This is a genomic window from Aminobacter anthyllidis, assembly GCF_018555685.1.
Lineage (GTDB): Bacteria > Pseudomonadota > Alphaproteobacteria > Rhizobiales > Rhizobiaceae > Aminobacter > Aminobacter anthyllidis.
In genome coordinates, this window is record NZ_JAFLWW010000011.1 from 173,015 (window position 1) to 216,950 (window position 43,936).

Annotated in this window: 50 protein-coding genes; 25 read left to right on the plus strand and 25 right to left on the minus strand. The window is 60.1% G+C overall.

Translation table 11 applies throughout. The features are described from left to right. Nucleotides 1-249: 249 nt before the first annotated feature. The 5 genes from J1C56_RS28000 (at nucleotide 250) to J1C56_RS28020 (ending at nucleotide 3,821) form a co-directional block, all read left to right on the plus strand. Nucleotides 250-1,071 (plus strand): ABC transporter ATP-binding protein, encoded by an 822-nt coding sequence (locus J1C56_RS28000; protein ID WP_214393263.1) that lies wholly within the window; start codon nucleotides 250-252, stop codon nucleotides 1,069-1,071. A 31-nt stretch (nucleotides 1,072-1,102) separates the two neighbouring features. After that, a complete protein-coding gene (locus J1C56_RS28005) occupies nucleotides 1,103-1,939 on the plus strand; it encodes an ABC transporter permease (protein ID WP_214393264.1) in 837 nt (278 codons plus the stop codon). Between the two features lie 147 nt (nucleotides 1,940-2,086). Then, nucleotides 2,087-2,791: a hypothetical protein gene (locus tag J1C56_RS28010; RefSeq protein ID WP_214393265.1), complete on the plus strand. Its 705-nt coding sequence runs from the start codon at nucleotides 2,087-2,089 to the stop codon at nucleotides 2,789-2,791. A gap of 404 nt (nucleotides 2,792-3,195) precedes the next feature. Next, nucleotides 3,196-3,462, plus strand: a complete 267-nt coding sequence (locus tag J1C56_RS28015; RefSeq protein WP_246592032.1) for a DUF4172 domain-containing protein — start codon at nucleotides 3,196-3,198, stop codon at nucleotides 3,460-3,462. Between the two features lie 32 nt (nucleotides 3,463-3,494). Continuing rightward, entirely contained in the window at nucleotides 3,495-3,821 is a 327-nt protein-coding gene (locus J1C56_RS28020; RefSeq protein ID WP_214393266.1) for a hypothetical protein, read from the plus strand. 67 nt (nucleotides 3,822-3,888) lie between these two features. On the opposite strand, the gene J1C56_RS28025 is transcribed toward J1C56_RS28020, so the two are convergent. Next, the gene (locus J1C56_RS28025) at nucleotides 3,889-5,958 is read right to left on the minus strand and encodes an ATP-dependent helicase (RefSeq protein WP_214393267.1); all 2,070 of its coding nucleotides are present in this window, start codon (nucleotides 5,956-5,958) and stop codon (nucleotides 3,889-3,891) included. Between the two features lie 405 nt (nucleotides 5,959-6,363). Here J1C56_RS28025 and J1C56_RS28030 point away from each other — a divergent pair, with 405 nt between their 5' ends. Next, nucleotides 6,364-6,642: an HU family DNA-binding protein gene (locus J1C56_RS28030; protein ID WP_214393268.1), complete on the plus strand. Its 279-nt coding sequence runs from the start codon at nucleotides 6,364-6,366 to the stop codon at nucleotides 6,640-6,642. A 150-nt stretch (nucleotides 6,643-6,792) separates the two neighbouring features. Here J1C56_RS28030 and J1C56_RS28035 read toward each other — a convergent pair whose 3' ends face one another. After that, nucleotides 6,793-7,554 (minus strand): GGDEF domain-containing protein, encoded by a 762-nt coding sequence (locus J1C56_RS28035; RefSeq protein ID WP_214393269.1) that lies wholly within the window; start codon nucleotides 7,552-7,554, stop codon nucleotides 6,793-6,795. 1,057 nt (nucleotides 7,555-8,611) lie between these two features. Here J1C56_RS28035 and J1C56_RS28040 point away from each other — a divergent pair. From J1C56_RS28040 to J1C56_RS28050, 4 genes are all read left to right on the plus strand, one after another. Then, nucleotides 8,612-8,890: a DUF6894 family protein gene (locus tag J1C56_RS28040; protein WP_214393270.1), complete on the plus strand. Its 279-nt coding sequence runs from the start codon at nucleotides 8,612-8,614 to the stop codon at nucleotides 8,888-8,890. A 453-nt stretch (nucleotides 8,891-9,343) separates the two neighbouring features. Next, nucleotides 9,344-9,547, plus strand: a complete 204-nt coding sequence (locus J1C56_RS33765; RefSeq protein ID WP_246592034.1) for a hypothetical protein — start codon at nucleotides 9,344-9,346, stop codon at nucleotides 9,545-9,547. Nucleotides 9,548-10,214: 667 nt separating this feature from the next. After that, entirely contained in the window at nucleotides 10,215-10,460 is a 246-nt protein-coding gene (locus J1C56_RS28045) for a hypothetical protein (RefSeq protein ID WP_214393271.1), read from the plus strand. Beyond that, nucleotides 10,450-11,046, plus strand: coding sequence for a DUF427 domain-containing protein (locus J1C56_RS28050; protein ID WP_214393272.1), 597 nt, complete (start codon nucleotides 10,450-10,452; stop codon nucleotides 11,044-11,046). The genes J1C56_RS28045 and J1C56_RS28050 overlap by 11 nt, the downstream gene beginning before the upstream one ends. A gap of 29 nt (nucleotides 11,047-11,075) precedes the next feature. On the opposite strand, the gene J1C56_RS28055 is transcribed toward J1C56_RS28050, so the two are convergent. Then, a complete protein-coding gene (locus J1C56_RS28055) occupies nucleotides 11,076-12,158 on the minus strand; it encodes a DNA topoisomerase IB (RefSeq protein WP_214393273.1) in 1,083 nt (360 codons plus the stop codon). Between the two features lie 118 nt (nucleotides 12,159-12,276). Between J1C56_RS28055 and J1C56_RS28060 the strand changes: the two genes are divergently transcribed. Then, nucleotides 12,277-12,582 carry a plasmid stabilization protein gene (locus J1C56_RS28060; RefSeq protein ID WP_214393274.1) on the plus strand — a complete coding sequence of 102 codons (306 nt, stop codon included), beginning with the start codon at nucleotides 12,277-12,279 and terminating at the stop codon, nucleotides 12,580-12,582. Nucleotides 12,583-12,600: 18 nt separating this feature from the next. Further along, nucleotides 12,601-13,557: an SDR family oxidoreductase gene (locus J1C56_RS28065; RefSeq protein WP_214393275.1), complete on the plus strand. Its 957-nt coding sequence runs from the start codon at nucleotides 12,601-12,603 to the stop codon at nucleotides 13,555-13,557. 45 nt (nucleotides 13,558-13,602) lie between these two features. On the opposite strand, the gene J1C56_RS28070 is transcribed toward J1C56_RS28065, so the two are convergent. Continuing rightward, nucleotides 13,603-14,019, minus strand: a complete 417-nt coding sequence (locus tag J1C56_RS28070) for a nuclear transport factor 2 family protein (RefSeq protein WP_214393276.1) — start codon at nucleotides 14,017-14,019, stop codon at nucleotides 13,603-13,605. Nucleotides 14,020-14,153: 134 nt separating this feature from the next. Further along, nucleotides 14,154-14,873: a Crp/Fnr family transcriptional regulator gene (locus J1C56_RS28075; protein WP_214393277.1), complete on the minus strand. Its 720-nt coding sequence runs from the start codon at nucleotides 14,871-14,873 to the stop codon at nucleotides 14,154-14,156. A 138-nt stretch (nucleotides 14,874-15,011) separates the two neighbouring features. Between J1C56_RS28075 and J1C56_RS28080 the strand changes: the two genes are divergently transcribed. Further along, nucleotides 15,012-15,269, plus strand: coding sequence for a hypothetical protein (locus tag J1C56_RS28080; RefSeq protein ID WP_214393278.1), 258 nt, complete (start codon nucleotides 15,012-15,014; stop codon nucleotides 15,267-15,269). Between the two features lie 1,202 nt (nucleotides 15,270-16,471). On the opposite strand, the gene J1C56_RS28085 is transcribed toward J1C56_RS28080, so the two are convergent. Continuing rightward, entirely contained in the window at nucleotides 16,472-16,816 is a 345-nt protein-coding gene (locus J1C56_RS28085) for a low affinity iron permease family protein (protein WP_214393317.1), read from the minus strand. Nucleotides 16,817-17,147: 331 nt separating this feature from the next. Between J1C56_RS28085 and J1C56_RS28090 the strand changes: the two genes are divergently transcribed. From J1C56_RS28090 to J1C56_RS28105, 4 genes are all read left to right on the plus strand, one after another. After that, complete coding sequence (locus J1C56_RS28090; RefSeq protein ID WP_214393279.1) at nucleotides 17,148-17,492, plus strand: DUF427 domain-containing protein; 345 nt, start codon at nucleotides 17,148-17,150, stop codon at nucleotides 17,490-17,492. Nucleotides 17,493-17,711: 219 nt separating this feature from the next. Next, complete coding sequence (locus J1C56_RS28095) at nucleotides 17,712-18,209, plus strand: YciE/YciF ferroxidase family protein (RefSeq protein WP_214393318.1); 498 nt, start codon at nucleotides 17,712-17,714, stop codon at nucleotides 18,207-18,209. Between the two features lie 162 nt (nucleotides 18,210-18,371). Further along, nucleotides 18,372-19,277, plus strand: coding sequence for a hypothetical protein (locus J1C56_RS28100; RefSeq protein WP_214393280.1), 906 nt, complete (start codon nucleotides 18,372-18,374; stop codon nucleotides 19,275-19,277). 203 nt (nucleotides 19,278-19,480) lie between these two features. After that, the gene (locus tag J1C56_RS28105) at nucleotides 19,481-20,557 is read left to right on the plus strand and encodes an extracellular catalytic domain type 1 short-chain-length polyhydroxyalkanoate depolymerase (protein WP_214393281.1); all 1,077 of its coding nucleotides are present in this window, start codon (nucleotides 19,481-19,483) and stop codon (nucleotides 20,555-20,557) included. Between the two features lie 78 nt (nucleotides 20,558-20,635). On the opposite strand, the gene katE is transcribed toward J1C56_RS28105, so the two are convergent. Further along, nucleotides 20,636-22,747 (minus strand): catalase, encoded by a 2,112-nt coding sequence (gene katE / locus J1C56_RS28110; RefSeq protein ID WP_214393282.1) that lies wholly within the window; start codon nucleotides 22,745-22,747, stop codon nucleotides 20,636-20,638. Nucleotides 22,748-22,997: 250 nt separating this feature from the next. Between katE and J1C56_RS28115 the strand changes: the two genes are divergently transcribed. Both J1C56_RS28115 and J1C56_RS28120 read left to right on the plus strand, forming a co-directional pair. Then, nucleotides 22,998-23,309: a PepSY domain-containing protein gene (locus J1C56_RS28115; protein ID WP_214393283.1), complete on the plus strand. Its 312-nt coding sequence runs from the start codon at nucleotides 22,998-23,000 to the stop codon at nucleotides 23,307-23,309. A 44-nt stretch (nucleotides 23,310-23,353) separates the two neighbouring features. Then, nucleotides 23,354-23,971: a general stress protein gene (locus J1C56_RS28120; protein WP_214393284.1), complete on the plus strand. Its 618-nt coding sequence runs from the start codon at nucleotides 23,354-23,356 to the stop codon at nucleotides 23,969-23,971. Between the two features lie 205 nt (nucleotides 23,972-24,176). Here the strand turns inward: J1C56_RS28120 and J1C56_RS28125 are convergent, their stop codons facing one another. Genes J1C56_RS28125 through J1C56_RS28175 form a run of 11 tightly spaced genes read right to left on the minus strand, consistent with a single transcriptional unit; the run spans nucleotide 24,177 to nucleotide 33,865 of the window. Continuing rightward, a complete protein-coding gene (locus tag J1C56_RS28125; protein WP_214393285.1) occupies nucleotides 24,177-24,953 on the minus strand; it encodes a ferredoxin--NADP reductase in 777 nt (258 codons plus the stop codon). Nucleotides 24,954-25,013: 60 nt separating this feature from the next. After that, a complete protein-coding gene (locus J1C56_RS28130; protein WP_214393286.1) occupies nucleotides 25,014-25,718 on the minus strand; it encodes an ABC transporter ATP-binding protein in 705 nt (234 codons plus the stop codon). Beyond that, entirely contained in the window at nucleotides 25,711-26,481 is a 771-nt protein-coding gene (locus J1C56_RS28135; protein WP_246592037.1) for an ABC transporter ATP-binding protein, read from the minus strand. Before J1C56_RS28135 ends, J1C56_RS28130 begins: the two co-directional genes overlap by 8 nt. Nucleotides 26,482-26,485: 4 nt before the next feature. Then, a complete protein-coding gene (locus J1C56_RS28140; protein WP_214393287.1) occupies nucleotides 26,486-27,490 on the minus strand; it encodes a branched-chain amino acid ABC transporter permease in 1,005 nt (334 codons plus the stop codon). Continuing rightward, nucleotides 27,487-28,350 carry a branched-chain amino acid ABC transporter permease gene (locus J1C56_RS28145; RefSeq protein ID WP_214393288.1) on the minus strand — a complete coding sequence of 288 codons (864 nt, stop codon included), beginning with the start codon at nucleotides 28,348-28,350 and terminating at the stop codon, nucleotides 27,487-27,489. Before J1C56_RS28145 ends, J1C56_RS28140 begins: the two co-directional genes overlap by 4 nt. 16 nt (nucleotides 28,351-28,366) lie before the next feature. Next, the gene (locus J1C56_RS28150; RefSeq protein ID WP_214393289.1) at nucleotides 28,367-29,611 is read right to left on the minus strand and encodes an ABC transporter substrate-binding protein; all 1,245 of its coding nucleotides are present in this window, start codon (nucleotides 29,609-29,611) and stop codon (nucleotides 28,367-28,369) included. A 53-nt stretch (nucleotides 29,612-29,664) separates the two neighbouring features. Then, a complete protein-coding gene (locus J1C56_RS28155; protein WP_214393290.1) occupies nucleotides 29,665-31,158 on the minus strand; it encodes a class I adenylate-forming enzyme family protein in 1,494 nt (497 codons plus the stop codon). A 4-nt stretch (nucleotides 31,159-31,162) separates the two neighbouring features. Next, a complete protein-coding gene (locus tag J1C56_RS28160; protein ID WP_214393291.1) occupies nucleotides 31,163-31,951 on the minus strand; it encodes a thiamine pyrophosphate-dependent enzyme in 789 nt (262 codons plus the stop codon). Next, a complete protein-coding gene (locus J1C56_RS28165) occupies nucleotides 31,948-33,024 on the minus strand; it encodes a thiamine pyrophosphate-binding protein (RefSeq protein WP_214393292.1) in 1,077 nt (358 codons plus the stop codon). Before J1C56_RS28165 ends, J1C56_RS28160 begins: the two co-directional genes overlap by 4 nt. Further along, entirely contained in the window at nucleotides 33,024-33,281 is a 258-nt protein-coding gene (locus tag J1C56_RS28170) for a 4Fe-4S dicluster domain-containing protein (protein WP_018427411.1), read from the minus strand. Before J1C56_RS28170 ends, J1C56_RS28165 begins: the two co-directional genes overlap by 1 nt. Beyond that, nucleotides 33,278-33,865: a 2-oxoacid:acceptor oxidoreductase family protein gene (locus J1C56_RS28175; protein WP_214393293.1), complete on the minus strand. Its 588-nt coding sequence runs from the start codon at nucleotides 33,863-33,865 to the stop codon at nucleotides 33,278-33,280. The genes J1C56_RS28170 and J1C56_RS28175 overlap by 4 nt, the downstream gene beginning before the upstream one ends. Before the next feature lie 146 nt (nucleotides 33,866-34,011). On the opposite strand from J1C56_RS28175, the gene fdxA reads away from it, so the two are divergent. Beyond that, nucleotides 34,012-34,347, plus strand: a complete 336-nt coding sequence (gene fdxA / locus J1C56_RS28180; RefSeq protein WP_115734032.1) for a ferredoxin FdxA — start codon at nucleotides 34,012-34,014, stop codon at nucleotides 34,345-34,347. Nucleotides 34,348-34,356: 9 nt separating this feature from the next. Here fdxA and J1C56_RS28185 read toward each other — a convergent pair whose 3' ends face one another. Beyond that, nucleotides 34,357-35,043: a TetR/AcrR family transcriptional regulator gene (locus J1C56_RS28185; protein WP_214393294.1), complete on the minus strand. Its 687-nt coding sequence runs from the start codon at nucleotides 35,041-35,043 to the stop codon at nucleotides 34,357-34,359. Between the two features lie 278 nt (nucleotides 35,044-35,321). Between J1C56_RS28185 and J1C56_RS28190 the strand changes: the two genes are divergently transcribed. Further along, on the plus strand, nucleotides 35,322-36,086 hold the full coding sequence (locus J1C56_RS28190; protein WP_214393295.1) for an SDR family NAD(P)-dependent oxidoreductase: 765 nt from the start codon (nucleotides 35,322-35,324) through the stop codon (nucleotides 36,084-36,086). A gap of 64 nt (nucleotides 36,087-36,150) precedes the next feature. Here the strand turns inward: J1C56_RS28190 and J1C56_RS28195 are convergent, their stop codons facing one another. Both J1C56_RS28195 and J1C56_RS28200 read right to left on the minus strand, forming a co-directional pair. Beyond that, nucleotides 36,151-36,555 (minus strand): type II toxin-antitoxin system VapC family toxin, encoded by a 405-nt coding sequence (locus J1C56_RS28195; protein ID WP_214393296.1) that lies wholly within the window; start codon nucleotides 36,553-36,555, stop codon nucleotides 36,151-36,153. Continuing rightward, entirely contained in the window at nucleotides 36,552-36,785 is a 234-nt protein-coding gene (locus J1C56_RS28200; RefSeq protein WP_214393297.1) for an AbrB/MazE/SpoVT family DNA-binding domain-containing protein, read from the minus strand. Before J1C56_RS28200 ends, J1C56_RS28195 begins: the two co-directional genes overlap by 4 nt. 143 nt (nucleotides 36,786-36,928) lie before the next feature. On the opposite strand from J1C56_RS28200, the gene J1C56_RS28205 reads away from it, so the two are divergent. The 3 genes from J1C56_RS28205 to J1C56_RS28215 all read left to right on the plus strand — a co-directional run bounded on the left by J1C56_RS28205 (nucleotide 36,929) and on the right by J1C56_RS28215 (nucleotide 38,731). Next, entirely contained in the window at nucleotides 36,929-37,399 is a 471-nt protein-coding gene (locus tag J1C56_RS28205) for a TOBE domain-containing protein (protein WP_214393298.1), read from the plus strand. Between the two features lie 559 nt (nucleotides 37,400-37,958). Next, complete coding sequence (locus tag J1C56_RS28210) at nucleotides 37,959-38,261, plus strand: type II toxin-antitoxin system Phd/YefM family antitoxin (protein WP_214393299.1); 303 nt, start codon at nucleotides 37,959-37,961, stop codon at nucleotides 38,259-38,261. Beyond that, complete coding sequence (locus J1C56_RS28215) at nucleotides 38,258-38,731, plus strand: type II toxin-antitoxin system VapC family toxin (protein ID WP_214393300.1); 474 nt, start codon at nucleotides 38,258-38,260, stop codon at nucleotides 38,729-38,731. Before J1C56_RS28210 ends, J1C56_RS28215 begins: the two co-directional genes overlap by 4 nt. A 235-nt stretch (nucleotides 38,732-38,966) precedes the next feature. Here the strand turns inward: J1C56_RS28215 and J1C56_RS28220 are convergent, their stop codons facing one another. Together J1C56_RS28220 and J1C56_RS28225 are read right to left on the minus strand one after the other, a co-directional pair. Continuing rightward, entirely contained in the window at nucleotides 38,967-40,226 is a 1,260-nt protein-coding gene (locus J1C56_RS28220; protein WP_214393301.1) for a type II toxin-antitoxin system HipA family toxin, read from the minus strand. Further along, nucleotides 40,223-40,450 carry a helix-turn-helix domain-containing protein gene (locus tag J1C56_RS28225; protein ID WP_214393302.1) on the minus strand — a complete coding sequence of 76 codons (228 nt, stop codon included), beginning with the start codon at nucleotides 40,448-40,450 and terminating at the stop codon, nucleotides 40,223-40,225. The genes J1C56_RS28220 and J1C56_RS28225 overlap by 4 nt, the downstream gene beginning before the upstream one ends. Before the next feature lie 323 nt (nucleotides 40,451-40,773). On the opposite strand from J1C56_RS28225, the gene J1C56_RS28230 reads away from it, so the two are divergent. Beyond that, nucleotides 40,774-41,829, plus strand: coding sequence for a Fic family protein (locus J1C56_RS28230; RefSeq protein ID WP_214393303.1), 1,056 nt, complete (start codon nucleotides 40,774-40,776; stop codon nucleotides 41,827-41,829). Between the two features lie 131 nt (nucleotides 41,830-41,960). On the opposite strand, the gene scpB is transcribed toward J1C56_RS28230, so the two are convergent. Both scpB and J1C56_RS28240 read right to left on the minus strand, forming a co-directional pair. Beyond that, nucleotides 41,961-42,686: an SMC-Scp complex subunit ScpB gene (scpB, locus tag J1C56_RS28235; RefSeq protein ID WP_214393304.1), complete on the minus strand. Its 726-nt coding sequence runs from the start codon at nucleotides 42,684-42,686 to the stop codon at nucleotides 41,961-41,963. Nucleotides 42,687-42,688: 2 nt separating this feature from the next. Beyond that, on the minus strand, nucleotides 42,689-43,648 hold the full coding sequence (locus J1C56_RS28240; protein WP_214393305.1) for a DUF1403 family protein: 960 nt from the start codon (nucleotides 43,646-43,648) through the stop codon (nucleotides 42,689-42,691). Nucleotides 43,649-43,936 lie beyond the last annotated feature (288 nt).

The following is a 43,936-nucleotide window of genomic DNA, read 5'->3' on the forward strand; positions in this document are numbered from 1 at the left end:
ATTGAAACAACCTTGCGGAGCACAAATTTTGCCGCAGCGCGTCCGCCGTCCAAAGCAGCAATGATTTCCACCACTTGAGACACGTCGATTAGGCGTCGAACGGAGCAGGCTGTCAAACGCAACCGGCAATTTTCCGGCTATCCGGAAAATCTGCGGAAGCGATTGTTTTGACGTTGCTAGGCGGCCTAGCCTTTCGAACACGATTGCCTGCGGGCGCACACCGAACTGCACTTCCTGACGGAGCGACAGATGAACTCATTGCGCATATCCGACGTTGCGGCGGCCCTGCCGCTGGTCGCTGAAGCAGCCGCCAAGATCGAGGTGCGGGGTGTGCGCAAGCGTTATGACGCCAACGGCAATGTCGAAGCGCTCGCCGGTGTCGACCTCAACGTACGGAGCGGCGAATTCGTCTGCCTCGTTGGGCCGTCAGGTTGCGGCAAATCGACGGTGCTCAGAATGATTGCCGGCCTGCACAGGCCGAGCGAAGGCGAGATCCTGGTCCACGCCAGCGGCACGCGTGCGGTCCCCACCGCCATGGTGTTCCAGAACTACAATGTGTTTCCGTGGAAGACGATCCAGGCCAATGTCCGCTTCGGCCTGGAAATGACCGGCATGGCCGGTGCAGAGGCCGACAGGCGCGCCACCGCGTGGCTCGGCAAGATGGGTCTTGCCGACTTCGCCAACGCCTATCCGCCGGCGCTGTCAGGCGGCATGCTGCAGCGCGTCGCCATCGCGCGCGCCATGGCTGTCGAGCCCGAAATCCTTTTGATGGACGAACCTTTCGCTGCGCTCGATGCCCAGCACCGGCGCATCCTGCAAGACGAGTTGCTGACGCTTTGGCAGGAGGACCGGCGCACTGTCGTCTTCGTCACCCACAGCCTGGAAGAAGCGCTGTTGCTCGGCGACAGGGTCGTTGTGATGTCGGCGCGGCCGGGACGCATCATCGCCGAATTCGAGGTGCCGTTCGCGCGGCCGCGCACGCCGGAAATCCGCGGTGAGCCGATGTTCGCCAAGCTGGAACAGGAAATCTGGAACCTGCTGCGCGAGCAGGTCGGCAAGCACGCCGCCTGAAATCAAGATCGACGCGGAGGAGGCGACGAGCATGGAAAAGACCATCACTATCAGACCTGGCGAAGCCGAGCGCGACCCGCGCGGCTATGCACGCCGGGCGCAACGGCAGGAAAAGGTGCTGGCGATGGCCACCCCTGTCGTGTTCTTTATCCTTTGGGAGATCTGTGCCCGCGCCGGTCTTCTCGATTCCCGCTTTTTCCCCGCACCAAGTGCGATCTTTCTGTCGGCGGTCGAGATGACGCGCACCGGCATGCTGCAGCAGGATGTGATGGCAAGCGCGCTTCGCGTGCTTGCAGGTTTCGCCATCGGCGTCGTCACCGGGTTGGGTGCCGCGCTGTTGCTCGGCCTGTCGCGCCTGACGCGTGCAGCGCTGGAGCCGTTCCTCACAGCGCTTTACACGGTGCCAAAGCTTGCTCTGCTGCCATTGCTGCTCCTGATCTTCGGTCTCGGCGAACTGCCAAGCGTGCTGCTCGTCGGCATGACGGTTTTCTTCCTGGTCTGGATCCAATGCATGGAGGCGGTGCTCGCCATCCCCGAGAACTATCACGAGGCGGCTCGTTCGTTCGGCGCCAAGGGCTGGAACATGTTCCGCCACGTCACCTGGCCGGCACTGCTGCCACAGCTGTTCATTTCCATGCGCATCGCCATCGGCACGGCGGTACTGGTCATCGTCGGTGTCGAGTTCGTGCAGGCAAGCCAGGGCATCGGCTACCGCATCTGGCATTCGTGGTCGCTGTTTCAGGCCAACCGCATGTATGTCGGCATCTGCACGGTGGCGTTGATGGGTTTCCTGTTCAGTTCGCTGGTGCGCTGGCTGGGACGGCTGATGCTGCCCTGGACAGCGTCCGTGACCAAGAGGTCCCGCTAGTTCAAGCGGAACGACCGAAGATCCTCCGTGATGCAGTGGCTCGCTGCTCCAAGCGCCGTTGGCGAGACAGGCATCTTTCCCCGTCTGCATTTTGTGGTGCCTCACAACGGGTTGCGGCACCTACGTCGACCCCGTGGGAGGACACGAATGAGTTCCAAGATCTACATCCACGAATACATCAACATCATCGGCGCCAACCGGGCTAACTATTTCAGGCACATGACGACCGATTGGGGTCGCCACAGTGCCGAACGCCATCAAAAGTGCTTCGGTGTCTGGGGCACGCTCGGCAGTACCGGGCAGTGGCCTCAGGTGGTCAACCTGTGGGAGTACGACGACTGGGATAGCCTTGCCGCAAGTTTCGCGCATGAGACAGGCACCGACACCATGCAGGACAAAGCCCTTGAGACATGGTGGCTCACCGCACAAAGCTACCGCAGCGGCGGCTTCGACCGCGTGTTGATTGCAGCCCCCTGCTCGCCCCCTATCGAACAGCTTTGTGCCGAAGGCACCGTCGTGGGGGCCAAGGTGTTCCTGCATGAGATCGTCAGCATCAAGCCAGGCTTTGCACAGGACTATCTTGAATTGGTATCGAAGCATTGGCGCGAGCCGGCTAGGGAACTTGGGCTCCAGCTCGTCGGTGCCTTTCGCACCGCCATGTGCAACGATTCAGAGGTGGTGCTGATCTGGGCGATGCAGGAATGGAGCGACTGGGCCCGTGCAAGCAAGGCGCAAGGCAGCCAGCCATTCCAGATATGGCGTGCCAAGACTGAAGATATCGTTCTCGACTGGACCGGGCATCTGATGTGTTCGGCACCCGCCTCTCCGCTCAAGACTGGGGTCCAACCTTAGGCCAGGCAGCGAGGCATGAACGATACACAAGACGCTCCGAAGCCTCGTGCTTCGGCACTTTTCTGAAAACTATCGGAGTTGAACATTATGGCTTTCATTCGATTGACGCGACTTCCCGATAATGTCGATGTGCATCTCCACTACAGACATGTGGTTGCTGTCAGCACAGTCAACGGCAATACGTTCATTCGCACAACAGCGACAAACTCAGATGGGACCGGTCACTCGGTATCAGTTCACGAGACCGTCGAGAACGTGATCGCTCTCATAGAAGAGGCAGAACGGCAGCGTTTGTAGTCGACGGGCCCAACCTTTGGGCCGCGCCCAAAGCCGCGAGGTATAGAGAAGATTGTTATAGCTCACAATTGTACATATCGTGAGTTATAGAAAGAGCCCTATAACTCATGGGCTGGAATTGGCAGCAGGCCGACTGGCCGAATTTTGCCTACGACAACAAGGTACTGGAGCCGCTAGAAAGCGAGTTCCTGTTGGGCGCGGGCGAGTTACTGGGTGTCTTTCGCCATGTCGGCCTTCACGAACGCGACCAGATCCGCGTCGATCTCATCAGCGAAGAAGCCTTGAGGACGTCCGCAATTGAGGGGGGAGTACCTCAACCGATTCATACCCGATTGAAACCAGCATCAAATCGCACCAAGATGGGGGGCGACTGAACAAGGCGCGCGCATAGCAATCACGAGGCGAGGTGCCGGCGATGGCGACGAGCAGCTTCATCACCGAACTGACCTGTGCCGCAAACGAGACTTCGAAATTGACGCCTCATGAAACCGCCCGGCTGTTGCAGCAGGCTGCTGCAACAATCCGCAATTATCGCGAACGGGTCGACTACCCCGAAACGCCAGCCAACGACCGCAGCCAGGGCGACATCGTGTTCGACCTGATGGCCATGGCAAGCGCCGTCGAGTTGTTTTCGCCAGAGAAGATTTCCGCGCTGCTTCAGGAAGCAGCCTCGACCATCAGAGTCTGCAAGGTTCTCGGGGAAACGAGCAAGACCACCGGAAACGCCCCATGAGACATGGTAGCCTGCCGTTCGACCTATGCGCATCCGTCCACGATCGCGCAGGCGGCAGGCGTTGCTCTCACTTCCACATCGATCGCATGCGTGCCACGACATCAACCCGCACCTGCTGCGAACTGCGCTCAATTCCGGTTGCCGTAACCTTCGGCCAGCTCGTTTGTTCAAAGAGCCGCAGCAGTGGCGCGGGGATGAAGCGAGTGCGCGAGGCATAGACATGGCGATCGCCCTGGACGTTCTGTCCATAGGTGAAGAAGCGCTGCGGGGTGATCAGGGCCAGGCTGTCTCGCGCTCTTGTCATACCGACATAAAGCAGGCGCCGCTCTTCCTCCAGTTCCGAGGTAGTCCCCGCCCCAAGGTCGGAAGGAATGCAGCCGTCGACGACATTCAACATGAACACCGAGCGCCATTCCTGTCCCTTGGCGGAATGGATTGTCGACAGGATTAGATAGTCCTCGTCGAGACGGGGCACCCCTGCCTGATCACTTGTTGCATCAGGGGGATCCAGCGTCAGTTCGGTGAGAAAACGCTCTCGGCTGGGATAGCCGGCCGCGATCTGCTCCAGCTGCACCAAGTCGGCCTTGCGAGTGTCCGGGTCCTCGTGAATCCGCTCAAGATGCGGCTCATACCAGGCGCGGGCGGCCGCGAGTTCATCCGGCCAGCCGGCAGCGGATCTTCTCAGGCGTGAGAGAAGTGCGACAAAACTGGTCCAATCATCGCCGGTCTTCGGCGGAGGTGGCACTTCTGCAAGTGACAGCAGCGGCTCCGGCTCCGCTGCCATCGTATCAAGGATCCGCCCTGCCGTCTGGGGGCCAATTCCCGGAAGCATTTGAAGCAGCCTGAAGCCCGCGACACGGTCGCGCGGGTTTTGGGCAAACCGCAAGACGGCGAGCAGGTCTTTCACGTGCGCGCTGTCGAGAAACTTTAGCCCACCGAACTTGACGAACGGAACATTACGCCGCGTGAGCTCGACTTCCAATGCGCCGCTATGATTGGAGGAGCGAAACAGAACGGCTTGCTGCTTGAGTGTGACGCCTATTTCACGGGCTGCCAGCACCTGCTCCACCACATATCTTGCCTGGTCGGCATCGTCCCGGACAGTCACGAGCAGGGGACGTTGCAACGACTGGCGATCCGTCCAGAGATCTTTGGTGAAGCGCTCGCGCGCGAGCCCTATGATGCCGTTTGCAGCCTCCAGGATTGGCTGCGTCGAACGGTAATTGCGATCGAGTGTAATGACGTCGGCCGCCTTCGGAGAAAACTCGTTGGGAAAATCCAGTATGTTGCGAACGGTGGCGGCGCGAAAAGAATAGATCGATTGAGCGTCGTCGCCCACAACCGTCAACCCGCAGCCGCCGGGTTTCAGGGCCATCAGTATCGAAGCCTGCAGCCGATTGGTGTCCTGGTATTCGTCGACGAGAACATGATCGAAGCGGCTGCCGATGTCGTCGGCAAGCTCGGGATCGGAAACGGCCTGCGCCCAATAGAGCAGCAGGTCGTCATAATCGAGAACGTTCTGCACTTGCTTAGCGTCGACATAGCCCGAAAAGAGCTGCTTGAGTTCATCCTCCCATCCCATTGCCCAGGGGTAGGCTGCCTTCAGTATTTCGCCGATAGACACTTCGGAGTTCACGACACGGGAATAGATCGCAAGACATGTGCCTTTGGTGGGAAAGCGGCTTTCTGTCTTCGAAAAGCCGAGATCGTGCCGAACGAGATTCATCAGGTCGGCGCTGTCTTCACGATCGTGGATCGTGAAATCGACATTCACCCCAATCTGCTCGGCATAAATCCTGAGCAGACGTGCACCGATCCCGTGGAACGTTCCCGACCATGCCAAGGCGTCCGTCATGCTAGTGGCATTTCCACCGAGTACCTGCCGGCAGATCCGCTCGACACGCCGCCCCATCTCGGAGGCTGCGCGGCGCGAAAATGTCATGAGCAGAATGCGCCGGGGATCAGCGCCGTGGACGATAAGGTGAGCAACCCGATGGGCGAGCGTGCTCGTTTTGCCGGAACCCGCCCCCGCGATGATCAGCAACGGTCCGCCAATTTCATCATCAGGCAGTCCAATCCCATGTTCGACCGCCTCGCGTTGGCGATCGTTCAGTTTCTCGAGATATGCCGTGCTCATCAGTCCCCGCGCTTGACAATGCCTGCCCGCCAGCTGGCCGGTCCCGGGCATCCCCTCTGACCGACCCTGGCAAATCAAGAACAAATATGGAACATAACAACTTGCCGGGGTATTGGATAGCCATCGCGAAAAGGGCACGTCGAGATTTCCGGCTACGCGAGGTTCACACTACATCGCTGCGGGAGCAAAACTGAAGACGCATCGCACTGTCAGGCAATCGATACTGGCAAACTTCGACGCACCTCAGATGTCAGCGCGAGTTGCTCTGGCAGCCAAAGGTCGGCCACGAGAGGCCGACGCAGAACATTTTTTGGTGGAGATGCAGGGCGGCACTCGCCGGCCCCTACCCGAGACGATATTTCGTTGCCATACAAATATGGTCTCTCAACAGAAGGTTTTGCAACAATGACGTCTACCAATGAAATCGCAGACAAGATCGCTTCCGACCAGAACCTCACGAAGGCACAAGCCAAGCTAGTCGTCGAAAGCGTCTTCAAACAGATCGCCGATGCGGCAAAGAGCGGGGCCGAGACTAGCATTCCTGGCTTCGGCAAATTCAAACTGAAAGAAACGCCGGCACGCGAGGGTCGCAATCCGTCAACGGGTGCAACTATCAAGATCGCCGCAGCCAAAAAGCTGACTTTTGCGCCTGCAAAGGCAATCAAGGACACTCTGAACGGCTGATGCGTGCATCGGGCTGTCCCCCACAGCCCTACAAGCGAAGGGCCCGCAGCTACCAGCGGACCCTTCGTTCCTCATTTCAGCCAAATGCGTGACTTCCTCCGCGCTGATCGGCAACTTCTTCCCTAAAAGTCCCCCAGGCAATGAAGAAGGCTAGGCCGATTTATAACTGAAGGAGACGCGGTTTCGGCCTTGCTGTTTTGCCTCGTATAAGCATCGAGAGGCTTGACGCAGGCTCTCTGCCACATCGGCCGAGCCTCGTATCTCCGCGCCGCCGACGCTGACCGTTGCCCTGATACTTCCGCGGCCGCTTTTCAGCCAGGGAATCGTCTCGACTTGCCGCCTAATCTTCTCTGCCCGCAACATCGCGCCATTCTGGTCGACATCGCTTAGAATGACCCCGAACTCTGTGCCGCCGGTTCGTCCCACAACGTCGTTGGGTCGAGTCGAATATAGCAAAGCCTTGGCTATGCGGACTAAGGCCTCGTCACCTTTGGCATGGCCGTGCTGGTCATTGATCTTTGTGAAATCATCAGCGTCGACCAGCAGCAAAGTGTCGCACTCCTCCTCACGACGCACACGAGCAAGGTGGCCAATGAAGGCCTCTCGGTTCAACAGTCCTGTCGCCGGGTCGTGGCTGGTCGAATAATTGAGCTTCTCGTGGATCTCACTTAATTCAGCAAGCGATTTGGCGAGTGCTTTGCTGGCTTCCTTGTACTTTTCAGACTGAAGGAAAATATACGAGGCGACTGGCATAGCGATGAAAATCGGAATCAAGGTGCATTCCACCCAGCTCAGCCAGTCGATCGGCATTCCAAGAGCTAGTCTGGCAGAAAATGAAAGTGCAAAGGTTGCAACAACCGCTATCGCGGTCACGACAACTGCTTTCGCGAGAATGATCTTGCGCCGGGTCATCTCAGTACATTAGCGTAGTCTAAGTAAATCGTCCCTTACTAATGTGTGCAGCCGTCCGCCGTGAAGCTGCCCCCTAATTGGGGCACGCTTCGCATCGTAATCGCGCCTGACCTGCCAAACGAGTGGGATCTTGCATGCGCACTATCGAGGGCGAACCGTCAAATGCCCACAGTTGTCGCGCGCCGAAGCACCCATCCCGACCACGACTGGGTTGAACTGGCAAGCTCACCGAGCGTTGTGCGACGGCGCTTCTGACGCGATCGTCAGAACCGGGGCTTTTCCAATGGTTCGACGATGAACAGGGCACTTCTGGCTTTGCCGCTCGCGGCACTTGCACTGTCAGCAACTCCTGGAAAGGAGACCGACTTTCTCCAATCGCTTTCAGGCTGGCAAGGGACTGGTGAAGTAGGACTGAGACCGGACACCAGTACGGTTTCCGTTCGCTGCTCCTTTGAATTCCCGCACCGTCGGAAATGTTCTTAATTTGGACGGGACCTGCCGGGCGAAAGTTATCCTGTCGCGCCACATCGGCATCGATTTACGCGCCAAAGGTTCGAACTATACGGGATCGTATGTCGGATCGACGCGGGGAGCAGCCAGCCTCTCCGGCCGAAGGAAGGGCGACACACTCAATCTTCAGATCAAGTGGCCAGACCGAGGATCGGGTCCACGCGTTGCTTCGATGCAGCTCGCCAGCTCACGACCTGGCGAAATGCGTGTTATCACCACCGAGCGACATCCACGCACTGGAGCACGAATTGTCACCGCGAGCATTGATTTCAGCCGTCAGTAGCAATTCTTTGGCGGAGCGCGGCTGAGGGCTACTCGAAGAAATCACAGCGTATCTAGTAGACGCAGACGCGGCTATGGCCTCCATCCAGGCCCGCAGAAGACCATCTTAACGGAATGCGGCATTGGGGTTGCTTGATAAGGAACGACGAACAGGCCACGACGACTGGTTGGCATCGCTGTCCACAGGCTGACGTCTAACTCTGGCTCATTGGGAACTTACTTGGCACTGATACGCTTATCCGACACGCAACCGTCGGAGGCACGCATGCCAAAATATCGATTCGAATTCATGAACGAGACCAATGCCGAGCCCGTTGTGCTTGACCTTGATGACGTGGAGGCCGCAAAGGCCCAGGCGACACAGGCCATGGCTGATAGTGTGTTGGATCACGTCGCGGAACGACACGATCCCAGTAAGCTGTCAACGCGAATATACGACGAAGCTGGTTACGTGGTAGCGACCGTCGATTTTCATTCGGTTTTCACAGAGAGCGAAGCGCAAAGTCTGCCAACTGAGGACCCATCGGTAAAACGATCGGGATAACGCACAACGCCGACTGAGCGAGGCATGTTACGATTGGATGCGGTTTGCTCTGCACAGGGTCACACCAATGCGAACAACCCGCGCCGTCCACTACACGCGCTATTCTAATGTGGTTCCGGTATTGCGCCTGCGAACGGCATCTGCGATGGCCGCGCAGCTTTGTCCCGGGTCCAACTTCTTATTACGTACGATCGCTCGTGCCCCGTTTGCAAGCTGTCTTATTGTTTGTCCCAACAGGAAAAAATAGCGCTGAAGCATCAGCTGGCACATTTAAAAAAGTTAGTCGCCAGGCAATTTCGAGGCATCTACTTCCTCCGAAATCAACGGGCTTAACCTATGTTTATGCAACCGATCACGTTTTTCGCTCGCATGGAACCTTATTGTTTTGCCCCGATTTGGGCCCTCGGTGGCTGACATGAGGTCGGCCATGTTTTTACCGAAGGGAGTATGAAAATGCCAAACCAAGGTGGAAGCCACGAACAACATGTTAAGGCTGGACAACAAAGCCACAAGAACGACGACAAGAAGCAAGCCAGCAGTTCCCGTACGGACGAGAGCCGGTCGGGAGGTTCGTCTGGGGACCGCAGCAAAAGCGGTTCGGGTTCGGACGGTGACAAGCGTGGCGGCGGGAGCCGCGACGACGACCGCAAGCGGTAGTGTGACAGCAATGACTATACAAGGCCGCGAAAACGCTGGAATGCCTGACGATCCGAGAGAACCCGGTCAACTCCTGGGGTCTGACCAGGACCCGCAAGAGCAAGACCGAGTTAATCCGAAAGATCTGCCGGCGGACGAAGACGACCTACCAGCCGACGGCCTGTCTGACGCTGAAGATGAGGAAAATACTGATCTGCCCTCGCCTGAATAGCACGTTAGCTGTCGATATGCTGACAACCGCCCCCGCCCACCCAGGTGGGGGCTTTTTTGTCGGTCTATTCAGGCAATATGGGGTCACGATTGGCGATACCCCCGCCCGATCCACGTCCTGCGGATGGCAAAGCCTCGAGCTCCACGCCCCGGCCAGTCTCACTCCTCCGGCCGCAACTATTTTGCCCGAAGTTGATCGGGGATCTGCCCAACCTCCTGTTCGGCAGCATGTCAGGCGCCTTTGAGCAGCACTCTGCCTGCTAGCTTGATTTCGTGAACATTGCGGTTGGAACCGCCGCCGCTTCTGGAGTGTTGTCGAGCCGTGAGACAAATGCAGTCGCGGGCTGAAAACCCGAAATGTCCAGGCCAGTCCTTTAGGCCGGCCAAATGCCAGATCGGTGCCAGCGAGGTCGGGTCTGTGCTTACGCAGCCAATGTCGCTTATTGGAGTCATCCACATGCTTATTCACGGCAAGCCGGTCGATCTGGATGGACCGGCTACATTATATGAAGACCGTTTCAATCACGGCACCTTCTTTACGCACCTTACACAGGCGATCCGCCATGCCGCTGCCACCCGAAAACTCCAGTCGGCCAGCATCGTTACCCAATCGGGTGAGCAGTTCGGCTGGGCGGAAATAAGCCTGCTCCTCGACCACCTACCTACCAACCCGACGCCTGATGGAGATGATCATGGAAACTGAACAACCCAATATCAGCACATTCAGCGGAACGGTGACGGTTACCTTTTCCGATGCGGTCGTGGCATCCACCACCGAGGCTCGGATAGTCTGCGTCGACGGGGAACCGGGCGTGTTCTACGTCCCGTTCAAAGACGTCTACTTCGAAATGCTTACGGCGATGGACAAGACGATCTACCGCCCCGACTGGGGTGTGGCCCATTTTTGGAGCATATCCGCCGCTGGCGAAGCAGCCGACAATTTCATGTGGGCCTATTTGTCGCCCGAACCGCCAGCAGCCGCACTCGCCAATCATGGCGCGTTCAACCCTGAAGTCTCCCTGATATCTGCCGTTCCCTCCGAACAAGGCATGCATTCGACCAAATTTCCCAGTGTGTCCTACAGCGACCAGAAAAGAGGTACCGTCATGAAGCCCCAAGAAATGAAATCTCGGGACAAACCTAGCCTGCCAACCGACGACGAATTGGTAAAACATCTGGTAGAGACTAGCGATCTTTCGCCTCTGCAAGCGCAGGACCTAATTCGTCTGCACGGCCGAGACAGGTTCAAGCTCGATAATCTCGCCAAGTCCTTCAAGGCAGAAAGCTGAACGTCCGGGCTGCGGAATTCGGGTTTGTCCTATTTGCCTTTCCTGCCGCGAGGCGCGCGCACCTGTCGCTCTAGCCATTGCGCTGCCATCTGTTCGTCCGCATCCAGCCAGTTATTCCGCGGGCGACGGATGGCGGTAAGCTCCTCTCGCAACCTTCCCTGGGACCATGAAGCGATTACTTCGGGATGGATGTAGCCCTTCCTGCAGACTGCTCGGGTGTTGCCGAGCCGGAGGGCCACCTTGTCGATCGTGTCATTGCAAATCACTGCCGTTTCCCTCTTGGTCTCCGGGAGACAGCGATCCGCAAACAGTGCCAGCGCACGTACTGTTCCGCCCCACGTCCTGAAATCCTTTGATGAAAACTCTCCCCCCGTCACCCGGCGTATGTAGTCGTTGACTTCATCGGAAGTGACTGTGGACCTGGAGCGGTCTTCGCCAAGATACTGGAACAGGCTCTGGCCGGGCAGTTCCTGAATTTGCTTGATTATGCGAGCCATCCGCCGGTCGGTCAGCCGGACTTGCCATTCCTTGCCGGATTTACCCTTGAAAGCGAATCTAAGTTTCGAGCCGTCGACTTTGAGGTGACGGTTATGCAGTGTCGTTACTCCGAAACTGCCATTCTCACGGGCATAGCTTGCACTCCCGACGCGGATCATTGCGTTATCAAGCAACCACACTACGGCCGCGATGACCTTGTCCCGCGGCAATCCAGGCTTGCCTAGGTCTAGGTTCACGCGCCGACGCAGTCGCGGGAGCGCCTTGGCAAAATCACGCAGGTTATCGAATTTTACTTCGCCCCGGCTCTTCGACCATCGCGCATGATATCGGTACTGCTTGCGCCCACGCTTGTCGCGTCCTGTCGCTTGGATGTGCCCGCGCACATCGGGGCAGATCCAGACGTCTGTCCAGGCCGGCGGGATAGCAAGTGCGTCAATCCGCGCTATCTCACTGTTATCGTCGATCCATTGCCCATTCACAGCCCGGTAGCGAAAATGCTTACCTGAGCGATGGCGGGAAATCCCCGGTTCATCATCATTAACATAACGCAACGAGGCTGCTGCGGCCGCGGCTTCTTGGGCAGAAGTTGGAGAGGATTGGCACTGTCGATGCATGATTGGACCTCGGGCAGTTTGCGATAACCGCTCGCCCGTCCCAAGGTTCCTCGCTCTGCGGAACTGTCCGATCAGATAGGCGTTTGCTTGCCGATGGAACCAGACAAGGGAGCGCGAGATGCCACGCGGCGATAAGGACAAGTACACCGACAAACAGAAGCGTAAGGCCGAGCATATCGAGGACGCCTACAAGGAGAGCGGCGTTTCCAGCGACGAAGCCGAGAGGCGGGCTTGGGCGACGGTCAACAAGGATTCCGGCGGCGGCAACAAATCGGGCTCTGGCCGAGGCAAGCCTGATACAAACACGTCCGCAAAAAGGGGAGGCAAGGCTGGAGGCGAGGCATCAGCCCGCCGCTCTGTTTCGGCGCGATCGGCATCGGCTACCAAAGCCGCTGCCACACGGAAGCACCGTGAGGCCCACTGAACAATCAAGGAGGTTGAAATGTCCGGCCAGGGAGAGGTCAAGAAACAGCAGTCAATCCAGCGCAAGGTCGCTGCCGACGATGCAAACGAACATAGGCCCGAAATGAAAGCGATGCAGGCCGGAGCGAGGCTCTATCCTGTCCCTCCGTTTCCTAAGCAGCACTTGTCAAAGCCCGGGCATGAGACGGAGGTCGATCCGGCGCCACTTTATGACGCGCCTCATTACAAAGGATCGGAAAAGCTGGCCGGCAAGGTTGCGCTGATCACCGGGGGCGATTCCGGCATCGGACGTGCTGTGGCCGTGCTTTTTGCACGCGAAGGCGCCGATGTCGCCATCAGCTATCTCAGCGAACATCGGGATGCCGAGCGGACCAAGCAAGCAGTAGAGGCCGAAGGCCGCAAATGCATCCTGCTTCCGGGCAACGTCACTGAGAGCGCGATGTCTCGGAAGGCCGTAGGGGAGACTGTAAAGCAGCTTGGAAGCATCGATATCTTGGTCAACAACGCAGCATTTCAGGTTCATTCAAGCGAGTTCGCCGATCTGACAGAGGAGCATTTCGACACCACGCTCAAGACTAATCTCTACGGCTATTTCCATATGAGCCAAGCCGCCGTCAAATACATGCAGCCGGGATCTGCCATCATAAACACAGGCTCTGTGACGGGCATTAGCGGCAGCAAGGAGCTTATCGACTATTCGATGACCAAGGGCGGCATCCATGCCTTCACACGGGCGCTCGCCGCCAATTTGATAGATAAGGGCATACGCGTGAATGCCGTGGCGCCGGGCCCGGTCTGGACGCCTCTCAACCCCTCCGACAAGACGGCAACGGATGTGTCGACATTCGGCGCCAAGACCCCGATGAAACGCCCGGCCCAACCCGAGGAGATCGCTCCAGCCTACGTATTCCTCGCCTCGTCACATTGCTCTAGCTACATCACTGGCGAAATACTGCCGATTATCGGTGGGTACTGAAGCGATCCCAGCTGGGTTGGGGCATTATTGGGCAGGTTCTCCACTCTATGCCGCTACGCGATCTCGGCCAAAGGGATCGCCAAGCACAGATTCTGTGTGCAAAGCAGCCAGCCATTCACCATTCCGGCGGATCCAGGTGGTGGCGTCGGCAGCCTTCAAGGTCACGGGCTCACCCTCAACCTCCATCTCCTCAGTCACCGTATAAGCAATGACCGCAACGTCTTGTGAGGGAAACATGACCTTCACGTTGTCAAGCTGGAAGGACTTCAGCTGCCAAAGGCTTTCCCCCTGCCTGGCCATGCCACGATAGTCATCATGCCTGAGCAGTGCTGTCCCTTGAGCGCCAGCGACAATAGACTCTTCAGTAAGCATAGCCACGGAGCCTTCTACGTCCTTGTCCACCATCGCGCTCCAGAATTTCTGCTCGAGATCAATGATCTTTTGTTCTTCGGAATGCGTCATCGCTCATCTCCTCTGGTTCGAATTCCAGGAACTACGCGATCGGGAGGAGAAAGTTCCAGAAAGAGGCGCGAGCACGCCGTGACCTGTAGTGTCAACGGCACGGAAGGCCTACACCATGGTGCCGGGGCGAGGCGTTACCGCGGTTCGAAGTCCAGGCAGAGGTATGTCGGATCGAATTCAGCGATTTCAACCAGCATCGACCAGTCGATGATTTCGATGCGTGAGTCCTGCCAGGTGATGGCACCTGACCGTCTCAACTCCTGAATTGAACGGTTCGCATGAACCGTAGAAAGCCCCAATACATCGGCCAACACGGTCTGGCTCAGAGGAAACGTAAAAGTCCTTCCGGCCGTTTTGTTTACGATTTCCAGTCTGACAAACATCTCGCACACCAGATGCGCGACTTGCGCTATTGCCGCCATCCTCCCCATTCGAACGATCCATTCGCGGTGAATCGACCCATCGATCAAGGTGCAAAGCCAAAGCATGCGTGTGAGATGGGGCGCGGTCTCCGTGATGTTTTTGAGCACCGCATGATCGACGACCGAGATGAGACAATCCGTTAGTGCGACCACCCCATGTGCCATCCTTTTCAGCAGGAAGCCGTGGAGGTCGAGAAAATCGCCCGGGACATGAAGCGCGCTAATCTGGCGAGTGCCGCTCGCCAGGAACTTGGCACGGCCGACGATGCCTTCGCTCAAAATCAAGCTTGTCGCAGGCTTGGATCCGTCCGCTACAATCTCGGCTCCCGCCTTGAAGCGCAACTGCCTACCAAATGCGTCTAGGAGAACCTGCTGCTCCTTTGCGGATATCAGGTCGCGTTTTGACAAATACAGGACAAGAGAATGGGGCATTTCTCCTCCGGCAGCCGACACACGCCACTATTAACCCATTCGCCTTCACGCCCTATCATCTATTAGCGGAGAGCCTGCATATTGCGGCAAGCTAGGAACCAAATCCGCATGGCCGGCTTGGAGGGTCGGAGGTGTCAGATGATTGAAGCACACAAGATCGCCGTTGCAAATCACGACCTTCCTGTTGAAGGCAGATTGGTGCTGGCAGACGATGTTTTGGTAGCGATACTGGCGCATCTCGAGGCAGAGTACTACGAACAAAAAGGGCAATGGAACCTGGAAGCTGGCTTCGGTCCGCTCAGTGGGGAAGAACGAGTATTCGCTTCAGTGGAGCAGGCACTCGATTGGGTTCGCTCTGCTCTCGAAAAAGACGCCTTCGACAGGGATACTAGATGAGGAGCAGGACATCCAATGGCGCTACGGCGCTGTCTTGTCATGTTTCGCGGGTATCGAATTCCACAGCGAGGCCTGCATCAATAGCGACTTCAGCAACGAGAGTGATTAACTCTTCGTCCGAGTGACGGTAGGGAGGCAGGACCATTCGAAGAGCGCAAAGAGCTTTTCGGGTCGAGATGGTCACGAATTTTTTCTTCCGCACCTCGACATACATAGAGGCTAGGGTTTCCGGCGGATGGCACGTCTTCGTAAAGTGCCCCATGATTATCAGTCCGATTATCCCAGTTCAGTGCTGGCTTGAGTTCGTCTTACGCGTTTCACAACCGAATGTTCACGTGCTGCCCGCGGTTGCACACAAGCCCGAAGCAACCTCTCGTCGCGAACACCGGCCGCGAAGACGACATAGAGCGTGTCCCCCATCCTAAGGGCGGCGGGAGAATTGAAAGCGAGGCTTCTCTCAATGCAAATTCGATGAAGTAATCTCTGTAGGGTTTCCAGATCCCCCGTTGTCAGTTCGGTTCGCCGACGTCCCTTCATGACCCTTTCTCCCATGTTGAAACACGAGATTAGCGCCGTAATGAGAGGTCATGCATTTACAAAAGTTAAGAGGGTGATGCCGCACGTTCGGCACCAGGAATCGCGTTGTCGAAGCCCCGACAGCTTAGCGCGAGCGACCTAGTCCGTGCCACGACGCTATCAGTGAGTAAATTTTTCTGGCAAGCAGAGTTGTTGGAACCGTTGGAGGGCTATGCGGGTTAAATCCGGTCTTCTTTGAGGAACGCTCAGATGGACAGAAACACGGGTTTGCACACTATGATGGTGGTGGTCGCTTTCGCGATAGTGGCCCTGCTTATCACTGGCCTGTTAGATCGTGCGCGTGACCCCGCAGCTGTTGCTGAAGTCACTCAACACACGGTCGACCGATGAAAGATCCGCGGTCAGTCGATTTTGCCGAGCCAGCCAATTTCTTCGAGAACAGACTTGGCCCTGGCATGGCATTTGACCACCTATCCACGGCCATTCGACACGCGGTAGGTACGCCTTTGGCTAAACGGCACCATTCGGCAAAAATTGTCACTCGGTCGGGTGAGCAATACAGCTGGCAAGATATCAACGTTCTAAATGAACGCCTTCGTGGGCTCGATAGCAAACGCTGAAGCCAGACCTCCCCGAAACCGTCCGCAGTTTTTTAGCTACCGGGCTTACGCCGCACTGTTGTCGGCGTTCTCAGCTTCGCGCTCGATGGTCTTGAGCGCGGCTTTTATATCCTTGGCGTCTGCGTGCTCAAGCCCGACCACCTGATTTCGGGCATCGTTCAAGCTCAGAACGATTTCATCTAGCTTCGCATGGATTGCGGCCGTGTCCCGATAGCCTTGGATCAGAACTACGCCAGTGATCAATATGGCGGCCACCGATAGCACGTAGGTGACTATATCGGTCAGTCCAAATGGCACGAGTGCGGTGCTGATAATCATTCCCAGCGTCAACAGGTAAAAACCCGGCGGCCGTGAGAGGAAACCAGCCAAGCGAAATAGTTGCCAGTCCATGGTCAGCGCCTTGTGTTGTGCGTGGCTCATAACGCTTGGTCCGACTATTGGTTCATTCGGAACCTCTTAACCTTCTGGGCGGTTGAGTTTTTCGATGAGAAACTGCCACATGTCCGCGCTGCGTGGTTCGAGCAAGGCAAGGAGGATCCAAATTCTGCTCCGGTTCGAACCTGCTCAAGCCCAAGTCTGGCTCGACGCTTCCAGTGTAGTCGCTTTCATCACGATGTTTCTCGGGCTGGGTAATCCTAAACACGATTGTGAGAACAGCGTCGCAAAGGTGACCATCAAGTAGCCGATCGTGGAAACCAAGCTCCCTCTTGGGAGGTGATTTATGGACGACGCTCTGCGAACATCCTCAATCGTAAAGCCGTTTATCGGGATGGTGACAGTGAGCTTCTCGGATGCGATAATTGCATCGTCAAAGGATGCAAAGGTGCTGTGCATCCCAGGTAAGGACGAGGTCTTTTTCCTACCTTTCGAAGATATCTACTTTGACTTTGTGACCCTAACCCGCGAGACGCGGCCGGCGGGGTCGGGGTCTGCCGCCTACTGGCGCGTAAACGCTGTTGGCGAAGCGGCAGACAACTTCATGTGGTCGTATGAAGCCGCAGATATGTCAGAACGTCATGCTGCGTTTGATCCGGCGAAGGCGCGCATTGAGGCGGTTCCAGCTTGAATCGTCGCGCAGATGATGCGCGGATAGGTGCTCCACATTCGAAACGAGCCGCGCGTTTCAGGCCGCGCGGGTCGCAGCGCCTTGGACGCCACATCGCTCGTGAGGGGCACAGCGTTTCCGATGGAACCTTTTGCCGTACTGCGCGCTTCTGTCTTGCTCCTTCACGCCTCCGTGAAGTGCAGTATGCGCACACATATGTACAGCCAAAAGGAAGCCCCCATGGCCAAGGACAAGACGCTCGAAGTGCTGTTTCACGACACTTTGAAAGACATCTACTATGCGGAAAAGAAGATCCTGAAGACGCTCCCGAAGATGGCACGGGCCGCGCAGTCCCCCAAGCTCAAGGCCGCATTCGAGAAGCATCGCGACGAAACCGAAGGCCACGTCGAACGCCTGCAGCAGGTATTTGAACTGATGGGCAAGCGCGCGCAGGGAAAGACCTGCGATGCCATCGAGGGCATCGTCTCCGAAGGCGAAGAGATCATCGACAACTTCAAGGGCATGCCGGCGATCGACGCTGGTTTGATCTCGTCAGCCCAAGCCGTCGATCACTACGAGATTACCCGGTATGGAACCCTGAAGCGCTGGGCTGAAGTGCTTGGAATGGGTGACGCGGCCAAGCTGCTCGGCCAGACGCTTGCCGAAGAATCGAAGACGGATGAAGCCCTGACCGGGCTTGCCGATTCCTTCGCCAACGACATGGCCAAAGCGGCCTGAACCTTCGCAGCCATCGGGGCAACGCCTCGATGGCTGCTTCAACTACGTTCAAGTTTCAACTGACAGGAGGCCTTCATGGGTCGCGGTATTTTGCTCTGGCTGCTCGGCATTCCAATCCCGATCATCATCCTCATTCTTCTCTTCGTTCGGTAGGAGACTTGCATGCAAACGAACGTATCTGCAGTGGACGTTTCCACTCCGATCGAATCCTCGGTTCCCGCGGTAAGCTGGGGCCCGGTAATCGCAGGCGCTTTCACTGCGGCAGCAATCACGCTCATCCTGATGCTACTGGGGTCAGGGCTCGGCCTGACGATGATCTCGCCTTGGTCCAGTCAGGGCGTTTCCGTCACTACTTTCGCTGTGTCGACAGCCATCTGGCTGATCGTGGTGCAATGGCTGTCGGCAGGGTTGGGCGGCTACCTGACTGGCCGGCTGCGCACCAAGTGGGTCGGGATACACACTGACGAGGTGTATTTCCGCGACACCGCTCACGGCTTCCTCGCCTGGGCCCTGGCGACGCTTCTGGTCGCCGGAGTCTTGGGTTCGGCACTGTCGGCAGCTGTCGGAGGTGGGGTACAGGCAGCGTCGAATGTCGCCTCGGGCGCGGCGATGGGCGCGGCTGCAAATGCAGGATCCCAGACAGCTGACAATGCGACTTCCTACTTCGTCGACACGCTGTTCCGTCCAGCCGACCCGGCCAGGCTTGCCACCGCCAATGGTACTGCCCCCGAACAAGCAACAATGCAGGCGTCTCGTATCCTTGTGGCGAGTGCGGCTTCCGGCGAAGTCACAGAGGCAGATCGCACCTACCTGTCGCAATTGGTTGCTGCCCACACTGGCCTGTCGGAAACGGACGCCCAGGCGCGGGTCGATGCCATGCTCGCCGGCGTCAACGATGCGAAGGTCAAGGCACAGGAAGCCGCAGATACGGCGCGCAAGGCCAGCGCCACATTCGCGCTCGTTGCTGCACTTTCGCTCGCCATCGGCGCGTTCATCGCAAGTGCGGCCGCCACATTGGGCGGCAAGCAGCGGGACGACGACGAGGTGGTCCACCTGTCCGGCCGATGAAAGCATGTCTTATGTCGGACTGATCGGCTGAGGCTTCGTACTTCGGCAAGGCCTGTTGGGGTGGCACCCTCAGCAGGCCTTTTTCGTGCCGACGAGGTTGCAGCGCTGTTCTGCGATTTATTGTGCAGTGCAGCAACGATGCAGCTCCGCCAACGTTGTGTAGGGCGCCGTCCGGTTCGGACCGCGGAAACAGGACGCCCTAAATGAGAAACTTGTCTGATACGATATCGCGCCTGGCAGCACGACGTGCGCAAACGGTCCTGCCGGCGCGGGACAACGACCACTTGCTTTCGGATCTGGTAAGCTTTGGATCAAACCCCGGCGCCCTGCGAGCCAGAACCTATCTCCCGGAGAATCTGCCAGGCACCGCGCCGCTGGTTATCGTGCTTCATGGCTGCACCCAGACCGCGGCGGGGTACAACAGTGGTGCCGGGTGGTCAGATCTTGCCGACAGGGAAGGATTTGCACTGCTTTTCCCAGAGCAGCAGCGCACCAACAATGCCAATCTCTGCTTCAACTGGTTCGAGCCGGGCGACATGAACCGCAATGGCGGCGAGCCTCTTTCGATCCGGCAGATGATCGAGGCGATGGTCATGGCGCATGGGCTTGATCGCAACCGGATCTTCATCACAGGGCTTTCGGCCGGCGGCGCGATGACGTCGGTGATGCTGGCGACCTATCCGGAGGTGTTTGCCGGCGGCGCCATCATCGCCGGATTGCCCTTTGGCACGGCCAATTCGATCCCGACGGCCTTTGACCGCATGCGCGGCCATGGCGGCCCCTCGGAGGCACGGCTTCAGCAGCTGCTGCGCGCCGCCTCGCCCCACACGGGCCCATGGCCGACACTTTCCGTCTGGCACGGCTCGGCCGACCAGATCGTCGTCGGATCGAACGCCGACGACATCATCGGCCAATGGCGGACCCTTCACGGCATCGACGATGAAGCGACGCCCTGGACGACCATGGTCGACGGCCACAGCCGTATCGTCTGGGAGGACAGCTCGGGGCGGGAGGTGATCGAACAGTATCATATCAGAGGGATGGGGCACGGCACGCCGCTGGCCGCAGATGGCATCGGGGCGCCAGGCCCGTTCATGATCGACGCCGGCATCTCTTCGACGCAGCGCATCGCGCAATTCTGGCAAATTGCAGACCCGCGAGTCGAGGTCCTGGTATCTCAAAGACGAGAAACAGTGACGACTTCCACCAAGCCGGCCCGCACCGAGGGAATAATGAAAACAATCGAAGATGCGCTGAGGTCAGCCGGGCTTCTGCGCTAGGCAGCCCCAGGCAAGCGCCGGCAACGGCCAAGAGAGTGGGCTTGTCGGTCCACTCCCTGGCTTTTCCCAAGGTTGGGCTCAGCGAGCTTTGAGAGAAGGTTCCCGGCTCCATATCCGCAGCTTACCCAGAGCCTTGACGAAGGCTGGCATGTCCTGCGGCGTGGCAAGGTGGATGACACCCTCATCATCCGGTGCGCCATTGCCGCAGACCTTCTCGATCAGCGCCCTGGCGGCCGTGACATGGCCGATGAACTTGCAGTGCGCGAAGGCATCGGAAACAAAATCGCGAACATCCGGATTGCCTGAGATGGCCGGCATTGCCTTCTCGTCCGGCAGCAGCGCGACGGCGTCATAGAGCACCGAGGGAGCCCCGGCGATCATCTGGTCCGCTGCAACGAGGTTGCCGTCGCTCAACTTGGCGCCACCGACTTTCGGCGCGATGATCTCGAAGCTGGCCCCGGCCTTGGCGAGCGCGTCCTTGAGCGCCGAAAGCAGGGCGACATCGGTGCCGTCGGTGACGAGAATGCCGAGTTTTCGTCCTTCGAAACGCTCCGGTCCCTTGGCGAGAATGCTGAGCGAAGCTGCCGGCTCGAGATCCTGGCGTGTTGCCATGGCAGCGTCGGCGGCCTTGGGCATGGACCGGAGGCCCAGATTGGCGGCGACGCCATTGGCCAGGCCGCGATCGACATTGAGCAGATGCGACACCATGCGCTCACGGATGACCGAGGTTTTCACCTTGGCGAGTTCGAAGGTCAGCGCTGCTGCGATATGGGCCTGCTCCGGCGGGGTCTGGCTGAGGTAGAATTGCCGCGCCTGGCTGTAGTGATCGGCGAAGCTTTCGGCGCGCAGCCGTTGCTTGGGCCCGCTTTCGACGTCGGCAAAGGAGCGGAACCCGGCCTGCGGGGATTCGCGCGGCCCCTCGCCCCAGGAATTCGGCTGGTAGTTGGCGCGGCCGACCGGGTTGCGCATGGCCATGTGACCGTCCTGCTGGAAGTGATGGAACGGGCATTTGGGCGCGTTGATCGGAATATGGGTGAAGTTGGTGCTGCCCAGCCTTTTGATCTGCGTGTCGAGATAGGAAAAGTTGCGGCCCTGCAGCAGCGGGTCGTTGGAGAAGTCGATGCCGGGCGGCACATTCTGCGTCATAAACGCCACCTGCTCGGTCTCGGCAAAGAAGTTGTCGGGCATGCGATCGAGCACCAGGCGGCCGACCGGGACAGGCGGCAGCAGCTCTTCGGGAATGAGCTTGGTGGCGTCGAGCACGTCGAAGTCGAAACTGTCGGCAAACTCCTGGTCGAACAGCTGGACCTGCAGTTCCCACTCCGGGAAATTGCCGGCCTTGATCGCGTCCCAGAGATCGCGGCGATGGAAATCGGGATCGGCGCCGTTGATCTTGACCGCCTCGTTCCAGACCACGGACTGGAGGCCGAGCTTCGGCTTCCAGTGGAATTTGACGAAGGTCGATTCATCCTTGGCGTTGACCATGCGGAAGGTATGGACGCCGAAACCCTCCATGAACCTGAACGAACGCGGGATCGCCCGGTCGGACATCACCCACATGATCATATGCATGCTCTCGGGCGTCAGCGAAATGAAGTCCCAGAAATTGTCGTGGGCTGATTGCGCCTGTGGAAAGCCGCTATCGGGCTCAGGCTTCACCGCATGGATGATGTCGGGAAACTTGATCGCATCCTGGATGAAGAACACCGGGATGTTGTTGCCCACGATGTCCCAGTTGCCCTCCTGGGTGTAGAGCTTGACCGCAAAGCCGCGGACGTCTCGAGCCAGATCAACCGAACCTTTGCTGCCTGCAACGGTTGAAAACCGGACAAAGGCCGGGGTCTTCTCACCGGCACGCTGGAAGATGTCGGCGCGGGTGTATTTTGCCAGCGACTTATAGGTCTCGAAATAGCCATGCGCGCCATAGCCGCGGGCATGGACGACGCGCTCGGGAATGCGCTCATGGTCGAAATGGAAGATCTTCTCGCGCAGGTGGAAGTCTTCCAGCGCCGTCGGTCCGCGTGCACCGATCTTCAGCGAGTTCTGGTCATCTGAGACCAGGCCACCCTGGGCGGTGGTCAGCACAGGGGTTGCGCCTTCGGCGAGCTGGTGCAGCTCGCCGCCTTCGCCGCGCTGGAGTTTCTGGTCATGGATCGTGGCAATCTTGCTGCGGTTCGTTGACTTGGCCATCGCTCATTCCTTGGAGGGGGTGCGGGTGCGCACATCATCCTCAATGCCGCGACGCCGGTGCGGTTCCCTTGGTTCGCGAAATGAAGTGGGGGTTCGCCAAATGAAGTCGGGGGCCGCCAAATGAAACTGGCGTGGGCAATGCCGCCCGCCGGCAAATGCCGACTGAGCCGGCGAGCCGAAATTGTGCCGGCACTTTTTGGGAACCAATCGTCCTGCCAACGGTTTTATTGTCGCAAGTCAGGAGAAAACAATGAAAAATCTTATACTTAGCGCGGCCATTCTGGCTGCCACGGCTTTCCATGCCCAGGCGCAGACCCAGCCGTCGACCGACCCTCAGACGCCGGCCATTGCCACGCCTGACAGTGTCAATCCGACCGCTCCGGTAGCCGGCGCCAACAGCTTCACCGAAGCCCAGGCCAAGGCTAAGATCGAAGAGGCCGGCTTTCAGAACGTGACGGCGCTGGTCAAGGCCGACAGCGGCATCTGGCAGGGCAAGGCGACCAAGGACGGCAAGGAAACAGCCGTTTCGCTCGACTATCAGGGCAACGTCGTCGCCCAGTAATCGGGCCAGATAACGTAATTTCAAATCGTAGAAGGAAGATCACAATGGTTAGTGTGACAGGCTTGTTCGACAATTATTCCGACGCCCAGGCAGCGGTTGAAGAGCTGCACCGAGCCGGCATTTCGCATGACGACATCAGTGTCGTGGCGAGCAATGCAGACGGCTCATATGACGCCCGCTCGTCGGATACGGCAGACGCTGCCGGTACCGGCGCGGGCATCGGCGCCCTTGTTGGCGGCACAGGCGGCCTGCTCACCGGCCTCGGCGTCATGGCAATCCCCGGGGTTGGCCCGGTGGTGGCAGCCGGCTGGCTCGCGGCGACCGCCGCAGGTGCTGCGGCCGGTGCACTGGCAGGCGGTGCGACTGGCGGCCTCATCGGCGCATTGACCGATTCCGGCGTACCCTCTGAAGACGCCCATGTTTATGCCGAAGGCGTCCGACGCGGTGGTACGCTCGTGACCGCACGCGTCACTGAAGGCGCCGAAGAGGATACCGCAAGGTCCATTCTTCAGAACTCCAATTGGGTGGATGTCGGCGAACGTCGGGCCGCATATGCTGACGGCGGGTGGACCGCATTCGACGAAACAGCGGCTCCGTTCTCACCTGAAGAAATTGAGGAGCAACGCAGGCGTTACGCCTCGCGCATCCCTCCGGTAGTCTGAACCAGGCTGTAAACCGCCGCGGTCAATGACACTTCTTTGGACGCGGCGCCAAGCCTATCGAAATGCTGACGGCCCGATCTGGCAAGTTCCAATCGGGCCGCCTTCGTGCCTACGCCCCACCACCTGTTGGCAGACCCGTCAGGAACCGGACCGGCTGCGCGTTTTAGCGACCGCCCCTTCGACCTCATCGGCAGCGCAGTTCCAATCACGTCTTCTCGGCAAAGGCTTTTTCGACCACATAGTCGCCGGGTGAGGCATTGTTTCCCTCGGCCATGCCGAGCCCTTCAAGGATGTTGCGCATGTCCGCAATGAAGGCTGGGCTGCCGCATAGCATGGCGCGATCATGCTCGGCCGAGATCGAGGGAAGGCCGATATCCGCAAACAGCGTGCCAGAGCGGACGAGATCGGTAATCCGGCCACGGTTGCGGAATGGTTCGCGCGTCACAGTGGGATGGTAGATCAGCCGCTCCGACAACAACTCGCCGAAATACTCGTTCACCGGAAACTCCTCGGTGATCTGGTCTTTGTATGCCAACTCCCCGGCCTGCCGGCAGCCATGTGCCAAGACGACGCGCTCGTAGCGCTCGAATGTCTCGGGGTCACGAATGAGGCTCATGAAGGGTGCCAAGCCCGTGCCGGTGCTGAACAGATAGAGATTGCGCCCGGGTCGAACATTGGCAAGCAGCAGCGTACCCGTCGCCTTCTTGCCGACAACGATATTGTCGCCGACCGCCAGATGCTGGAGCCGCGACGTCAGCGGCCCGTTTGGAACCTTGATCGACAGGAATTCGAGCGTCTCGTCATAGTTGGGGCTGACGACGCTGTAGGCGCGCAGCAGCGGCTTGCCGTCGACCTCAAGCCCGATCATCGCGAACTGTCCGTTCTCGAAGCGGAAGGCCGGATCGCGTGTTGTGGTGAAAGAAAACAGCGTGTCAGTCCAGTGATGTACGCTCAGCACCTGCTGTTGGGTAAGGTTGGTCATTCCCCGTGCTCCTCGCTAAGGGGTCCTTCCGGACGTGTAAAATTTGGATCGACGAAGCGGCTAGACGGCCAGATGGCGCTGCTTGATGTCAGGGTCGGCGTCGAATTCCTGCCAGCTGCCGCGGAAAGCGATGCGGCCGGCATCCATCACCAGCACCGTGTCGGTCGTCTGCCGCGCAAACCAGATGTTCTGCTCGCAAAGAAGAAGTGCGGCCTGCTCGGCCTGACAAAGCTCGCGGACACTCACCGCCAGTTGCTCGACGATCGCAGGAGCCAGCCCCTCTGTCGGCTCGTCGAGCAGAAGCAGCCGCGGCCGGCAGGCAATCGCACGAGCAATCGCCACCATCTGTTGCTGGCCGCCGCTTATCTGCCCGCCGCCGCGCTCGGCGATCGGCTGCAGCATCGGGAAGCGGTCGACGATCTCCTGGGCGGGGATGGGTTTGCGGCCGGGCGCCGTGGCATAGGCCGCCATCTGTATGTTCTCGCGAACTGTGAGGTGCTGGTAGATGCGGCGGTCCTCCGGCACCAGTTGCAGCCCAAGCCGCGCCCGCTTGAAGGTGGGTAGGCTGGCAATCGACTGGCCTTCCCATCGAACCTCGCCGTTGACTGTCGGTCCGGCATTCATGATCGACTTGAGCAGGGTCGACTTGCCGGCGCCGTTGCGGCCGATGACGGCCACCCTGCCGAGAACAGGTACTTCGAGGTCCACGCCATGCAGGATATGGCTGCCGCCGTAGAAGGCGTTGATGCGGCTCGCCTTAAGCATGATGCGCCTCCTTGCCGAGATAGACGTCGCGCACGACCGGATCAGCGCGGATGTCGTCGATACTGCCTTCGGCGATCTTGCGGCCCTGGTTCATCACCATGATCCGGTCGGCCAGGCCGAAGATGACGCCCATGTCATGTTCGGTCATGACGACGGTCAGTCCGCTGCCCTTGCCGCTGATGCTGCGGATCAGCTCGGTGACCCCGACACGCTCGCTCGGCGACATGCCGGCGGTCGGCTCATCGAGCATCAGCACCTTGGGGCGCCCGGCAAGCGTGATGCCGAGCTCCAGCCGCTTCTTGTCGCCATGCGACAGTTCGGCAGCATGCATCTGGGCCTTGCGGTCGAGCGACAGCCTGGCGAGTAGGTCACGGGCTTCGTCCCGCGCCGCCCGCGATGGCTTGACCGAGTACCATGGTGCATCGGACTGGCCAGCGTTCTTCAGCCGCGCCTCAATGGCGACGACGACGTTTTCTTCCGCCGTCATCTCCTTGAACACGCGTGCGACCTGGAATGTACGGCCCATGCCGGCGCGTGTACGCCTGTAGGCGGGATCTCTCGTCACGTCTTTGCCAAGGAACTCTACAGTGCCGGCCTCGCAGCCGACCTCGCCGGTCATCACCTTGAACAGCGTGGTCTTGCCAGCGCCATTGGGACCGATGATGGCAAAGGTTTCGCCCTCTGATATTTCGGCGTCGACACCATGCAGCACCTTGAGCGCGCCATAGCTCTTGTCGACAGACCGTAGTCGGATCATAGCCATGGGCTCATTCCTTCACCGGCTGGAGGGCGGCGGATGTGGCCTCATCGCGGCGTGGGCGGGCCGTCAAGCGGGCAATGAGCGCGTTCCAGGCCCCGGCAACACCGGTCGGAAACAAAAGCACGACGCCGAGCAGGATGCTGCCGGTGATGATCTCCTGGATGCCGACCAGGGTGCGCGTCGAGAACTCGATGGCCGAGAACAGGAACGCACCGATCATCGGGCCCCAGAAAGACGAGGCGCCACCTAGCAGGGTAAACAGGATCGGCTGGGTCGAACGCATCATGTTGCCAATGTCGGGTGTCACGATCTGCGCCCAGGGCGCAAACAAGGCGCCCGCACAGGCGGCGATCGCACCCGAGATGGTGAAGGCAACCAACCGGTAGCGATGCGTGTCCACGCCCATGAAGGCAGCGCGTTCGATGTCGAGGCGGATGGTCCGCAACGTCCGGCCGAAACGGCCATGCGCGATCCACCAGGAAAGGGCGACCAGCAGCGCACAGGCGATGCACAAGAACCAGTAGTAGTGGTTGCCGCGGCCAAGATCGACAGTGGCAAGACCGATGGAAAAGTTCGGCCGCACGATGTTTGGAATGCCATCCTCCGCGCCGACCCAGTGAATCTTGGCGAGCGTGATGCGCAGCAGCTCGGCCAGCGCCAGCGTCAGTATGGCGAGGAAGATACCGGTCGAGCGCCTGAGCGCCACAATGCCGATGGCCAATGCAACAGCCCCGCCGGCCAGCGTCGACAGCGCGATCAGCAGCAGGAACTGCCCTTCAAATCCGCCGCGCAGCATCACCGCCATGGTGTAGGCACCGATCGAAAACAGGCCGCCACTGCCGAAGCTGGCGAGGCCGGCATAACCAAACAGCAAGTTCCAGGACAGTGCAAAGACACCCACGACCATGGTCGTGCCGGCGAGGAAGACCAGACCCGAATTGGCCCATAGCGGAAGCAGAACCAGGGCGGCACCAGCGAAAATCAGCAGCAAGCCGGAAAGCGTGCGGTTCATAGCCGGCTCTCCCCCAGAATGCCGTTGGGCCACAGAAGCAGGAAGGCGACCATGCCGACATAGACGGCGACACCCGGGTAAGCAGGCAGCAACATGGTGTTGAGGCCGTCGATGAGGCCGAGCAGGATGGCGGCGATGAAGGCGCCGCGCACATTGCCCAGGCCGCCGATGACCACGGTGATGAAGGCGAGCAGCAGGAAGGTGTCGCCGAGTGCCGGCGACAGCGTCTGGTTGGGCAGCAGCAGCCCGCCAGCCAGCCCGGCAAGCGCGAAGCTGCCGCCAACGGCTGCCATGATGCCGGCCGGGACGTTGATGCCCAAAAGCTCCGCCATCCAGCCGTCGCGGGCGATGGCCGTGATCATCTTGCCGGTCCAGGCGCGGTGGATGACGAAGTCGAGGACGAGAAAGACCACGACGCCCGAACTGATGATGAACAAGGAGAAGGAGGGAACGAACAGGCTGAAAATCTCAACGCCCGTATCGATGCCGGGAGGCGGGTCGACCGACAGGAATTCCAGCCCCCATATCAATTTGACGAAGCCGACACAGACAAGCATCACCGCGAAGGTGGCGATGAGCATGTAGTGCTCGTCGACATGCTGGATGCGTCGGAGGACGAAACGCTGGACAACGATCCCGAGCACGCCGACCACAAGTGCTGCGACCACGGCGGCGGCGACGAGCGCAAGAACCGAACGCGGCGCCGAGCCGACGAGCGTGCTCGCGACATAGGCGCCTATCATGAAGAAAGCGCCATGGGCGAAGTTGAGGATGCGCATGATCCCGAAGACGAGGGTCAGCCCCGCGGCAACGAGAAACACCGCCATCCCGGTCGTGAGACCGTTGACCAGCGTAAACATCTGACTTTCCCGCCCCCTAGTTGAGCTTGGAGCCGGGGGTCGCCCGCTCCAGGAACTCCGCGCCCGGAAGCTGTGCCGTCTCGAACACGCTCCAGCCATTGGCGTTCTTGTCGTCGCGGCCGAAGCGGATGTAGGTGAGGTCGCCGGCGAAGGCGTGGTCTTCCTTGCGGAAATGGATCTTGCCCAGCGCGCCCTGCGGCGTCTCGGTCTCGATCGTGGGCACCAGCTTGGCCGCATCCAGCGAACCAGCCTTGGCTACCGCATTGGCAATCGTCAGGATGCTGTCGTGCGAAACGCCGATGTACCAGTTCGGATATTCGTCGCCGCGCAGCTTGATGTAGGCCTTGTGGACCTCGTCGCTGACTGCGTTGTCCTTGTTGGCCGCCGGGTACCAGCCGGTCCAGCTCCACAGCGACGCCGGCGTGTTGGCACCCATTGCCTTGGCGATAGCGAACTCGTTGGCGGAGTCGCAGAGCACCTTGAATTTCTCGTCCAGGCTGAAGGTGCGCGCCTGCTTGTAGTAGCTGATTGCGTCCGCACCCTGCAGTACGTTGAACAAGCCAGGTGCGCCTGATCCGATGATGTTGGAAATCTGGTTGCGGAAGTCGGCGCCGCCATAGGGCACCAGCACCGGATCGAGCACCTCGACCTTGCGGCCGGCCTTTTCGGTCTCAGCCTTGAGGCCGTTCGAAAATGCGTTGGTGATGTCGGCCAGCGCGGTCACGTCGGAGCGCAGCATCGCCCACTTCTCGATCTCCGGATGCTTCTGGGCCATCAGGTTGCCGTAGCCGCCGAAACACATCGGCGACGAAAAGCCGAGGCGGAAGGCCCGCGGATTGTAGGCTTCATGCGTCAGTGCCAGTGCAGAAGCGCCGACCATCACCATCGTCACGTCGGCGTCCTCGAGCAGCGGCAGCGTGCCGAGCAGATTGGCCGTGAACGTGCCCTGCGCGAACAGCTTGATGCCGTTGCCGGTCAGCTCGCGGAAAGCAGTGACGGCACCCTCAGGCGAATTCTTGTCGTCGCGCACCACTAGCTCGATCTTGGCGCCGTTGACGCCACCGGCGGCATTCAGCCGTTCGACGGCAATCTCTGAACCATCCTTGATGTAGTTGCCATAGAGCTGGCCCGGACCGCTCAGCGTGGTGATCAGGCCTATGCGTACCGCTTCGCCCTGTTGCGCTCGCAAGATGCCGGGCATCGCCAACGCGCCGAGGCCGGCGGCCGAAGTCGCCAGAAAATGTCTTCTGTTCAATCGCATGTCTTCCTCCCAAAAGACCGGGGCTTCCCTCCTCCCCGGGTTGAAAATTCTTGTCAGTGCATCTGCAGGACGAGCTCCCTGACCCGCGAGCGCATGATCTGTCCGGTGGCCGGCGTCTTCGGCAGTTCGTCGACGGCGACGATGCGGCGCGGATGCTTGAAGGCTGCCAGAGACCGGCCGAGATGGTCGCGGACCGCATCAAGGCTCGGGCATTGACCGGGCTGGTCGAGCACGACAGCAGCACACACCAGCTCCCCCCAGACCGGATCCGGCAGGCCGACGACGGCGACGGAACGAATGCCCGGGCAGCCGACGAGCGCCAGCTCGACCTCGGCGGGCGCCACCGTCTCGCCGCCCGAGCGGATGACCTCCCGGCGACGGCCGGTAATCGTCAGGAAGCCTTCCTCGTCGGCCTCGGCGAGATCGCCGCTGCGGTACCAGCCATCGACGAACACCTCGGCCGTCTGCTGCGGCAGCTCGAAATAGCCGTCCATCATGCTCATCGAGCGCAGTTGCAGCTCGCCGTCGACGATGCGGGTCTCGTTGCCTGGCAACGGCAGGCCGACGCAACCCGGCTTGCGGTCGATGTCGGAATCATTAAGGCCAAGGGCCGCGCCGAATTCGGTCGAGCCATACATCGCCGCGCGATAGGCGCGGGGAAAGCGCTCCCGGATACGGTCCATCAGCGCCGGATCGAAGCGCGACGTGCCCGATGCAGCCGAACGCACGACAGATCCGTCGAAGGCGACATTGGAGGCGAGCACCCGTTCCCATATCGCCGGGATGCAATAGAGGAATGCCGGTTTCCAGCGGTCGATGGCGCGCGCAAGCACGTCACCGTCGAGGCGGCCGACGAAATGGGCAGCACGCCGGTGTGCCCAGTTTTCCATCAGGTAGTTCCAGCCGGCCCAGTGGAACATAGGGAAGGTCATCAGCTCGCCGCGGCCGCCAGAGGTGACGAAGCGCGAGGCGCCAAGATAGGAGCGCAACCAGCTCGCCTTGTGGGAAACGACCACGCCCTTGGGCAGGCCGGTGCTACCGCTGGTCAGGAAGATGGCGTGGGTGTCGTCTTCCGCAACGCCGAGCTCAGGCAAAGGGGCAGTGCTCGCCTTGGCCGCGAGGAGGTCGAGATTGATCCCGGCAGTCGTTGCATCGCCGGCGCCGATAATGGCGAAGGCAATGCTCGCGCTCAACGTCTCGAAACTGCTGGCGTCCTGGTGTGCTGGATCAAGGACCAGAAGGTCAGGGCGAATGTATCCGGCGATGGGCCGGATTTCTTCGCGCGATAGCGCCGGGTTCAATGGCACGAAGGCCGCGCCCAGGCGCTGGGTAGCGAAATAAAAGGCGAGATGGTCGAGCGCCATCTCGGCCTGGAATAGGATGCGGCTGCCGCGCTTGATGCCGAGCGACTGCAGCACCCGCGCCATTGCGTTTGCCGCTTTATCGACCTCGGAGAAGGTCACCGTGCGCTCGTCCAGTGACGCCGCGAGCGCGTTGGGCGTCGAGCTGACGGCAAGGTCGAGGATGCTATGGGTCAGGCGAAGCATTGTTTTACTCCGAAGCCGAAATGTCCTTGATCTCGCCCAGCGGGTACGTCTTGCCGAGCGACTCCATCATGTAGTCGGCGCCGCCAGAGGCCGGCACGAACCAGCCTGTCGGACACATGGTCAGGATTTCGACGAGGCTGAGCCCCTTCTTTTCCATCTGCCGCTGGAAGCCTTTGCGGATCAGTCGCCGCGTGGCGGCGATGGAGGCGGCGTTGTGCACCGAGCCGCGCGCCACATAGGCAGAGCCGGGCATTGCCGCGACCATGTTGCCAATGACGATCGGATGGCCGTGATAGGCCGCGTCGCGACCTTCGAGCGTGTTCTTGGTGCGCTGGCCGATGACGGAGGACGCCGTCATCTGGCCGCCGGTGTCGCCGAATACGCCATTGTTGAGCAGGATGCAGGTGATGTTTTCACCGCGCGCCGTGGCGTGGAGGATTTCCGCCAGGCCTTCGCTGGTCATGTCACCGTCGCCCTGCAGCGTCCACACGGCAACCTCAGGGCGCATGCGCTTGAGGCCGGTGGCAACCGCGGGCGCACGTCCGTGCAAGCAAAGCGTGGAGTCGACATCCATCGTCATGATGAAGGAGCCGTAACAACCGTGCCCGATGATCGATACGTTCTTTTGAGCTAGGCCGAGTTCCTCGATCACCTCGAGCACGAGGCGGATCGCCACCGGCTCGCCGCAACCGGGGCACAGGTGATGTTCCTCGGTCTGCAGCAATGTCGGCTTGAACGATGCCACCTTGTTGCTCGGCGCCTCGGGCGGGCGCGTGGTCATCACGATGCTCATTGGCTGGCTCCATTGATGGCTAGCGCGATGCGTTCGCGGATGACCGTCGCATCCATGAGAGGGCCCAGGTTCAGCCCGGATTCGTCGAAGCTGACACCGCCGATGGCCTTGACCAGCTTGCGGTCGCGCACGTTGAGCTTGACGTCGTCGATCATTTGGCCGGCGTTGAGTTCGAACACCAGCACGCGCTTGCAGTCCTGAGATGCCGCCTCCAGAGCGTCGCCGGGGAACGGCCACAGCGTGATGGGGCGGAAGTAGCCAACCTTGTGGCCGTCGGCGCGCATCTCGCGCACCACATGCTCGACGAACTTGCCGCCCGAGCCAAAGGCTATGACCAGCGTCTCGGCGTCGTCGACGAAACCTTGCTCATGGCGCGCCTCAACTTCGGCGATGGCGTCGAACTTCGCAGCGATGCGCTCCCAGTGTTTGCTTGGGCCGGGACCAGGATCATTGGTCTTGCCGCAACCGAAGGTCCAGATCTGGCGCGACTTGCCGGTGCCACCCGAAGTGCCGTCGAGCTGCCAGTCCTTGGGCGGCAGCGGCTCGAGGTCGAGCTGCGGCAGCGTCGTTCCCATCTGGGTGCGGGCGAGCAGATTGTCGCCCATGAAGATGACAGGCACGCGGTACTTGTCGGCGAGGTGGAAGGCGAGTTGCGCGTGCTCGACCGCCTCATGCAGATCCTTTGGCGCCAGCGTGATGGTGCGGTAGTCGCCCCAACCGCCGCCACGTGTCGCCTGGAAATAGTCTTGCTGGTTGCGCGCCATGTTAAAGATGACGATCGGCGTCTCGTTGAGCGCGGCTTCGGCAATCGCCTCTTGCATCAGCGCCAGGCCCTGGCCGCAGGAGCCGCTGGCGGCACGGAAGCCGCCGGCAGCCGCACCCAGTGCCATGTTGACGCCTTCGATCTCGGTTGCCGCGTTGATGCACACACCTTCGTGGTGGGGCAGTTTCTCGGCCATGTATTCGAGCAGTTCGGTCGCCGGCGACATCGGGTAGCCGGCATAGAAGCGAAGACCTGCCTGGATCGCTGCCTCGACGATCGCCTCGCTGCCGTCCATCAAGCGCATCGTCATCACTGCATCCTTTCGGCGTCCGAGCCCGAAACGATCGGCTCGTGGTATTTGTAGACTTCGAAGACGAAATCCGGGCAGACCTGCTGGCAGGCGGTGCAACCGGTGCAGCCGGGCGAAAGCTCGGGATAAAGGTAGCCGGTCGCGTTGCCGGTCCTGGACATGGTCAGCACCCGAGGCGGGCAGGCGACGATGCAGAGTTCGCAGCCCTTGCAGCGGTCGGCGTCGATGACGAGTGTGCCCCGTGTGACCTGTCTCATGCGACGTCCTTCGCCGCGCTATCGAAGTCGACGGCGAATGCCAGCGGCGTCACTGCGGCCGCACCGGCTCGGATCGCCCGCTCGTTGGCTTCTATGTGCTGGCGGCGATAAGATGGGATCTGCTCGGCCATTGCGGCCACGGCGCTGTCGATTTTCACGGCACCGGTGAGTGCCGCGTATGCGCCCAGCATCACCATGCCGGCTGCCATGCGGCTGCCCTGTTCGGTGGCGATCGCGGTGGCCGGCAGCTTCACCAGCCTGTGCTTGTCCATATCGGGCAGGTCGGCAGAGATGGTCTCTTCGGCGAGCACCAGCGAGCCCGGCCGCAGCCGCGAGCCGACGCGCTCCCAAAACAGGTGCGACATGGCAATGGCTGAGCCTGCGTGTGGCAGGATCGGTAGCGCCTTCAGCGGCGTCGCGCCGATAACAACCGTGCCGACGGAGCTGCCGCCACGCATATGGCCGCCATACTCGCCTGCGAGCATCACGTGACGGCCGTCCCTGATGGCAGCGAGCGCCAGGGACTTGCCGACAAGCTGAATGCCCTGGCCGCCGATGCCAGAAATGAAAAGGTCGAGTTCCAACTAACCCCTCCCGGTTACTCGTGACTCTAGAGCTACGGGCATCCGGTTTTGGGCGCAAGCCATTTTTTCTTCTCCAACATGAAATTTCATGTTGAAGTACAAAAAATGTTCGCTAGCTTCCCGCCACGGCTTTGGAGGGACGATGGATGACTTATGTGGTGACCGACGCCTGCGTGCGGTGCAAGTTCACCGACTGCGTGGCTGTTTGCCCGGTGGACTGCTTCCACGAAGGCGAAAACATGCTGGTGATCGACCCAGAGGTTTGCATCGACTGCGGCGTATGCGAACCGGAGTGCCCGGCCGATGCGATCCTCGCCGATACCGACCCGCTGGCGGAAAAGTGGCTGGCGCTGAACAGGCAGTATTCAGCGAAATGGCCTGTCATTTCGGCCCAGTTGCCGCCACCTCAGGATGCACAAGCCTTCAAGGGGCTCGATGGCAAGTTCGAAACCCATTTCTCGCCAGAGGCCGCTGCACGTTGACAGCTGTGCCTAACGCGGCGCGATCCCATCGAACAGGATATCGAGGATCTGCACCGCGAGCTCGGTCGGCGTGAGCCCCCCCGGCCGGTACCATTCGCGGGTCCAGATCAGTGTTCCCTGCAGCACCTGGTTGGCCAGCGACACATTGATGCCGGGCCGCAATTCGCCTGCCACGGAAGCGGCCGTCATCAGTTCGCGCCAGATCCTGTTGGTCTCGTTCAAAAGGCCGAAATGCCGCTCGCGCACGTCCTCTGGAACCTGATTGATGACATTGCCATGCGCAGCGATGTAGTCGAGCTTCTGCAGCGTCGTGTTGAGATAGGTGATCGCCGCTGCCTCGATGCGCTCGCGATAGCACGTTTCCGGCGGCAGTTGCTGCAGCGTGGCCAAGAGCCTCATATGCAGCTCCCGGGTCAGGCTGTTGATCATTTCCTCGACCAGCACGTCCTTTGTCGGGAAGTGATAGCGCAGCGCCGTCACATGCAGATCGATCGCGTCGGAAATTTCACTGAGCTTGGTGAGCTGATAGCCCTTCTGGGCAAACACCTTGGCGGCGGCGTCGAGGATCTTTTCCTGCACACCTTCGGTCTTGCGGCTCGGCTTGCGGCCCGAAGCCCTGCGCGCAGTCCGGTTGATTTCGCGGACAGCCCCATCCGCCTCCAGTGTCGCCAGATCTGCCGGTTCTTTGGTCGTCATTTTCCGCATGTCCGAGCTTGCCAACTCGCCTGTTCCACTGTCGTTGTTTCCACTCATTCGCAAGGCGCCTCCGTGCCATCAAACCACAGCTTTCCCATCCGTGGCTGGCCGTCGCGCAACCTCGGCAATCACCGAAAGCTGGCTATGGAATATGGCTTCGTCGGGCATGCACACCCGCCCCACCATGGCGATGCCAAGGGATCATGCAAGGCAATTTTCTCCTTGAGCATGAAAATATTGCAGATAAGTTCGCCGGCGGGAAAGCGGGAGGGTTTCAGATGTTCGAGCACGATCTGAGCGGGCGCCATGTCGTCATCGCTGGCGGCAGCAGGGGGCTTGGCCTCCACACCGCGCTTGCCTTCGCAGAGGCTGGGGCATCGGTGTCGATCTGCGCTCGCGGCAAAGACGACCTCGAAGCTGCCCGAGAAAGTATTGCAATACACGGTGTCATCGCCCACGCGGCATGTTGTGACCTCGCCGAGCACGCCTCGATCATGGCCTATATCGAGGACGCTGCTGCCAGTCTTGGCGGCATCGATATCCTGGTCAACAACGCCACCGGCAAGGCTAGTTCCGACACCGAAGAGGACTGGGCCGCAAGCCTAGGTGTCGACGTACTCGCCACCGTTCGTGCATCACGCGCCGCGCAACCCTACCTGGAAAAAGGGACCAACCCGGCCATCATCAACATCTCCTCGCGCACTGCATTCGCCCCTGCCCCGACCACGCCGGCCTACGGTGCCGCGAAGGCGGCGATCATGCACTTCACCCTGTCGCAAGCCGCAGCGCTTGCCGAGAAGGGCATCCGCGTCAACTGCGTTGCGCCTAGTTCCCTGGAATTTCCTGGCGGGTGGTGGGACAAGTGCCGGATTGAGAACCCGGCACTCTACAAGAGGACGCAGGCCAGTTTCCCTTTTGGCCGCTTCGGCACGCCGGAGGACATCACGCGCGTTATCCTGTTCCTCGCCTCCCCGCTGAGCGCCTGGATCACCGGCCAGACCCTGCTCGCTGATGGCGGCCAGACGCTACGCGTTTCTGCTTAGAAGGCGATGAGCCCGGTGCGTGCCTCAGAAGCAGAGAATTCAGCTTGGCAAAGCTGCTGTAACACTAGGTATCCGGCGTAATCAGCTTCAACGACGGAAAATATGTCCGGTATCGGCCAACGTCACGGGTCAGCAAGGGAAGCTGACTAACTGCTGCGTGAGCGCCGATGAAGAAATCGGGCAGCACACCCGTTCTCGATCCACCAGACTTGCGGTATCGCGTGAACACCTTTCCGGCTAGGAAAAGCGACGCACGCGGAACTGGCACCATTTCCAAGCCAGCCTGGTCTAGAAAACCATCTAGAGCCTCGATGCGATCGTACCGAACAGCGAGCTCAGCGTAGACCACATCGTTTATCACCAACGGCCCTACGAGACTGGCAGCCTCAAGCTGGGCAACTGACCAGTCAGCCCAACTCGGATCGTCGGTAACAAGATCTAGCAGGACGTTGGTGTCAACCAGCGTCACGCTTCACCACGCGTCAGTGCCATGATTGTGTCTGTATCAAGACCTTTGCCGGCGTGACCGCGCAGCTTGGTGAAACGGCTCGTGGGCTGCTTTTTGTCGGAGCGAGCAAGCACTACACTGCCATCGGCTGCCCGATGAAAATCAACCTTGCTGCCAGGAACAATCCCAAGCAAATCGCGCACCGGCTTTGGGATGGTGACTTGGCCCTTTGCTGTGACTGTCGTGCTCATACGAGCTTCTCCATATCCGTGGTAATGCACTCTTGGAAAGAGGTATTACTTTCTCGCCGAAAACTCAATCCCCTGCATCAGCCGTTGCTTCCGGGTTTGTCGAGCCTCGTTTCCTGGCTCGCGACCGCGCGCTCGGCGCGACGATGATCTATGTCACCCACGATCAGGTCGAAGCGATGACGCTGGCCGACCGCATCGTCGTGCTCAAGGAAGGCCGCGTCATGCAGCAGGGCAGCCCGTACGAGCTCTATGAGCGTCCCGCCAATTTGTTCGTCGCGCAGTTCATCGGCAGCCCCAAGATGAACGTGCTCGCCTGTGCTCCATCTGGCGACGCCAAGTTGGACCTCGCCGGCCAGGGCACGCTGTCCCTCGCCTTTTCCGGCGCGCCGACGCAGCTCGGCGCACGGCCCGAGCATCTGACGCTTGTGGCACCTGACAACGGCAACTGCCGCGGCACAGTTGAGGTAGCTGAATATCTCGGCGGCAACACCAGCGTCTTCATCCGTAATGAGCAGCGGCCTGATAAATGTCAGTGCGCCCGCGGACACAGCAGTCCGCATCGGCGAGACGGTCGGTATCGCAATCGACGGCAACCGAGTGACACTGTTCGATGAGTACGGCTCCGCTATCGCCCGTGCTGCATGAGCACGAAATCGCCCTGGGGCGATCACGGCGAAGATTAGATCCGCACCTTGGCAGATCACCAGCGGCTGTGACTGGCGGCTTCGCTAGGCGAATGGGATGGTCCGTACAGACTCGAACATATCTTAGGCAGGTCGAACAGCTATGCCTGCCCTTCCTGGCGAACCAGAGGCCAAGGAGTGCGTAGGGAACTTTGCCGCGCCTTGGACCTTCCTGCGCGTATACCTATCTCACCGTTTGTTGCCACTTTCCTCCTCCCAGAAGTAGCAACACCAAGCAGCCAACTCCTCCCATGGCCGCTTCGTTATTGAGCCCGTCGCGACCTCCTCCCCGCGGCGGGCTTTTCCTTTTCAGCCCGAGATCGCGCCCGTCGCGGCCCGTCCTGCGGCGCGATGGCTTCGCAAGACTCCGTTGGCCACCGGCCTTTGGCTACGTCTCCCCATTCACTTTTCAGCACTCTTTGCGCACTGCGATCTGGAGGTCCGGTCATAGTAGTGCGATGTATCTGACTAGCTGACTAGGTATGGATCGATGGGCAAGCACGCGGAACTGACAAAGACAAAGCGGTCTGGCAGCCGGACGGCAGCTGGACGATGGAAGCTCGAAGACGCGAAAGCCCGGTTCAGTGAGGTGGTGCGGCATGCACACGAAGACGGACCGCAGCGCGTGACTGTACGCGGCCAAGATGCGGTTGTTGTGATGAGCGTCGAAGAGTTCGAGCGGCTCGCTCCGGAAAAGCCTCGGCCACCTTTCCTCGAATTCATGGAGGGCCTGCATCTTGGAGCGCTTGATCTGACACGAGAGGCCGATCATGGCCGGGATGTGGAGCTTTGAGGGGTTGGCTGCTCGACACCAATGTCGTAGCCGCCCTGATCAATCCGCAGGGCGCACCATCGGTAAAGGCCTGGGCCGCCGGGCAGGAGGAAGAAACGTTCCATATCAGCGTCCTGACCCTAGCAGAATACGACAAGGGAATTCACAACCTTCCGGACGACCATGCCGATCGGCCGCGTTACATCGCGTCGCTGGATGCGCTTGCCGAGCGCTTCGGCAAGCGTGTGCTGTCTCTCAATGACGATATCATTCGCCGCTGGGGCCGGATTTCGGGTGAAGTAAAGCGCGCGAGCGGCCACCCACCTCCGGTGATCGACACAATGCTCGCCGCAACAGCAATCGAGCACGATCTCTATCTGGTTGCCCGCAACGTGAAGGACACGAAGCCGTCGGGCGCGACGGTGTTCGATCCATGGAATGACGATCTCCGGATGTTCCCCTTGAGCCCGCGCGTCAGCCGAAAGCGATAGCGCCGAACGCTTCCCGTCAACTGCGCCAGCTATTGCCTTCCGCCACCAGGTCGGCAACCCCGCGTTCATCGGAAGGTCCTCCAATCCGAAACCGTGCTCGCACGACCTTTATCGCAATAGGCGCAGAGGTCGCTCCGAAGGAAAGCTCGGAGTCGGAAGCAAAATTGATTGTCCCGTCACGACGCCAGGCAGCGCATAAAGTCATGAGGTCAGTTCTCCTGTAACGTCATGGCTGTCAAAGGCTCTCGGCGACCTTGCAAAGGTGCGTCGCGCGCGTCTCGATGACGGCGCGTATGTCCTTCAGAATATCGTGCGCGATGCCCTCCGCTTCCAGCTCGCCGATAAGTTGGTCCGCCTGCGTTCCGATCGGCCCGGCAAGTTCAGCGATATCCTTCACAAGCAGGCGCTGCGCGCCCTTTGTATCAGGAACCAGCGTCAGCCATTGCTTCAGGTGGATCGTGTCCGGGACATTTCGCCCGCCGATGGCCATGGCGAGTTTCTGCGCTAGGCGCGGATAGGCGGCGGTACACACCACGTCATAGAGCGGCGCAAGGTCCGGGACCCGGTCGCGATAAAGCAGCGCGTAATTCTTGCCATGGGCGTCCGCGTTGCCGACGAGATAGTGAAAAATCAGCATCCGGATAAAGCCAAGGCGATCCGCCGCAGGGCGCGCGGTGGCGCGGTCAATCAACCCGAGCGCGGCTGCCGTCCCCGGCCCGCCTTCTTTCTCGTACTTGAGCTCCGGCGGTACGCTGAGTGCCTGGCAGAAATCTTCCTGATGCAGCCGCGTGATGCGCCCATCTTCATGCAGATGGCGGTCGTACCGCTCTACAAGCAGGTACGATACGGCGCCCGCACGGCGCATTTCGACCTTTGGGACCTGAAGGCCCAGCCGCGTCGCAAGGCGCAGGCAGAACAGCTCGTTCTCAACGGTACCGTCGAGCGCCTGAATGAAGGGCTTAAGGATATGGGTCGTCGGACGGCCGCCCTTGGCAAGGCCGATGTTGTCACCGTCGACGCAGACGGCGAGTTTGTCCTGCGCTCCGGCCAGAGAGATTCGAACCCCTTCCTCCCCGCCCAGCAAGGGGCGGTCGCGCAGCTTGCCGATGATTTCCTCAAGCCGCTCGGCACCTAGTATTTCGACGCCATCTTCATCAGAAGCCGGCGGCGTCTCCCCTGCCTGATACAGCGACAGCGCGCCTGCGCATTCGCCGCCGATGACTTCAAGCAGGCCGAACGCATTGCCGGAAGAGATGCCTAGCGCCCCGGCAAGACGCTGCCGCGCGCCCTCATCAGGCAAAAGCCCGGAAAAAAACGGCCGGACGATCCGGTCCGCATGCGGCGCCTCTTGCAAGGGCAGGGAGAACGAGATTGCCCGCGCGCCCCTGCGCCCGAGATAATCCCTGTCATAAGCAAAGCCGAGGGCGCCGCCATCATCCTGACTGAGCGCCCCGGCTCTCGCGTCGTTGAACCAGACGTCGAGAATATGCGTCATGTCTCACTCTCCCGCCTGCTGCGGACGGAGACTGTGAGCCCAAGAGACGATGCCACCTGCAGGGCGCGCCCGACCTGACAGCTTTCCTTCCCGGCTTCGAGTTCGCGCACAAAGCGTATGCCCACACCGGTCAGCCCGGCGAGCTGCTCCTGGGTGAGTTTTTGTGCCTTTCGCTCCGTGCGGATCAGAAGGCCAAGGCTTTTGGTGTCAAAGATTGTCTGCATATAGATCGTCCCTATCGGGATTATTATAGCAGGATGTTACATCAAAATTCACAAAAAGTACCGAGCGGGATTATTTCCGGCAAAAGCTTGAAAAGCCTACTGGGTATCGTCCCGTTCGGGATCATTAGGAAAACCCGTAGGGTCCTACCCTCCTGAAGGCAGTTCTGCTTCGTCTGGAGCCGTCCGTCGCCTCACCCAAGGAGGGCGACGGCGATCCTGACGAAAGGGATCGTTACCCGCAAGGCCGAGCCTTGAGCCAGGCGCGCATACCGCCGGCGTTCTCCGCGCCCCGCGTTTTGGTATATTTGGGTATATTTTTGGGTATGACGCTCAAGATCGATTCCCTGCATATCACCGTCGAAATCCTTGCTCTGGTCTCGGAGATTGACGAGTTCAAAGGGGCGTGGCGTGCGCTGGGCACGCTCGCGCCGGAGCGCCTATCGGCTCTGCGCCGCGTCGCGACCATCGAGAGCATTGGCTCTTCTACCCGCATCGAAGGCAGCAAGCTGACTGACGCCGAAGTCGAGCGGCTGCTCGCCAACCTCGACATCAAATCCTTCGAATCCCGAGACGAGCAGGAGGTCGCCGGATATGCACAAGTCATGGAAATGATTTTTGCGCATTTCGATGCGATTGATCTGACCGAAAACCACGTCACACAGCTACACCGTGACCTGTTGGCGTTCAGCAATAAGGATGCGCGCCATCGTGGCGCATACAAGACACTCGCCAACAATGTCAGTGCGTTCGATAGCGATGGAAAAGAGATCGGCGTCATCTTCGAAACGGCGACGCCTTTCGAAACGCCAAAGCGGATGCAAGAGCTTATCGAGTGGACACGCAACGCCCTTAACGAGCAAAGCCTGCATCCTCTGCTCGTCGTCGCAATCTTCACCGTGGTGTTTCTGGAGATCCACCCGTTCCAGGACGGCAATGGAAGGCTGTCGCGCGTTTTGACGACGCTCCTGCTGATGCGCAGCGGGTACGCGTATGTGCCTTACACGTCGCTCGAAAGCGTGATTGAGAACAGCAAGGAGGGCTATTATCTGGCACTGCGCCAGACCAAGAAAACGATCCGCAGTCCGAAGCCGAATTGGCAGCCTTGGGCTGTGTATTTCCTGCGCGCTCTTCAGCAGCAAAAGCGGCGGCTTGAGAGAAAAATCGAGCGCGAACGTCTTGTGCTCGGCACGTTGCCGGAACTCTCCCTTCAAATTGTTGAAGCCATCAAAGAGCGCGGGTGCATGACGATTGGCGAGATCGTCAACCTGACGGGCGCAAACCGGAACACCGTCAAAAAACACTTGGCCACTCTGGTCGAGGCAAACCATCTGACCCAGCATGGAACCGGCAAGGGAACCTGGTACAGCCAGGGTATGTGAAGCATGAGGCATCCCAGGGGTTTCACCGCCGCGGTGATGGCTTGATGCCAAACACCGCCACGGCGTCCACGCCCCTAATGTAACCCTTCAAACTGCTATTGCGAGGGCAATCAGATCCGCCTTCGTGGGCGTTAGATTTCACCCATCGCCTCACCCTCAAAGACTGCGCTATCCGACAGGTCGTTGTCATCGTCTCCTTGGCCTCTTGCCGGGCCGACAGGAATCTCTCCAGCCAGTAGCTTGTCCTTGCTGAGCAGGCCCGCATCCTCGAGCGCCTCGAAATCCGGCAGGTCGCGTAGCGTGTCGAAGCCAAAATGAGAGAGGAACGCCTTGGTGGTCACATAAGTATAGGGCGCACCAGGCTGCGGCGAGCGCGGTCCCGACGCGATAAGATCCTGCGATCGGAGAACGCCGATCAGATCGCGCGACACCTCCTTGCCAAGGAACGACGATAGCTCGCCACGAGTGATCGGCTGGAAGTAGGCAATGCACATCAGCACCAGCGCTTCCGATTGCGACATCGATCGTGCGTTCTCTGCCTGGCCTGTAGCGGCGCCAATGACGTCGGCGAATGCCTTTTTGGTCCGGTGTTGCCAGCCGCCGGCGACCGACACCAGCTCGTAGGGCCGCCCGGCGAGCTCGGCGCGAATGTCGTCGATGATCAGCTCGATGTTGCAGCTTTTGCCAACCACTCGCGCGAGCACACTACGTGTGACCGGCGTGCTGGCGGCAAAGATTACCGCCTCGACCCGACCCATCCATTCACGCCAACGCAGTTCCGGCGGCAGGTGCTCGAGCTCGCGGTCGAACAGCCCGAGCTGCTCGTTTTGCCCTTTGCGCGCGGACGCTTCAACCATCGCTACAGCCCGTACAGCCGGAAGGAAGAACGACCCGACAGCTCTCGCACCGCCTCGAATGTTTGCAGCCGCTCGAATAGTCGCCGCGCCCCGAACCGCGACAAGGTTTTGGTGGTCAGCGAGCCGGGCACGGCATCGTCATCGAGCAGTCTTTTTATCGCGTCACCAGCCCCTTTGGCGCGCAGTTTTGGCATCACTGCCGCAAGCCGCTCGGCGCGCCGCGACAGCTCACCAGCCAATCCACAAGCATCGGCTGAGCCCTGGACCAGCGCCAGGCACACCGCCCCTTCAAATCCTTCCCCTCCCGGTCGGATGCGTGTTCCTGCCGCGCGCGCTCCTTGAGTACGAAAGGCGGGGCCAAAAGCCTGCGCCATCAGCAGCGGCACCGGCCGTGGCCAGCGCAGTTTTTGCGCCAGCACCAGATCGGCGCACCACCAGGCCAGCAATTCCGCGCCAGGCGACAGGGCAACAATCTGGCCGGCGATCGCCGCGGCGACAAACGGCGCCGGGCGGCCGGAGCGGACCAGGTCGTTAATCGCCCCCGGGAGATCGGCAAAGCCGTCGTCCCAGCGCAGACCGAGCAGCACGACCACTTCGGCCAGCCGCGCAGTGTCGATCACCGGCGACCGAGCCGCGAGCTGCCGCCACGCGGCCAAAATGGTGCCGGCGGGACCGGGATCACCGGCGGCAGGCCGCAGATACCAGGCGTCACGGAGCGCGCTCTCATCTTCGCTCCGACCGGCGAGGCGCACGGCGGCGGCGGCGCATTTCAGCGCCAGCCGCTGGCGCCAGGCGCCGGCCCAGGGCGGTTCGGAACGCACCAGAGTGTCGAGCGACGTCAAGGCGGCGCCGGCAAAGAAAGCGGCGTCGGTTTCGTGGTCGACGGTCCCGCCCGGCAACGCCCAAGACGGAACGCGCGGCGGCGGCGGCGAAGCGGCAAGCGATGAGTCGGTTCGAATCATGGTGGATATCGTAAATCGTGCGTGCGCTTTTGACTATACGAACGACATCAAAACGCACCGCCTGTCGTGCGGCCATAATGACTGATAATCTTGCATTATCGTTCGTTTTCGTCTTTAAATAGGAAATGGCCCCTATCATCGATCAGAACCCCGAAAATCGTTGTCAGCTGACCGGATATCGTGAGATTCGCCGCCTTTCTGAATCGGTTTTCGTGAGACTACGTGCATGGCGACGAACCCGCTTCTCTTTAAGCATTTGATTTTCCAACCTTACTGACGATTGTTGCC

What these genes read in the sequence shown, in the direction of transcription:
- J1C56_RS28000 (WP_214393263.1), top strand. Translation starts at nt 250, where the DNA reads ATGAACTCATTGCGCATATCCGACGTTGCGGCGGCCCTGCCGCTGGTC.
- J1C56_RS28005 (WP_214393264.1), top strand. Translation starts at nt 1,103, where the DNA reads ATGGAAAAGACCATCACTATCAGACCTGGCGAAGCCGAGCGCGACCCG.
- J1C56_RS28010 (WP_214393265.1), top strand. Translation starts at nt 2,087, where the DNA reads ATGAGTTCCAAGATCTACATCCACGAATACATCAACATCATCGGCGCC.
- J1C56_RS28015 (WP_246592032.1), top strand. Translation starts at nt 3,196, where the DNA reads ATGGGCTGGAATTGGCAGCAGGCCGACTGGCCGAATTTTGCCTACGAC.
- J1C56_RS28025 (WP_214393267.1), bottom strand. Translation starts at nt 5,958, where the DNA reads ATGAGCACGGCATATCTCGAGAAACTGAACGATCGCCAACGCGAGGCG.
- J1C56_RS28030 (WP_214393268.1), top strand. Translation starts at nt 6,364, where the DNA reads ATGACGTCTACCAATGAAATCGCAGACAAGATCGCTTCCGACCAGAAC.
- J1C56_RS28035 (WP_214393269.1), bottom strand. Translation starts at nt 7,554, where the DNA reads ATGACCCGGCGCAAGATCATTCTCGCGAAAGCAGTTGTCGTGACCGCG.
- J1C56_RS28040 (WP_214393270.1), top strand. Translation starts at nt 8,612, where the DNA reads ATGCCAAAATATCGATTCGAATTCATGAACGAGACCAATGCCGAGCCC.
- J1C56_RS33765 (WP_246592034.1), top strand. Translation starts at nt 9,344, where the DNA reads ATGCCAAACCAAGGTGGAAGCCACGAACAACATGTTAAGGCTGGACAA.
- J1C56_RS28045 (WP_214393271.1), top strand. Translation starts at nt 10,215, where the DNA reads ATGCTTATTCACGGCAAGCCGGTCGATCTGGATGGACCGGCTACATTA.
- J1C56_RS28050 (WP_214393272.1), top strand. Translation starts at nt 10,450, where the DNA reads ATGGAAACTGAACAACCCAATATCAGCACATTCAGCGGAACGGTGACG.
- J1C56_RS28055 (WP_214393273.1), bottom strand. Translation starts at nt 12,158, where the DNA reads ATGCATCGACAGTGCCAATCCTCTCCAACTTCTGCCCAAGAAGCCGCG.
- J1C56_RS28060 (WP_214393274.1), top strand. Translation starts at nt 12,277, where the DNA reads ATGCCACGCGGCGATAAGGACAAGTACACCGACAAACAGAAGCGTAAG.
- J1C56_RS28065 (WP_214393275.1), top strand. Translation starts at nt 12,601, where the DNA reads ATGTCCGGCCAGGGAGAGGTCAAGAAACAGCAGTCAATCCAGCGCAAG.
- J1C56_RS28070 (WP_214393276.1), bottom strand. Translation starts at nt 14,019, where the DNA reads ATGACGCATTCCGAAGAACAAAAGATCATTGATCTCGAGCAGAAATTC.
- J1C56_RS28075 (WP_214393277.1), bottom strand. Translation starts at nt 14,873, where the DNA reads ATGCCCCATTCTCTTGTCCTGTATTTGTCAAAACGCGACCTGATATCC.
- J1C56_RS28080 (WP_214393278.1), top strand. Translation starts at nt 15,012, where the DNA reads ATGATTGAAGCACACAAGATCGCCGTTGCAAATCACGACCTTCCTGTT.
- J1C56_RS28085 (WP_214393317.1), bottom strand. Translation starts at nt 16,816, where the DNA reads ATGGACTGGCAACTATTTCGCTTGGCTGGTTTCCTCTCACGGCCGCCG.
- J1C56_RS28090 (WP_214393279.1), top strand. Translation starts at nt 17,148, where the DNA reads ATGGACGACGCTCTGCGAACATCCTCAATCGTAAAGCCGTTTATCGGG.
- J1C56_RS28095 (WP_214393318.1), top strand. Translation starts at nt 17,712, where the DNA reads ATGGCCAAGGACAAGACGCTCGAAGTGCTGTTTCACGACACTTTGAAA.
- J1C56_RS28100 (WP_214393280.1), top strand. Translation starts at nt 18,372, where the DNA reads ATGCAAACGAACGTATCTGCAGTGGACGTTTCCACTCCGATCGAATCC.
- J1C56_RS28105 (WP_214393281.1), top strand. Translation starts at nt 19,481, where the DNA reads ATGAGAAACTTGTCTGATACGATATCGCGCCTGGCAGCACGACGTGCG.
- katE (WP_214393282.1), bottom strand. Translation starts at nt 22,747, where the DNA reads ATGGCCAAGTCAACGAACCGCAGCAAGATTGCCACGATCCATGACCAG.
- J1C56_RS28115 (WP_214393283.1), top strand. Translation starts at nt 22,998, where the DNA reads ATGAAAAATCTTATACTTAGCGCGGCCATTCTGGCTGCCACGGCTTTC.
- J1C56_RS28120 (WP_214393284.1), top strand. Translation starts at nt 23,354, where the DNA reads ATGGTTAGTGTGACAGGCTTGTTCGACAATTATTCCGACGCCCAGGCA.
- J1C56_RS28125 (WP_214393285.1), bottom strand. Translation starts at nt 24,953, where the DNA reads ATGACCAACCTTACCCAACAGCAGGTGCTGAGCGTACATCACTGGACT.
- J1C56_RS28130 (WP_214393286.1), bottom strand. Translation starts at nt 25,718, where the DNA reads ATGCTTAAGGCGAGCCGCATCAACGCCTTCTACGGCGGCAGCCATATC.
- J1C56_RS28135 (WP_246592037.1), bottom strand. Translation starts at nt 26,481, where the DNA reads ATGGCTATGATCCGACTACGGTCTGTCGACAAGAGCTATGGCGCGCTC.
- J1C56_RS28140 (WP_214393287.1), bottom strand. Translation starts at nt 27,490, where the DNA reads ATGAACCGCACGCTTTCCGGCTTGCTGCTGATTTTCGCTGGTGCCGCC.
- J1C56_RS28145 (WP_214393288.1), bottom strand. Translation starts at nt 28,350, where the DNA reads ATGTTTACGCTGGTCAACGGTCTCACGACCGGGATGGCGGTGTTTCTC.
- J1C56_RS28150 (WP_214393289.1), bottom strand. Translation starts at nt 29,611, where the DNA reads ATGCGATTGAACAGAAGACATTTTCTGGCGACTTCGGCCGCCGGCCTC.
- J1C56_RS28155 (WP_214393290.1), bottom strand. Translation starts at nt 31,158, where the DNA reads ATGCTTCGCCTGACCCATAGCATCCTCGACCTTGCCGTCAGCTCGACG.
- J1C56_RS28160 (WP_214393291.1), bottom strand. Translation starts at nt 31,951, where the DNA reads ATGAGCATCGTGATGACCACGCGCCCGCCCGAGGCGCCGAGCAACAAG.
- J1C56_RS28165 (WP_214393292.1), bottom strand. Translation starts at nt 33,024, where the DNA reads ATGACGATGCGCTTGATGGACGGCAGCGAGGCGATCGTCGAGGCAGCG.
- J1C56_RS28170 (WP_018427411.1), bottom strand. Translation starts at nt 33,281, where the DNA reads ATGAGACAGGTCACACGGGGCACACTCGTCATCGACGCCGACCGCTGC.
- fdxA (WP_115734032.1), top strand. Translation starts at nt 34,012, where the DNA reads ATGACTTATGTGGTGACCGACGCCTGCGTGCGGTGCAAGTTCACCGAC.
- J1C56_RS28185 (WP_214393294.1), bottom strand. Translation starts at nt 35,043, where the DNA reads ATGACGACCAAAGAACCGGCAGATCTGGCGACACTGGAGGCGGATGGG.
- J1C56_RS28190 (WP_214393295.1), top strand. Translation starts at nt 35,322, where the DNA reads ATGTTCGAGCACGATCTGAGCGGGCGCCATGTCGTCATCGCTGGCGGC.
- J1C56_RS28200 (WP_214393297.1), bottom strand. Translation starts at nt 36,785, where the DNA reads ATGAGCACGACAGTCACAGCAAAGGGCCAAGTCACCATCCCAAAGCCG.
- J1C56_RS28205 (WP_214393298.1), top strand. Translation starts at nt 36,929, where the DNA reads ATGATCTATGTCACCCACGATCAGGTCGAAGCGATGACGCTGGCCGAC.
- J1C56_RS28210 (WP_214393299.1), top strand. Translation starts at nt 37,959, where the DNA reads ATGGGCAAGCACGCGGAACTGACAAAGACAAAGCGGTCTGGCAGCCGG.
- J1C56_RS28220 (WP_214393301.1), bottom strand. Translation starts at nt 40,226, where the DNA reads ATGACGCATATTCTCGACGTCTGGTTCAACGACGCGAGAGCCGGGGCG.
- J1C56_RS28225 (WP_214393302.1), bottom strand. Translation starts at nt 40,450, where the DNA reads ATGCAGACAATCTTTGACACCAAAAGCCTTGGCCTTCTGATCCGCACG.
- J1C56_RS28230 (WP_214393303.1), top strand. Translation starts at nt 40,774, where the DNA reads ATGACGCTCAAGATCGATTCCCTGCATATCACCGTCGAAATCCTTGCT.
- scpB (WP_214393304.1), bottom strand. Translation starts at nt 42,686, where the DNA reads ATGGTTGAAGCGTCCGCGCGCAAAGGGCAAAACGAGCAGCTCGGGCTG.
- J1C56_RS28240 (WP_214393305.1), bottom strand. Translation starts at nt 43,648, where the DNA reads ATGATTCGAACCGACTCATCGCTTGCCGCTTCGCCGCCGCCGCCGCGC.